This is a genomic window from Methylobacterium sp. Leaf100 (assembly GCF_001422845.1).
In the GTDB taxonomy this organism is placed as follows: Bacteria; Pseudomonadota; Alphaproteobacteria; order Rhizobiales; family Beijerinckiaceae; genus Methylobacterium.
Map to the genome: position 1 here is coordinate 223,769 of NZ_LMMW01000061.1, position 56,828 is coordinate 280,596.

Below are 56,828 nucleotides of genomic sequence, written 5' to 3' on the forward strand. Positions count from 1 at the left end.
CCGGTCGTCGGCACAACCACGAGAACCGAGGCCTGCGTCATGCCGGGGCGCCGATCATGCCGGGGCGCCGATCATGTGCGCGACATCATAGGAGGAAGGCCGCACAGGCCGGATCCCGCAGCATCTCCCCGAGGCGAACCGCCTCCGGGACCGCCGGATCGAGGGCGAGGAGGATCGCGCCCTCGATGGGGGGCGGCAGCGCGACCCGTAGGGTCTCGTCTCCCAGGATCACCTCGATGAGGCGTGGCGACCGGGCTTCGCTGCCCCGGAGGATCAGGAGCGGCGGAGCATCCTCCGTCGCGGCCAGGATTTCGAGGGTGAAGGCTCCGATGCGGCGCGACGCGACGGGGCCGTCCGAGGCCGCGACGGCGAAGGGGGCGTGCGCCATCGCCTGGCTGGCGAGGAGCGCGCGGTAGCGTCGGGCCGTCCCGGGGTCCGCCCGGATCGCCCGGACCGTCGCGAGATCGACCGGGCCGCCCGGATCGCGGGTGGCGTGAGCCCAGAGGGCGGCGACGCCCGGCCGGGTGGCGGGCGTCGCAGCGCGCGCCAAGGCACGCGCCAAGGCACGCGCGGCGTGGATTTCGGCGAGCAGCCGGGCCGCTTCGTCGTTCATGCCGTCGCTTCCGCCACGTAGGCTTGCGCGAAGGTTTTCGCGAAGATGTCCCGGTCTGCCGTGAAAGCCGGCTCCAGGGGACGGTGGCGCACCAATCTGGCGATCGCGCGCTGGAACCGGTCGATCTCTCCGGCGAGCCGCACGAGGGCCGAATCGGCGGCGGCGAAGCCTTCGGCCAGACGGGCGGGATCGTCGAACCCGGCGCGCCGGACCCGCCGGATATCGGCCCGAGCGGCGGCCAGCGCGTCACGCGTTTCCGGTGCGAGCCCTTCCGCCTCCGCCGGGACCCGGAGTGCCGCCGCGATGCGCAGCATCCGGTCGAGATGCGCCGCCAGCGCAGCGACCCTCTCCGCCAGGACCGAATAGGTCTCGGCCGCCGTGCAGGCGACCCGCTCGGCGAGATCGGGGCCGCCACCACCACGCCGCAGACGGTTGGACAGGCCCGCCTGGACCCGCCCGAAGCTCGTGGCCCGCAGCGCGGTGAGCGGACGGGTGCGGTGGAACGGCTCCAGGCGCAGGAGATCGGCGAGATCGTCGCGCTCGGCCCCCGTCAGGATCTTGGGGCCTTCCGCCAGGCCGGCGAGAAGATCGACCAGGGTCTCGGCCGGGTCGCCCGCGACGAGGTCGGCCAACGACGCATCGAGGCGCTCCTCCCACCCCACATGCGCTTCGAGGGAATCGGCCGCCGTCAGGTTGTCGAGGCCGTTGCGCAGGCCTGCCGCGGCCTCGAAGGTGACGAAGTGCTCGGCGATGGTGCGGAAGCCCGGCCGTTCGCCCTGTTCCATCTCGCTGCACCAGAACGCGAGGATGTCGTCGTCGTCGAACTCCGCTCGCCCGCGCAGGTAACCGAGGAGCCCGCGGAAGCGTCGCTCCAGGGGCGCGAGCGGCAGATGGGCGTTGCGGTAGGCGGCGAGGTGGCGGCCTAGGCGCTTGCCCAACAGGGGGGCCGCGTCGCCATCGGGCGTCTCGGCGAGCTCCCCGAACCAGCCGGACAGGAGAGCGAACTGCCCGAGATCCTCCGCCGTCAGCAGGAACTCGGCCAGCGCCAGCAGGCGTGCGAGCCCGGCCCAGGTGGTGCGCCAGCCCGCGCCGTCGGCGAAAACGAGGCCGCGTTCGTCGGCGCAAACCCCGTCCGCCCGCGCCTCGCCGAAGCGCGCGGCGATGGCGTTCGGCCTGGCGAGACCCGGATCGAGGGCGAGGGAGACGAGGTCGCGTCCGTCCCGGGCGGACGTGAGCCGGGCGAGGGCACATAACGCGTGGGCGAGGTCCCAGAGCGGCTTGTCGCGGTTTGGCCGCACGGCGCCGGTCACGACGCGCGCGAGCCAGGCCCGATCCTCCCGGGACAGGTCGCGCCCCTCGCACACGTTGGCGAGGTCGGCCGCGCATCGCTCGTCGTGTCCGCCGGTCATGTCCCCGCACGATCCCTTCCGCGATGTCCCGGACGGTGCAGCGATACCGCCCACGCGTTCGGCCGTCATCCCCGTCAACGCACGCCCGTCAACGCACGCCCGTCAGCGCACGACGATGCGTGCCGCCGCCTCGGTCACGCCGGGTGTCGCCCGGATCCTGTCCACGAGATCGAGCACCTCGGGTGCCTGTAGGAGCCTGGCGTCGGATTCCATGCCGGGGGCAACGGCCAGCCAGCGCGCCTCCAGTTCCGGCGGCAGGCCGCCCGAGACCCCGAAGCAGGCGAACAGGTTCTCGAACGGCGCGCCCGCGACGATCTCGTCGAGCCCGTAGCCGCGTGGGTAGCGCCGGACGTCGCCGGCCTTGAGAGGATCGGAGGAGGCGGGATTGCCGCGCACCGGCAGGGCGACGAAGGCGGTCTCGTCGGGGGCGACGACCCAGCAATAGAGGCTCTGAGCGGCCTTCGATTCGATGCGCATCTCCAGGCGCTGCCCCGTCGAGAACGGCGTGGCGGTGGCGGAGACCGCGAGGCGTCCGCCGTCGGTCCGGGCCGTCGCCGCCAGATGGTCGAGGAAGGGGCGGGGGGTCGGGTCGCAGCCGAGCCCCTCGGTGCCGATGCGCCGTCGCCCGGTGGGCGCCAGTACGGCGCCGTCGCGCTGGAACTCCAGCTCCATCCAGGCACGGGCATTGCCGCCGGCGTCGCGATCCTGGGTGAAGCGCCCGCGGGCGGTGACCGGACCCTCGCAGGTCGTCCCCGACGGATTGCGGCGGACATCGAGGCGGGCGCCCTTCAGGATGCGGTTGGCCGAGCGGGCCTCGGCGTCCAGGGCGATGACGAGGCGGTCGGTCAGCGCGCCCGCGCAGGTCGAATGGCCGCCCTCGGCCACGAAGGGACAGATCGCGACGGCGCCGGCATTCGGCGCTGCCTGCGCGAAGGCCCGAACCGCCAGCTCCATCACCGCATCGATATCCGCGACGCCTGCGCCGACCCGGATCGGTACGACGACGGGCTCGCTGGTGACCTTGCAGGCGGCGCTCCGGGTGATGGCCTGGAGTCGGAACACGGCTGTCTCGCCGGCCCGGCGGGGCTCCACCAGGAACACGCTGGCGTCGCCCGCGAAGGCCTCGCGGATCTGCACCTCGGCCTCGGCGCCGGAGAGACCGGTGGTGCCCTCGCGCAGGGCCTTGATCCGCACCACGTCGGCCGCCGCCGCGAGGCGCACCCGGCCCGTCGCCTGGAGCCGACTCTCCACGGCGAGGCGCACCTCCTCGGCCTGCTCGCGGGAAAGCGCGGTCTGGCCGGGCTCGACGCCGACCACGGCCAGCCGGAGGTCGGCCCGGCCGGCGCAGGCGGCGACGGCATCGACGAACGGCGCCAGGGCGGCGGTGCCCGGATCGGCGGCGGCGGGCGTGCCGACCAGGGCCGCGAGGAGCCCGAACGCGCGAGCGCGTCTCATTCCGCCTCGTTCGCCTTGGCGTATTGGTCGAGGGCGCGCACGAAGACCGGGTTGAAGCGTCCGTCCAGGGCGCCCGAATAGTAGTCGGCCTCCTTGATGGCGCGCTGGACGGCGCGGATCGTCTCGGGCTTCAGCTTCTGGGCGCCCGTGTCGGTGGCCGAGACGGAGGCGGCGCCGAGTTCGCCGCGCTTGAGCGCCCGCAGCACCAGGCCGGAGGCGCTGACCCCCGGGAAGTACCGGCCGAAACCGTTGTCGATCAGGGCCGCCATGGTCGCCATGGCGACGGGATCGCCCTTGTCGGCGGCCTGACGGAACAGGTCGAAGCCCTGTCGCAGATCCTTCGGAAACCCGTGGGCGCCGGTGGCGTAGTGCGGCACGAGCTTCGAGATGGAGGCGACGTCGCCGGCTTCCGCCGCGCGCTTGTAGAGCGCCACGGCCTGAGCCTCGTTCTTCGGAATGCCGTTGCCGTATTCGAGCATGCGGGCGGCGTTGCCGAGGGCGACCCGGTTGCCGCCCTCGCCGGCCTGCCGGTAGAGGCGGAACGCCTCCGCCTGCGCGCGCTTCACGCCCTGGCCGTTCTCGTAGAGCGTGGCGAGGTTGTTCATCGCCGAGACGCTGCCGGCCTTGGCCGCGCCGTCATAGGCCGCGAAGGCCTCCTTGTAGCGGTCGGACTTGTCGTAGGCGCGGCCGAGCTGGTAGGCGAGGCGGCGCAGGGTCGGGTACGAAGCGGCGGCGGCGCGACAGGCCTCGATGGCCGCGCTGGCCTCGATCCGCCCGAGCTTCACCCCCGTCACGCCCTTGGGCCGGTCGGGGTCGTCGGTGCCGGCGGCGAGGTCGTCGCAGCGCTTCACGCGCGGATCGCCGTTCGGGTCCGAGCCGCCGAGATAGCCCTCCGCGAGGCTGCGGTAGGCACAGACCTCGCCGCAGGAATCGAGATAGGCCTGGTACTGCCGCTGCTGGCCGAACCGAGCCCAGTTCTCCTGGTCGATGGCTGCCGCGTCCCTGCGCTTACCGGAGAGCAGCCTTTCCATGGCCTGGGGCCTGTGGGCGCAGACCTCGCCGCAGGTGCCCACATAGGCCTCGACGGCCTCGCGGGTGCCGAGGGTCTCGGCACGGCGCCACGCCGCCTCGTCGCGGACCGCCGCGACGCCCTTGGCGACGGCCTCGACGGGCAGGGAGGCCTTCAGCACGATGGGCGCATCGTCGATCTCCGGCACCTGCTCGCGGCCGCTGGCGCGGCGCGCGGCCTCCTCGACCTCCGTGCGCAGGTAGCGTTTCAGCTCGGGCCATTGCACCTGCCCGTCGCCGTTGCCCTGCCGATCCGTCGCGTCGGCCAGCCCAGAGACGCCCATGAGGAAGCGGCTGGTGAGGAGGCCGAGCCGGTTCGCCTCGTCCCAGTTGGCCGGCGTCGCACTGGAGGTGGCGACCATTCGCACGATTCCGGTCTCGGCCTTCGGCCGGGACGGGGCGAAGCCGGGTGCCGAGACGGCGAGCAGGCTTTCGCCCTTGCGGCCGGTCTCGCCGGTGAAGCAGGCATCGACCATCACCACGAGCTGGCGCTCGGCGCCGATCTTGCGCTTCACGAGGTCGAGGTTGCGGTAGAGGGTCTCCAGGCTGTAGCCGCTCTCGCCCTGGTTGGGGTTGCCGTCCTCCGGCAGCAGGAAGGGCTGTTTCGTGGCCAGATCCGGTACGCCGTGGCCCGAGTAATACACGAAGACGTTCGAGCGGCCCTCGCGCACGCTGCGCCAAAGCCGGCCCGATTGCGGGTTCCGCTCGGTGCCGAAGGCCTGATTGAACTCGTTGAGAGTCGCGTCCTTGAGGACGAACACGTTGGTGTCGCGGTAACCGAGCCGCTGGACGAGGTAGGCCCGCATCGCCTCGGCATCGTTGTGCGCGAAGTCGACCGGCACCGTCTGCTTGTAGCTGCGGTTGCCGATCACGACGGCGACGGAATCGGCATTGTCGGAGAAGATGGCGGGATCGGGCGCGGCCCGGACCGGCTCGACGGCACCGGCGAGGAGCGTGATCTGGGCGAGAACCCCCACGAGCCAGCGGGTGGCGCGAGCCCGCGCATTCCGGACCGTTATGTTGTTCCTCATGCACGGGCTCTCCTTGCCACATGGAAGAAGACGGGTTCCGACGAACGCTCGGTGGGTATCCGACCGGACGTCGAGGGCAAATTCGGCCGGAGCATGGCGCGCAAGGCCATTACCTTGCAACCAGCGCGATGGCGAGGCTGAGGACCGCCAGGTGAAGGGGCGAGAGGGCGATCAGCATGATGGCGCTCCCTACGGCAGGTAGAGACCGCGTCCGCACCGGCGCATGCGGCGCGCCTCGACATAACCGGTGTTGCGGTTGAACACCTCGACCGTCCGGTAGACGCAGTACCGTCCCGAGTTGCGGCCGTTGTAGTAGACCCCGCCATTGTCGAGATCGACGCCGAGGAACTCCTGATTGCCGCCTCCGCTGGCAGCCCTGTCGGTCCCCTGGGCGAGAACCGGAGCCGTGCCGCCGAGCAGGCCGACGAGGACGAGAATCGAGATCGAGCGCATGTGACGTCTCCCTGGTTGGGCGGCGCCGGCCGCCCTCCCCGGGCTCATGGGTCGGCCAGACCCGGTTTTGCGCGGCGGCCGGCCCGGACGATCGACTTTCATGTCCCCACGATGGTCCACGGGCGGCCTGAGCGAAGCCCACATCCGCATCGCGAAGCGATCAACCGGCATAACGCGCTACGGTCGCGATGCCTTGACATATATCTAATTCGCATCTTAGTTATACGCAGATTAAATATATGGTGATGCCATGTCTGAGCACGCGTTCCTCGCAGCGTACGATCCGAACGCCTTCGCGCGCCCGGCGCTCACCGTCGATCTCGTGCTGATGAGTATCCATGCCGACCGCCCGGCGGCCCTGCTGCTGAAGCGGACCGAGCACCCCCATGCCGATCGCTGGGCGCTGCCCGGCGGTTTCGTCGGGATGGACGAGACCCTCGACGCGGCCGCCGAACGCGTCCTCCGCGCCAAGGCCGGCATCGCCGGGCCGCACCTCGAGCAGCTCTACACCTTCGGTGCCCTCGACCGGGACCCGCGCATGCGCATCGTCTCCGTGGCCTATCTCGCGCTCCTGCCGGAAGCCGCGTTCCGGCAGGCCCTGGACGGCGCGGCGGAGCTGTCGGCGGCCATCGTCGAGGTGCCGTGGGCCGGCGAGACCGGCGGCCCCGTCACGGCATTCTCCGCGCAGGATCGGGAACGGCGGAGCCCGCTGTCCCTCGCCTTCGACCACGCCGACATCCTGGCCCTCGCGATCCTGCGGCTGCGGGGCAAGCTCGACTATTCCGGGATCGGCTTCGCCCTGCTGCCGGAGCACTTCACCCTGCGCCAATTGCAGGACGTGCACGAGGCGATCCTCGGCATCCCCCTCAACAAGCCCGGCTTCCGCCGCCGGATGCTCGACCGCGGCTGGCTGGCACCGACGGGGGCCCGCGAGGCCGGCACCTCGTTCCGCCCCGCCGAACTCTACCGCGTTCGGAAACCGCTCTGAATCCGCGTCCATCCTGGAGGAAGATCCCATGGCCACGATCCGCAATTTCGGCCCGATCGCGCAATTGAAGAGCGAGGCGAGCAGCCACGTCATCCGCTACCGCAACGGCCGCGTCCGGCAGAGCGGCCGGGGGCTCGTCTTCTGGTTCCGGCCGGAGACCGCGAGCATCAGCGAGGTGCCGATGGACGACCGCGAGATGACCTTGTTCGTGCGCGGCCGCAGCCGCGACTTTCAGACCGTCGTGGTCCAGGGGACCATCGGTTGGCGCGTCGTCGATCCGGACCTGCTCGCCGGCCGCGTCGATTTCTCCCTCGGACTGCACACCGGCAAGCCGCGCGGCGAACCCATCGAGCGCATCGAGGCGCGCCTCAGCGGCATCGCCGGCCAGGCGGTCCTGCAGGAGATCGGCGGAAACCCCGTCGGCGCGCTGCTGGACGCCGGCCCCGAACCCCTGCGCATCGCCCTCGAGTCAGTGCTGGGAGCGGCCCCCTCCCTCGCCGAGATCGGCGTCGCCGTGGTCTCGGTGCGGCTCACCAACCTCGCGCCCACGAGCGAACTGGAGCGCGCCCTGCAGACGCCGACCTTCGAGTCGCTTCAGCAGAAGGCGGACGCGGCGACCTTTGCCCGCCGCGCCCTCGCCGTCGAGAAGGAGCGCGCCATCGCAGAGAACGAGCTGGAGACCCGCACGGAACTCGCTCGGCGCGAGACGGTGCTCATCGCGCGCGAGGCGGAAAATGCCCGCGACCGCGCGGCCGGCCTGGCCGAGGCCCACGGGCTGGAGGCGGCGGCCGAGGCCGAGCGCATCCGCCTCGTCGAGGGTGCCAGGGCCGAGGCCGAGCAGCGGCGCGCGGCCATCTATCGCGACCTTCCGCCCGCCGTGCTGCTCGGGCTGGCCGCCCGTGAACTCGCGGGCAAGCTCGAGACCATCGAGCACGTCAACGTCACGCCCGACCTTCTCGCGGCCGTCCTGGGCGAGTTCCGCAAGCCGGCCCCACCGGTGGCGCCGCCGGCCTTCCCGCGCTGAGGACACCATGTCCGTCGTCCCCCCGCGCGCCGTGTTCGTGATCCGCGACACCGACTACGAAGCCCTCCTGGCCCGGCACGCCACCCGTGGCCAGGCCCGGTTCTTCCTGGAGAGCCGCGGCCAGAACCTCGCGGAGATGGAAGCGCGGCACGCCCGCTTCCACGCGGTACTCGGCCAGGCGCGCGCCGCCGTGCCGGGGGCGTGGCGGCAGGCTCTGGCACGGCGCGGCGACCTCGACCGGTTCCTGTTCGCCCCCGATGACGTGATCGTCGCGGTCGGACAGGATGGCTTGGTCGCCAACGTGGCGAAGTACCTGCGCGACCAGCCGGTGATCGGCGTCAATCCGGCGCCCGATCTCCACGACGGCGTGCTGGCCCGCGTCGCGGTGGAGCGCCTGGGGCCCTTGCTCGCGGCCAGCGTCGCCGGGGCGGCGCAGATCGAGCGACGGACCATGGTGCGGGCGGTGCTCGACGACGGGCAGACGCTACTCGCGCTCAACGAGATCTTCGTCGGCCACCGCAGCCACCAATCCGCGCGCTATCGGATCGAGGCGGACGGTGTTTCGGAGGACCAGTCGTCGAGCGGTCTCATCGTCGCCTCGGGCACCGGTCTGACCGGCTGGGCCCGCTCCATTGGCGAGGCGACCCATCTCACCCTACGGATCGGCGTCGAGGAGGCGGCGGTGGGCTACTGGGTCCGCGAGCCGTTCCCCAGCGTGACGAGCACCACGGAGCTCCGCGCGGGCAAGCTCACCGGGGCGCCCCTCGCGGTCACGTCGCGGATGAACGACGGCGGCGTGGTGTTCGCGGACGGGATCGAGCAGGATTTCATCGCCTTCGAATGGGGCCGGCGGGTGCAGCTCGCGCCGGCCACCCACGCCCTCAACCTCGTGGTCGCGTAGGGTGGCGGCTCGGGCGCGCGTTCACGGACGGGGGTTTACGTAACACCCTCGCGATCGCGCGCCCTTGAGAAACCGCCCTGGACCGGGGCAGTCTCCGGCGGGGTGAGGCGGCACTGCGGTGCACCTCGGCGGGGGAGGCGGCATGGCGAAGGTCGAACGAGCGAGGACGGACGGCGAAACCCGCCAGCGGCCCCCGGCGGAGGTCGTGCACGCGGCAGAGCTCACACGGCTGCGAGCGGAGGATACGGCACCGCGCCCGCCCGGCTGGCAGCTCTCGCTCCAGGGCGTGAAGCGCTTCATCTGCGGCGATGGGGCAGGGGAGCCGAAGGTCGTGTGCTCGCCGGCCCTGGTCGAGCGTGCCATGGTCACCCTGGCGACGTCGCGGGCCTTGCTGCTCATCGGCGAGCCCGGCACCGCGAAGAGCCTGCTGTCGGAGCTGCTCGCCGCCGCGATCAGCGGCGGCTCGACCCTGACGATCCAGGGCGGCGCCTCGCTCACCGAAGACCAAATCCGCTACGGCTGGAATTACGCGCTCCTCGTCGCGGAAGGGCCGAGCGAACGCGCCCTGGTGCCGGGGGCACTCCATACCGGGATGCGCGCGGGTCGCATCGTGCGGTTCGAGGAGATCACCCGCTGTCCGTTGGAGGTGCAGGACAGCCTGCTGTCCGTGCTCTCCGACCGCGTGCTCGCGGTGCCGGAACTGACGGGCGATGCCGGCATGGTCTATGCCCGCGAGGGCTTCAACCTCATCGCGACGGCCAACACCCGCGACCGGGGGGTCAACGAGATGTCGGCGGCCCTCAAGCGCCGCTTCGGCTTCGAGACGGTGTTTCCCATCGCGGACGCGGCGGCCGAACTCGCGCTGGTGCGCCGGGAAGCCACCGCACTCCTCGTCCGGTCCGGCGTGCCGCGCGCGCCCGACCCCGAAATCCTCGAACTCCTCGTGACCTGCTTCCGGGAATTGCGCGAGGCCGTGGATCACGAGGGCACCGGCCTGGAGCGGCTCTCCTCGGTGATGAGCACGGCGGAGGCCGTCAGCGTCGCCCACGCCATCGGCGTCAAGGCGCATTTCCTGCGCGGCGACGCGGGACGGCCGGAGGACATCGTCGCCTGCCTCGCCGGAACCGCCGCCAAGGACGATGCCGAGGATCTGGCGCGCCTGCGCCGCTACCTCGAACAGCGCGTCGGCCGCCGCGACGGCGCGGCGTGGCGCGCGCTCTACGCCGCCCGTCACCTCCTCACCCCGCAATGAACGGCCCCGAGACCGGCGAGCCGCTCACGGTCGTCGGCGTGCGTCACCATTCGCCGGCCTGCGCGCGCCTTGTGCGCCGTACCATCGAGACGGTTCGCCCGGCCCTCGTGCTCATCGAGGGGCCGTCGGACTTCAACCCGCACCTCGCCGACCTCGCCCTCGACCACGCCCTGCCGGTGGCGATCTTCTCGTTCCGGGCCACGGAGCACGCCAGCCACGCCTCCTACACGCCGTTCTGCGCCTTCTCGCCGGAATGGCAGGCCCTCGTCTCGGGCCGGGCCGTCGGCGCCGAGACCCTGTTCTGCGACCTGCCGGCCTGGGATCCGGCCTTCGGCCAGCGGAGAAACCGCTACGCCGACCCGCACGGCCCCCGGGCCGAAGCCGCCGAACGGGCGCTCGCCTCCGCCCTCGGCGCCGAGGATCAGGACGCCCTCTGGGACATGCTGGCCGAAGCCGCCCCGAAGCACGAGCTGCCGGACCGGCTCGCGCGCTACTTCGCCCTCCTGCGCCCGCCCGGCACGGACGATCCGGCCGAGGAGGCGCGCGAGCGCTTCATGGGCGCCCACGCGGCCTGGGCCCTACGCGCGGCCGGGGGAAAGCCGGTGGTGCTGGTCTGCGGTGGCTGGCACGCGGAAGCCATCCGACGCTACGCGGCTCGGGCCGACGGCGCCCGGCCCGAACCGGCACCGCCGGATCAGGGCGAGCGGACCGGCAGCTACGTGGTGCCCTATTCCTATGCCCGCCTCGACCGGTTCTCCGGCTACAGCGCCGGCATGCCCTCACCGGGCTACTACGAGCACGTCGCCGCCGAGGGGCTCGACCCGGCGGCGGATTGGGCCGCCGGCACCATCGCGACCGCCCTGCGCGAGGCCGGGCAGGTGGTCTCGACCGCCGACCGCATCGCCTGGGCGGCGCATGCGGGTGCGCTCGCGCGCCTGCGCGCCCACCCGGCGATCCTGCGCGCCGACCTGATCGATGCGGCCCTGGCCACCCTGGTCAAGGACGCCCTCGATGCGCCGCCCGCCTGGACGGCGTCCGCCGCCGCCCCACGCCACGCGGCCCTGGCCGCGATGCTGCGGGCCCTGGCCGGCCACCGGGAGGGACGGCTCGCCCCGGGCACCCGACAGCCGCCCCTCGTCGCCGATGTGGAGGAGCGACTGCGCGCCGCCGACCTGGAACCCGGTCCGTTACGCCGACGCGTGCCGATCGACTGGGCCGAGCCCGCCGACCGCGCGCAGGCGCACCTGCTCCACCAGACCGTCGTCCTGGGACTTCCGGGCATCGGCCGCGAAGAGGGCCCCGACCTCGCCGAACCAGGACTGCCCCGCGAAAGCTTCGCGATCGCGCGGCATCCCGACTGGCCCGGCGCCCTGATCGAGGCCTCGCTCTGGGGCGGCACGCTCGCCATGGCCGCCACGGCTCGGCTCGCCGCGCGGATCGAGGCCGACCCGGACAGCCTGCACGTGCTGGCCCTCGCTCTCTCCGACGCGCTCTTCGCCGGCCTCCCCATCGAGGGTGACCTGCTCGGGCGGTTGAGCCGGGGCATCGCCACGGCGCACGCTGTTGCCGACCTCGGAGGTACCGGGCGCCGGCTCGTGCGCCTCCACCGCTTCGGCGCGGCCTTCGGGGAAACGGCGGCCCCGGCCCTCGCCCAACTCTGCGTCGCCCTGGGGGAGCGCGCGCTGCCGCTCATCGAGACCATCGTGGATGCCCGCGAAGGGCTCGGTACCATCGAACTCGTCCTCGCCTGCCGCGACCTGTTCCGCGATTGCCGGGACACCGTGCCGGGCCTCGCACCGTTGCGCCCGCCCTTCGTCGCCATGCTGGGGCGGCGGCTGGCCGACCCGGACGCACCGCCTGCACTCGCGGGGGCGGCCCTCGGGTTCCTGGTCGCCTGCGGCGAGATCGGAGCGGGGCCGGACGAAGCCGCGCGCCGGCTACGCCGCTTCGGCCTGCCCGATACCCTCGGCGATTTCCTCGCCGGCCTGTTCGCCCTCGCCCGGGAAGAGGTCGCGCAGGATGCGACGCTGGCGGCCGTCGAAGCACTGGTCAGCGCCTGGGACGACGCGGATTTCCTGCGGGCATTGCCCGCGCTGCGCATGGCCTTCGCATGGTTTCCACCGCGCGAGCGCGAGCGCATCGCTGCCGCGATCCTGCGCCGGGGCGGTATCGGCCCCGCCCAGGCAGAGGCCGAAGCGCTGGCCTGGATGCGGCAGGGCGCGATGCCCATCGACCAGGCCACGGCACTCGCGCAGGAGGCGAGGGTCGCGGACAGACTCGCGCGGTACGGGTTGACCTAGATCAGTGCGACGGGGTCTAACTCTGCGCGGAAGGGGGGGAACGGTATGCAGCGTTACGAACTGACCGAAGGATCGTCGTCCAAGTTCTGGGACGTGGGCGTCGAGGGATGCGACCTCACCGTCCGGTTCGGGCGGATCGGGACCAAGGGTCAGTCCAAGGTCAAACCTTTCCCGGAGGCCGACGGTGCGCGGCAGGAACGTGACCGGTTGATCCTGGAAAAGACCCGCAAGGGGTATCGCCCCACGACCGGTGAGACCGACGCGACACCCACCCCGGCGGCGATCGAGGTCCCACCGGAGGCCGGTCCCGTCTCCGCGAGCGCCATGCCCGAGGCAGCGCAGGCCGATCGGGCGATCTTCTCCGGCACGTCCCTGCCGACCCGAACCCGGCCCGGCCCGGCCCTCGATCCCGCGGCCGACTGGGCCGCTTTCGTCGCCGCGATCCGCGACCTGCTGGACTCTGCGCCGGAGGGCGCCGACGCTGAGGCCCTCGCGGCTCGTCTCGACCGCGAGCCGCCGGCCCTCGACGCGGCGCAGGCGCGCGATTGGTTGAATCTGCTTCGTGCCGCCTGTCCGACGATGGACCAACGGTTCTGGGGCCGGAAGCTCGGCCCCCGGGGTCCGGCGACTCGGGCCGCGTTCATGCATTTCGCCCGCTGGCTCGTGGCACGCTCCGGCATCACCCCCCTGGTGAGCCTCTTCGACCAGCTTCGTCCCCGTCCGACCAGCAAGTACGGTACGATGCCAGTCTCGGTCTGGGACATCCCGAACAGCTTCGGGATGCGCTCCGCCCTCACGGCGGCACCGGACGCGGATTTCGACGCCGCACTCGCCGCCTGCCTCCGGCTTCACGCGGAGGACCCGGATCCACATCTCGGCTTCTGGCTCACGTCTGTCCTGGCCGACGACCGCGCCGGGGCCGACCATGCGCTACGCGCCGCCGCCATGCTGGACCGTCACGGGACATCGCGCCTGTTCGTCCGCCAGGGTTACAGCGCCATGCCGTTCATCGTCGATCTACCGCCGTCGCAGGCCGCCTCGTGGCAGGCCGATCCCATGCACAAGGCAATCCTCGCAACCCGTGACGTGACCGCCGCCGAGGTTGCCGCGACAATGATCGCCGTGGCGCACGCGGCAGGCGAATCGGCAACGACCAGCCTCGTGTGGCTCCTGCGCGACGCCATCGGCGTCGACCGGACCATCGTGGCGAAGGCCCTCCTCGACACCGGTGCCGAAGAGGGCCTGATGGCGCTCCTGCCCTTCACCGGCGCGAAGCTCGTCCGCGATGCCCTGGACGCGGCGGACATCGCCTTCCCCGACCGCATGCTCCCCGCCTATCTGGAGGCGATGGAGGGCAAGGGACAGGCGAAGGGCGGCCCGGCCTACGCGCCCCGCGCCATTGCCCTGGTCGGCCGTCACGGCGCGGAGGCGGCACGAGCCTGGGCCGCCTCCGGCGGCGGCAAGCTCTCCGGACGGCTCGACCGATTGCTCGCGGATGACCGGCCGCCCGCGCCGCGCGAGGCATGGCCGAGCATCCTGCGCGATCCCCCCTGGCGGCGCGGGGCCGCAGCGCGCGGGCGCATCGCTCTTAACCTGGCGCCGATCCCGACACCCTTCGCGCACGAATTCGACGCCGCGGAGGCGATGGATGACGCGACTTACGGCTACCGGGCGGGCTTCATCGTCGAGGGCATGGACCGCTTGGTGGAGCGGATTCGCGAGACCGAGGCCGAGGGCGAGGCGAAGTACACAAGGCCGATCCCGCCGCCCGTCACACCGGTCCCGGCGGTCGGAACTTCCCCGGAGGCCGCCCTGGAATGGCTCGACCGCCGGCTCGATCGGGACGGGTTCGGCGGATTTTTCTGCTACATCTACGATTCCTGGTTCACCGGCGTCACCTGGCAACCAGAACCGCTGGCGCTCATCCTCTGGGAGAAGACAGTCCCCCTGCTGGCACTCTCCGGGGTCCGGCACGACCAGACTGCCGCGATGGTCGTCCGCTTCGGCGAACGCGCCCTGCCGGGCCTCGTCGCCATCGTGGCGGCCGAGCCGGAGGATAAGCTTCCGCATGTGCTCAAGGTGGATGCGGCCGCCCTCACGCCCATCGCCGCGCGGGCCTTTCATCGGACCAAGCGGGCGCGGCCAGCGGCAGTGGCGTGGCTGCGCGCCCATCCCCGCACCGCCGCCCTGCGGCTCCTGCCCGATGCCCTCGGCGCCCCGGGCCCGGAACGCGACGCGGCCGATGCGGCGCTGCGCTTCCTCGCCTCCGAGCCCGCGGGCCGGGCGGCTTTCGACGCGGCAGTGGCGGCCTATGCGGCGATCGATGCGCGCGTGCCCGAGGCGGTGGCATCCGGCGTCGACAGCGATCCGCTGGATCAGGTGCCGGTCAAGCCCCCGAAGCTGCCGCCCTGGCTCGTACCCGCAGCCCTTCCGCGTGCGGTCCTGCTCGCGGGCGGTACGCTGCCCGATGCGGCGGCAACAGCGTTCTGCGAGATGCTCGCCTTCTCGTCCCCCCTGACCCCGTATGCGGGGATCGCGCCCGTGCGGGCGGCCTGCACGCCGGAGAGCCTCGACGCCTTCGCCCTCGCGGTGTTCCAGTCTTGGCTCGCGGCCGGCGCCAACGTGGCCGGCGAATGGGCGATGCGGACCCTCGCGCTCATCGGCGGCGACGCCTGCGCCCGCGATCTCACCCGTCAGATCCGTGCCTGGGGCCAAGCGGGCCTCAAACCCCGGGGCAAGGCCGGCATCGCCGTCCTCGCCGGGATCGGCAGCGACGCGGCGCTCATGAACCTCAGCGCGTTGGCCGAGAAGAACCCGCTGCTGCAGCTGCGCGAGGCGGCGCGCGACGCCATCGCGGACGCCGCCGAGGGGCGCGGGCTCGATGCTGTCGAACTCGCCGACCGGCTCTCCCCCGATCTCGGCCTGGACGCACGCGGCGGCCTCGACCTGTCCTTCGGCACACGGCACTTCCGTGTCGGCTTCGACGAGACTCTGAGGCCCTGGCTACGGAATGCGGACGGCCAGCGGCTTCCCGCCCTGCCGCGCGCGACCAAGACCGACGACCCCGAACTGGCCAAGCAGGCGGCCAAGCTGTGGGCAGGGCTGAAGAAAGACGCGGAGGATGCGGGCCGGCTCCAGGTCTCCCGGCTCGAGATCATGCTGGCGACGGGGCGACGCATCGGGCCGGACGTGTTCCAGCCGTTCTTCGCGGGGCATCCGCTGATCCGCCATCTCGCCGGCCGCCTCGTCTGGGGACTCTACGAAGACCGGCTGGCAACGACCGCGCCGCGGGTCGCCTTCCGGCTGGCCGAAGACCTGACCGCAACCGATGCGGAGGATGCCGGACTCGACCTCGACCTCGCAGCCCTCGACGGCGTGGTCGGCCTCGTCCACCCGCTGCACCTGACCCCCGGCACCCTGGCGGCCTGGACCGCGCTGTTCGCCGATTACGAGATCGCCCAGCCGTTTCCCCAGCTCGCACGGGAGATTTACGCCTTCACGCCGGCCGAGGCGGCGGCCTCCGCCACGGATCGCTTCGACGGCGTGCGGGTCGCCGGGCGGCGCCTGCGCGGTCTGCGGTCTCAGGGCTGGTCGTCGGATACGGCAAGCGAGCATGTCTGTTCGGTGCAACGGCCTACCCCTCTCGGCGGAGCCGACCTCATCGCCGTGCTCCGCTTCGAGGACGGTCTGTGGCATCGGTCCGGGCCGGACGGCGACGAAGTCCAGACCCTGAGGGCCCTGACCCTGACCGAGACGGGCTGGGGTGCATCCACCGCGCATCGTTTCGGTGATCTCGATCCGGTGACCGCGAGCGAAATCCTGCGCACGCCCAGCCTGCTCGCGGCGACGGGCGGAGAATAGGGAGGGGAACCGACATGGACCGTTACGAACTGGTCGAGGGCTCGTCCGCCAAGTTCTGGGAAGCCGATGTCACCGGGACGACGCTGACCGTGCGCTTCGGACGCCTCGGCACCCAGGGTCAGAGCAAGGACAAGACCTTTCCGGACGAAGCCGCCGCCGTGAAGGAGAAGGACAAGCTCGTCCGCGAGAAGACGGCGAAAGGTTATGCCCGAGTCGGTGCGGCACCGGCCGCGGCGGTCGAGCAGGCCGCGCCGGCCAGTGCTACGGCCGGCAAAACGACGGCGGGTAAGACGACGACCGGCAAAACGACGGCCAGTAAGGCGACTCCGAAGGCTTCGAAGGTCGCGCCGCCCGAGGAAGCGCCTCCCGAACCGCCGGGCGATCCGGTCTCGCTGGCTGCCGAGCCGGAAGCCGCATCCGTGGCGAAGGCCGCAGCGGGCCCTTCGGCCCCGACGCCGTCAGGTGCGGTGTTCGACGGCACTCCGCTGCCGACACGGCTCAGGCCCGGCCGACACCTGACCGGCGAGGAGGCGTTGCGGGCGGTCCGCGCGACCCTGCCCGCCCTCGTGGGCGACACGGAAAGCCTCCGTCTCATCGAAACGATGCCCACACCGGACGGCATGGGCGACTGGATCCGATCCATCTGGGATCTGGCCGAGGACGAGACCGAACATCGGAGCTTCCGCGCAGGCACCCATCACGCTGCCGACCTCCTCAGGTTCATGGATGCGGCTCTGCGCTTCCTCGTGGAAAGCGGGGGGGCGATGGAGGCGGCACGGTTCGCCGACCGGATGCGGCCCGGCACGCGCAGGCAGGGCCACTATCAGAACCTCGCCTGGGCGGCGCCACTTCAGCTTGCGACGCGCGCGGCCCTCGTCCACGCAACGGACGCGGATTACGACGCGGCGGTCGCCTTCCTGAACGACCGGATCGCCGAGGCACCGGACTGGCCGACGGCGGCCGCCTTCGCCTTCATCCTCGCGGACGACCGGCCAGCGAGGCACGGCCTGCAGCCCCTCGCCGTGCTGGAAGCCGCCTCCGCGGCCGGCATCGATGTCGCCGCGGACAGGAACTTCCTGCCCCTCGTGACGGATTCCGATCCGGCCGCGGCGGCGCCCTGGCGCACGAAGCGCAGCTATCACATGTATTTCGGCGACGGCGTCAATGAGTCGGACGCCGCCGCCACGCTGATCGCGGTGGCCCGCTCCACCGGGCAGCCGGCCCTGCCGGGGCTCGACTGGATCCTGCACTACGCCCTCGACGAGCAGCGGACGGCGGTCGCGCGGGCGATGCTGTCGACGGGCGAGCCCGGTGCCCTGGCCACCCTGCTGCCACACCTGCACGAGAAGCCGATCGCGGCCGCCCTCGACGCGGCCCTGGCGGCAGACCCGGCCGCAATCGTCCCCCGCTGCCTCGCGGTCCTGGCCGGCGGCCGGGCCGAGCCGGCACTCCGCGCCCGCGCGGTGCGCGCCCTCGACACCCACGGCCCCGACACGATCCGGGGCTGGATCGGGGACACCGACGGGCGCGCCGCGCGCTTCCTCGACGGGCTCGTGCAGGCCCGGGCCGTTCCCCTCGCGGAGCGGGCCGCGTGGCCCCGTGTGCTGCGCGATCCGCCGTGGCGGGCCCGGATGCGGGGTGCGGACGATCTCGTCCTCGACCTCGCGCCGCTACCGACGCCGTTCGCCTTCGAGGCGATGGAGGTACCGGACAATCACTGGCGCGGCTATCGCGCCCGCATCCTCAACGACATGAGCGAACTCCCCGCCTTCATCGAGGCGGCCGAGACGGCTAAACCGGAGCAGGACTGGGTCAAGATCCCGCCGGCACTGTCCCCACCGCCGCTCGACGATCCCAACGCCCTGCTCGAATGGCTCGCCACGCGTCTGCGGCAGATCGATCAGAGCTGCCGTTACTGGGTGTCGTCGCCGTATCATGGGCTGGTCGGAAGCACGGAGAAGCAGCCGGCCCCCCTGGCTCTCAAGCTGTGGTCGCTCACCGGAATCCTCGTGGGTCACAGCCACATCTCGCTCTGGCCGGAGATCGTCGCGAGGATGCTGTCGCGGTTCGGCGAGACGGCGATGCCGGGCCTCATCGCCCTGATCGAAGCCGATCCCGTCGGATTGCTGCCCACCGTCCTCGCCATCGATGCGGAGGGCCTGGCTCCGCCCGCGGCGCGCGCCCTCGTGAAGCTCAAGAAGGCCCGTACCCCGGCACTGGCCTGGCTGCGTCGGCACCGCAGCACGGCGATCACCCGCCTCGTGCCCGACGCCGTCGGCAAGCCCGGGGCGACCCGCGACGCCGCCGAACACGCCCTGCGGGTCTTCGTATCCGACCGCCCGGACGGGCGTGCCGCCATCGAAGCGGTGGTCGCAGCCTATGTGGACCGCGAGCCGCGCGTCGCCGCGGCGGTAGCCCAGGTGCTCGATCGCGACCCCCTCGGCCGCGTGCCGGCCAAGGTCGGCAAGCCTCCGGCCTGGGTCGTGCCGGGAGCGCTGGCGAAACCCTGCCTGCGCGCGGGCGGGGCGCTCCCGGACGAGGCCGTGGGGACGCTTTGCGAGATGCTGTCCTTCACCAACCCCGATGCCGTCTATGCCGGGGTGCCGATGGTGCGCGAGGCCTGCACGCCCGAGAGTCTCGCGGCCTTCGCCTGGGATCTCTTCTCCGCCTGGACCGCCGCCGGCACGCCCTCGAAGGACGGCTGGGCCCTGCGCACCCTGGGCTGGTTCGGGGACGACGGCACGGCCCGCGACCTCACGCGCCTGATCCGTCGCTGGCCGGGGGAGGCGGCCCATGTCCGCGCGGTCACGGGCCTCGACGTGCTCGTCGACATCGGCTCGGACGTGGCGCTGATGAACCTCAACGGCATCGCCGAGAAGCTCAAGTTCAAGGGCCTTCAGGAAAAGGCACGCGAGAAGATCGCGCAGCTCGCCGAGGCACGGGGCCTCTCACCGGAGGAGTTGTCCGACCGGCTCGCCCCGGACCTCGACCTCGACGAGCGCGGCGGCCTCGACCTCGATTTCGGTACCCGGCAGTTCCGCGCCGGCTTCGACGAGGTGCTGAAGCCCTGGGTGCGGGATGCGGCGGGCGCACGGCTCAAGGACCTGCCGAAACCGATCAAGTCCGACGACGCCGAGAAGGCGGCGGCGGCCACCGCCCGCTGGAGCGCCCTGAAGAAGGATGCCCGCGCGGTGGCGAGCCTGCAGGTGGCACGGCTGGAGGCGATGCTCGTCACCTCGCGCCGGGTCCGGCCGGAGGTGTTCGGACCGTTCTTCTCCGCTCATCCCCTGGTCCGCCACCTCACCCAGCGCCTCGTCTGGGGGACCTTCGCCGACGCCGACCCGCGGACTCTGCCCACCGCGACGTTTCGCGTCGCCGAGGACCTGAGCTTCACGGACGGGGTGGACGCACCGGCCGAGATCGACCTCGCGCCGGAGGCGGCGGGCCTCATCGGCCTCGTCCACCCGCTGCATCTCGACCCCGACGTGCTGACCGCCTGGGGCACGCTGTTCGGCGACTACGAGATCGCGCAGCCCTTCCCGCAGCTCGGCCGCGAGACGTTCGCCTTCACCGAAGCCGAACGGGGCGCGGCCAAGACGAAGCGGTTCGAGGGTGTGGTCGTCGAATCGAAACGCCTGCGCGGCATGCCGGCGCGCGGCTGGCGCCTCGGCGATCCGCAGGACGGCGGCGGCATCTGGTGGATCGAGCACGCCTTCCTGTTCTCCGGTGGGGCACCGGGCAAGGCGTCGCTGACTTTCGCCGACGGCCTGTTCACCGGGGCGCCCGAGTTCGAGGAAGCCTCGCAGACCCTGGGCGAACTGACCCTGGAAAGCCCATGGGGGGCGCCGTCCACGGGAGCGAACCAGCGCGGCTTCGGCGATCTCGACCCGGTCACCGCGAGCGAGTTGCTGCGGAGTCCGAGCCTGCTGGCCGAGACGCGCCTGCGATGAGCCTCGATCCGGCCACGCGCTGGCGCCTGATCCTCGGCGAGGCGGCGGAGTCCGCCTGCGCCGGCGCAGGCTGCCGCCTCTCCGGCCGGGCGGCGGCCATGGACCGCGCACTCGACTGGCTCTACGGCCGCGATGGCGGCGGCGCGGAACGGGGTGTGCGCCGACAAGGCGGCCGCGAGGGCTCGGCCCTCACCGTGCCGGACTGGATCAACGCGGTCCACACCCTGTTCCCGCAAGAGACCATCGAGCGGTTGGAGCGCGACGCCATCGAACTCTACGCCATCGACGACGTGATCACGAACCCCGAGGTGCTCGCCCGCGCCGAACCCAACGAGACCCTGCTCAAGGCGGTCCTGCGCACCAAGCACCTCATGGCGCCGGACGTGCTGGTGATGGCGCGCCGGCTGGTGCAGGAGGTGGTGCGCCGCCTCATGGAACAGCTCGCCCGCGATCTCGCGGTCGCCTTCGGCGGCGTCCTCGACCGGCGCCGCCACACCCGGCTCCCCGGCGCCCGGGACCTAGACCTCAATCGCACCATCCGGGACAACCTGCGCCACTACGACCCCGAGCGACGGCGCATCACCGTCGAGCGCCTGCACTTCTTCGCCCGCAACCGGCGCCGGATGCAGCCCTGGCAGGTGATCCTTCTCGTGGACCAGAGCGGGTCGATGCTCGATTCGGTCATCCACGCCTCGGTGATGGCGGCCTGCCTGTGGAAGCTGCCGGGTATCGAGACCCATCTCGTCGCCTTCGACACCGCCTTGGTCGACCTGACCCGCGACTGCGACGACGCCTGCGCGCTACTCATGAAGGTCCAGCTCGGCGGCGGCACCGATATCGGCGGCGCCGTCGGCTACGCGGCCGGGCTGATCACCGCTCCCGAACGCGCCATCGTCATCGTGGTCTCGGATTTCTACGAGGGTGCGAGCGAGGCCGTGCTCGTCGCCCGGGTGCGGGGGCTCACAGGCCAGCGCACCAAGGTGCTCGGGCTCGCCGCCCTCGATTCGCAGGCGCGGCCGGCCTACGACCGGGCCATGGCGCAGCGTCTGGTCGAGGCCGGGGCCGAAATCGCCGCGATGACGCCGGGCGAACTCGCCGGCTGGCTCGCGCACGTCATCCGGAGCTAGTGGCGGATGGCGCGCGCCGATCTCCTCGCGCTTACCGACGCGAGCCTGACCCAGCTTTCCAACGCAGGCCTCGTGAAACGGGCGGTGCGCGAGGTCACGGCCGGGCAGGGACCGGTCCTCGCGGAGGCGCCGGACGGCACCGTCGAAGCCCGCTTCGCCGACGGGACGCTGACCCGCCTCGACCCCGGCCAGCCACCGGGGCAGGCGACCTGCACCTGCCCGGCGAGCGGAATGTGCCGCCACCGCGTCGCCCTCGTCGTCGCCTACCGCGCCAGCGCGAATGCGGGCGCACCCGCTTCGCGGGCGGATGGGGAAGCGGGACCTTGGGACCCCGGCACCCTGGACGGCCAGGCATTCGAGGCCGGCCTCAGCTCCGCTGCCGCAGCCGAGCTGAAGCGCCTGCTTTCCGCTGGCGTGACCGTGGGGCTCGATCATGGGGCGGTCCCGGCGGCGCGTCTGCCCACGGCGAGCGTGCGCTTCCTTGTTCCCGACGCCGTCGGCTACGCGCGCTGCGATTGTGCGGCCGGCGGCAGCTGCGCCCATGTGGCGGTGGCGATCCGCGCCTTCCGTGAAGCCGGGGGCGGGGCGGAGGTGCGGCTCGGGGACGACAGAGATCCCCTCGATCACGGAACGGACGACCTCGCGGACGCCGTGGGTGAACTCGTCGCCGGACTTCTCGACGCCGGGGTCACGGCCGGGCCGGAGGCCCATGCGGCGGCCCTCGGACGGCTGCGTCGGGCCGCACAGGCGCGGGGGGCCACGCAAATCCTGCTGGCGGAAGCCGACCTCACCGCGCAGATCGCAGCTTACGCGACCCGCAATGCAACGCACGACGAGGTCAGGGTGCTACAGCTCGTGACCGAACTCCTGGCGCGGGTCCGGGTGGGCGGTGCCGCCGCCCTCGGCCTCGGCCAGCCGTACGAAACGCCCATGGCCAAGACGCGCCTCGTCTCCCTCGGCGCCCGGCTGGTGACGCGAGGGCGCGAAGTCCTGGCGCGGGTCGCACTCGCCGACACGGATACGGGTGCGACCCTCGCGCTGGAACGCACCTACGCGCCGGCCGAAGACGAGACGGACTTCGTCACGCATCTGCCTGGGCGCGCCCTCACGTCGGGCCTGTCGCTCGGCGCCCTCGGCCGGGGGCAGATTCTCACCAGCGTGGCCCGGCGGCGGGCCGATGGCCTGTTGGCGCTCGGCCAGGGCGCGCGCGGGCGGACGGCACTCCTGCCGCGCGAGCCCTTGCTGCGCCTGCCCGCTCCCCTCGCGGCGACCCGGACGGGCGAGATCCTGCGCCGCCTCGCCCAGCGCCCACCGGGCTTCCTGCGGCCGCGCGACCGGCTCGATGCCTTCCACGTCTTCGACGTGGCGGAGGTCGTGGGCCAAGCGTGGTCGGCGGGCGCGCAGATCTGGCAGGCGGCGGTCGATCTTCCCCATGGTGGCGGTATGCTGCGCCTCGCGCGCACCTACGACCGAACCGCGCCCGGCGCCCTCGACGCCCTCGCGGGCGCCTTTTCCGAACGGTGGGGCCCCGTACGGCAGGTCGCCGGCCCCGTATGGATCGACGACGGCGCCCTGGTCTGCGATCCTTGGTCCATCGGAACCGATCGACTCCTGGTGCCCGACCTTGCGGCTCCGGACGCCGCCGGAACAGCGTTCGTGCCCGGCGCGATTGCAGGCGCTCAGACCATCCTCGAAGAGGCCGCGGCCCTGCTTGCCGGCGCGCTCCACGGTGGGCGGCGCAGCTTCGCGGCAGTCGCCGGGGCAAGCGCCCCCCGCCTCTTGGCGCGGTTGCGAGACGGCGGCCATGCGATGACGGCGGTACGCCTCTCGGAAATCATGGGGTCGCGAGGGGAGGGCGGTGCGGCGTTCGGCCGGGCCGCCCTGTGGATCGCCGCGATGCTGGAGGATTCCGGACCGTACGAGGCCGACGCCTGACCGGGGTCCCGGTGAGCATGTCCCCCGGGGCTCGCCCCGCGCGAACGCCTCCATGAATACCGAGATCGAGGACCGCAGGGCTTGCGCATAGGGGCCGGTCTCGGTGCGAGCGACCGCGTCGCGTCCTCGGCGCGGCCTGTCACACCATCCACGTCCGTGCCTCTGGGGAAAAGCGGGGCAAAAGGATTCCGGTCCAATTTCGAGGGCTTTCCGAGGGCACTTCACCTCCAATCGACGCTCTATAAAGATAATGCTTTCGTTGACCCAAGAACAACGACTGTGCAGATTCAAGCTTCTTCGCAAGGCAACATTGCGAAGGAGATTTGATCGAAAAAGGCGCGGACGATGACAAAGCAACGCGGCGCGCTCTCGCGTCGGAACGCCGTGGGACTGGCCGCAAGCCTTGCGCTGTCCCTGGCGAGCTTCGGCGGGGCGAGGGCGGACGAGGGCCAGCTGCGCATCGCCAAGCAGTTCGGTGTCGTCTATCTGCTCCTCAACGTCGCCGAGGATCAGAAGCTCATCGAGAAGCACGGCAAGCAAGCCGGTCTCGACATCAAGGTGGACTATGTCCAGCTGTCGGGCGGCTCTGCCGTGAACGACGCCCTGCTGTCGGGCAACATCGAGATCGCCGGCGCGGGCGTCGGCCCCCTCTTCACCCTGTGGGATCGCACGAAGGGACGGCAGAACGTCAAGGGCGTCGCCTCGCTCGGGAACTTTCCCTACTACCTCGTAACCAACAATCCCGCCGTCACGAGCATCGGTGACTTCACCGAGAAGGATCGGATCGCGGTGCCGGCGGTGGGCGTCTCGGTGCAGTCGCGCATCCTGCAGATGGCCTCCGCCAAGCAGTGGGGCGACAAGGACTACGCCCGGCTCGACAAGATCAGCGTCGCCATTCCCCATCCGGAGGCGGCGGCCGCCATCATCAAGGGGGGCACGGAGATCTCGGGCCATTTCGGCAACCCGCCGTTCCAGGATCAGGAACTCGCCGAAAATCCGAAGGCCCGGATCGTCCTGAACTCCTACGCGGTCCAGGGCGGCCCAGCCTCGTCCACGGTGCTCTACGCGACCGAGAAATTCTACAAGACCAGTCCGAAGACCTACAAGGCCTTCCTCGACGCCCTCGACGAGGCGGCCAAGTTCATCACCACGCAGCCCGAAAAGGCCGCCGAGATCTATCTCAAGACCACCGGCAGCAAGATCGATCGCGACCTGCTGGTGAAGATCATCAAGAACCCGGAAGTGACCTTCAAGGTGGCGCCGGAGAACACCATCGGTCTCGGCAAGTTCATGCACCGGGTCGGAGCGATCAAGACCGAGCCCAACGCCATCGGCGACTACTTCTTCGCCGATCCGCGCATCGACACCGGCAGCTGAAGGCGGCGCGCACCATGACGTTCGCCGCCACACGATCGGACCTTGCTCTTCTCGAGCGGGAACCGGCTCGCCCCGTCGCCCACGGGACGCGCGCGATATCGCCGCCGCAGGCACGCCCGGAGCCGGACCCGTCGCCCCTCCTGCGCCTCGCCGGAGTCACCCTGGAATACCGGACGCCGGAGCGAGTGGTGCGCGCGACGCACCGCATCGATCTCGATGTCTACGAAGCGGACCGTTTCGTGCTGCTCGGCCCATCGGGCTGCGGCAAGTCCACCCTCCTCAAGGCGGCGGCCGGCTTCATCCGTCCCGTCGAGGGTGAGATCACCCTCGACGGGGTGCCGGTGCGCGAGCCCGGTCCCGACCGCATCGTCGTCTTCCAGGAATTCGATCAGCTGCCCCCGTGGAAGACCGTGGCCCAGAACGTTGCGTTCCCCTTGCGGGCGACGCGTCTGCTGAGCCGACGGGAGGCCGGGGAACGTGCCCGGCACTACATCGACAAGGTCGGATTGTCGCGCTTCGCCGACAGCTACCCGCACCAGCTCTCGGGCGGCATGAAGCAGCGCGTCGCCATCGCGCGGGCGCTCGCCATGCAGCCGAAGGTGCTGATGATGGACGAGCCGTTCGCGGCCCTCGACGCCCTGACGCGCCGCCGGATGCAGGAGGAGTTGCTGAGCCTGTGGGACGAGGCCCGCTTCACGCTGCTGTTCGTGACCCATTCCATCGAGGAGGCCCTGGTGGTCGGCAACCGCGTGGCCCTGCTCTCCCCCCATCCCGGTCGCGTCCGGGGCGAGTTCAACAGTCACGCGTTCGATCTCGGCAGCCTCGGCAGCCGCGAATTCCAGTCTGCGGTGCAGGGGCTGCACGCACGTCTGTTCGAGACGGACCCCGCATCCGCACCGGCGGTCGCATGATGGGCCGGACGCTCACGCCGCCCATTCGCCCGGAATACGACCGGGTCCTGCCGCCGTTCGTCGAGGCACCGGTGGAGCGCCTGCTGCCGCTGTCCACGCGTCTTTGGCAGCAGGACTGGCTGCGCAAGGGTCTCATCATCGCCGTGCTCGCCGTGGTCTGGGAGGGGCTGGCGCGCTGGCAGGACAACGACCTGCTGCTCCCCGGCTTCGTCGCCACCCTGTCGGCCCTGATCGAGGGCCTGATCGACGGCGAGTTGCTCGACCGGGTGTGGATCTCCCTCTCCCTCCTGGTGCAGGGCTACGTCTGCGGGATCGTGCTCGCCTTCGGGCTGACGACGCTGGCCGTCTCGACGCAGTTCGGCCGAGACCTGCTCTCGACCCTGACGGCGATGTTCAATCCGCTTCCGGCGATCGCGCTCCTGCCGCTGGCCTTGCTGTGGTTCGGCCTTGGTTCCGGCAGCCTGATCTTCGTGCTGATCCACTCCGTGCTGTGGCCGATGGCCCTCAACACCTATTCGGGCTTTCAAGGCGTGCCCGAGACCCTGCGCATGGCGGGGCGCAATTACGGCCTGCGCGGTCCGTCCTACGTGCTGCAGATCCTGATCCCGGCCGCCTTGCCGGCGATCCTGTCCGGGCTGAAGATCGGCTGGGCCTTCGCGTGGCGCACCCTGATCGCGGCGGAACTCGTCTTCGGCGCCGCGTCGGGACGCGGCGGGCTCGGCTGGTACATCTTCCAGAACCGCAACGAGCTCTACACCGACCGCGTCTTCGCGGGCCTCGTTCTCGTGGTGCTCATCGGCCTGTTCGTGGAGAACGTCGTCTTCGCGACCCTCGAACGCTTCACCGTTCGCCGCTGGGGCATGGCGCGCTGATCCATCCGGCGTGACGCCCCTGAAGGCCCGACGCACTGGTGTTCGGCGCCCCGCAGAACCGCACGGCTTCCCACGTATTCCATATCCTCGTGCAGGCGCCCTCGGGGGAAGCGGAGCAATGGCATGAGCAAAACAGACGATCTATCTTGGACATTGCCTAAAATCGGGATACAATGAAGACCTATACAGAATAAATACTAAAAATCCATAAGACTAAAGCAAAACAAACTCCGGACAGACGCCGAAACGAAAAAAAGTATCACACCCCGGATTTCGCTTCGGCGAATCGGGGCCAGGGAGACAACACCATGACTCAGGGCGATCAGGTTGTTTTCGCACGGCTCGACGTGGCGGAGGCGCTGGGCATCTGGCGCCACGCCACGGGCCGGGTCATCGGCATCCATCCGGCGCCGGGCGAGGCCTTGGCCGTCGACGTCGAGTTCGCCGGGCATGGCGTCCTCGTCGGCTACAGCGCGTCCCTGTTCACACGCATCGCCTGATCCGGCGCACGTCTCGTCCGGTCGCGGCTCCATCCCCACCGCAGGATCACATCGAATGACGAGCGCCCTCCAAGCCGGCATCGCCCGCGCCGGCTTCACGCGGCCGCCCCTGCGCAGCGTCAGCCACACCGATGCGGAATCCGAGGTCTGGCGGGCCATGCGGAGCGAGGCCGAAGCGGCGATCGTCGAGGAACCGCTCTATGCCGGCATCATCCAGGCGACGATCCTGGACCAGCCGAGCCTGTCCCACGCCTTCGCGTATCGTCTCGCCCACCGCCTCGGCGACGGCGACCTCGCGCGCCTGTCCATGCGCGACCTCTGCCTCTCGGCCTTCGAGGCGGATCCGCATGCCGGAGCACATGCCGTGCGCGACCTCGTGGCCATCCGCGAGCGCGACCCGACCTGCCGGCGCTACCTCGATCCGTTCCTGTTCTACAAGGGATTGGCCGCACTCGAGGGCTACCGGGTCGCCCATTGGCTCTGGCACCAGGGCCGGGCGACCCTGAGCCTGCACGTTCAGAGCCGGATCTCCGAGGTGTTCGGCGCCGACATCCATCCCGCCGCGCGGATCGGCTCGGGGGTGTTCATCGACCACGCCACCGGCGTCGTCATCGGAGAGACCACGGTGATCGCCGACGACGTCTCGATCCTGCAATCGGTGACGCTCGGCGGCAACGGCAAGGAGAGCGGCGACCGCCACCCCAAGATCGAGCGCGGCGTGCTCCTCAGCGTCGGCGCCAAGGTGCTCGGCAACATCCGAGTCGGGGAGGGGGCGAAGGTCGCCGCGGCGGCCGTGGTGCTGCACGACGTGCCCGCCCACACCACGGTGGCAGGGGTGCCGGCCCGGGTGGTGTCGCGGCTCAAGACAGCCGAAGTCCCTGCCATGAGCATGGATCAGTTCTTCGGGGACGGGATTTAAAAAATTCCTTTCAGTCCAGGTGTTCTACGCGAGACAGCAACACGAGATGATTTTTTTGCCCCTCCCTTGCTACCTAGCCAGTTCTATCTACGAGACACCAATGTACAATGCATTGAACTCCTTCAGTGCCAATATATAGAAGAACGTTTTGTTGACCTTTGTTAATCGCGAAAGCTAAACCGAAATCGCTCCCGCACCGAAGCCCTTCGAGCGGCGGGCCGCAAACATAACCACCGAGAGCGGGCACGTCAGGCGCGGTTCCGATGCGATTCCATTCGCGTCGCGCGCATTCCCATGCCTCTGCCCGAAATACGGAGACGACCCCTAATGAGTGGACCCGGTCTGAGCGTGAGCGCTTCTGCGGCACGCAATCTCGCCACCGCGACCGTCACCTCGGTCCAGAACGCGGCCAACACTCCGCGCTGGTTCCATCGCCTGCTGCCCTTCGTCGATGTCGCCGGCGGCGTCTACCGGGTCAACCGCCGCGCCGTGGTGCTGGCGAAGCCCGGTCGGATCGAGCTGTCCAACGACGACGGTGCCCGCCTGGTGCGCCCGGCCTCCCTGCGCCGCATCCCCCTGTTCAGCCGGCTCGGCGACGCCGAGCTCTCGGCCCTGGCCTCCCGGTTCACGGCCTCCCAGCACAAGGCCGGCGACGTCATCGCCGAGGAAGGCTCGTCGGACCGCAGCCTGACCGTGGTGGCCGAGGGCACCGTCGAACTCACCCTGTCGGGACCGTTCAAGGGGCGCCTGCGCCAAGGGCTGGCCACCGGTGGCGACTATTTCGGTGACGGCGACCTCGTCGGCGAGAACACGCCCGCGCCGGCCGTGAAGGCGCTCTCGGCGGTGACGCTCCTGACCCTCGACCGGGCCGCCATCGAGGACGAGGGCATCCGCTCGCGCATCACACAGTACGTGGAAGAGCGCGACCGCCTGAAGGGCCACACCAACTCCCACGGCGAGCAGGGCATCGAGCTTCTGGCGGTGCACACCGGCGAGCCGCGCCTGCCCACCACCTTCGTGGATTACGAGATCGACCCGCGCGAGTACCACCTCTCCACGATCCAGACGATCCTCCACACCCACACCCGCGTCACCGACCTCTACTCCAACGAGATCGACCAGCTGCGCGAGCAGATCCGCCTCACGGTCGACGCCGTGAAGGAGCGCGAGGAGTGGGAACTCTTCAACAATTCCGAGTTCGGCCTGCTGCACGAAGTCAGCCAGCGCCAGCGCATCCCGACCCGCGGCGGCCCGCCCACCCCGGACGACCTCGACGAGTTGCTGACCCTGGTCTGGAAGAAGCCCGCCTTCTTCGTGGCCCATCCCCGCGCCATCGCGGCCTTCGGCCGGGAAGCCACCCGGCGCGGCGTGCCCCCGGTGGTGATCCACCTGTTCGGCTCGCCCTTCCTCACCTGGCGCGGCGTGCCGATCGTGCCGAGCGACAAGCTGCCCATCGACCGCGATCCGGTGACCGGCGCCCAGACCACCTCGATCCTGCTCCTGCGCGTCGGCGAGCACGAACAGGGCGTCGTCGGCCTGCAGAAGTCCGGGGTCACCGGCGAGATCGAGACCGGCCTGTCGGTGCGCTACATGGGCACCAACGACCACTCCATCGCCTCGCACCTCGTGACCCGCTACTTCTCGGCCGCCGTCCTGGTCGAGGATGCCATCGCGCGCCTCGATAACGTGCTCCTGGGCAACTACCATGACTACGCCTGACGCGCCGTCCGCCGATCTTCCCACGGGCAGTCTCCCCACGGGCGTGTTCGGCGATGCGGCGCATTCGGATCTCGTCGGGCGCCTCGCCCGCGAGATCTACGGTCAGGGGCAGGCCGCAAGCGCGCCCCTGACCCCGAACCTGCCGCAGACCCCGCAAGCCCCGCAGGCTCTGGAGAATCTTCCCCAGGGCTTCGGCCACCCCCAGGCCCCGAAGGCGGATCTGGGCACGCCCTCGATCCCGTCCGGCTCGGGTCCGTCGGGCCTGCAGCCCGATGTCTCGACGCTGGGGGCGCGCGCGTTCGTCGCGCCACCGGTCGGCCTGCCGGGCCTGTCCGGGCCGGGTTTCGCCCAGCCGTCGGCATTTCCGTCGGTCCACCCCGAGGCGCAGGGCCCGGGGCGGGCCTTGCCGGAGTTCTTCGTGCCGAGCGTGCCCGAGGTGGCCGCCACCTTGCCCGGTGGCGTCGACCTCCACCGCACCGTCGCCAAGGACCATCCGCGCGCCAACGGCTTCGCCCACGGCCTCGCCCCGTCCCTGGTTCCGGCAGCGCCCGGCAGCCACGGCAAGGACGAAGCCCAGGAGACGTTCTCGCGCACCGGCCGGCTCTCGCCGGAGCCGGCCGGCCGGGAGTCGCCCCATAAGGTCGAGATCGGCGACGAGCCGTTCTCGCAGGGCGAGTACTACTTCCTCGCCGACCGCAGCCGGCCGGGCAGCGCGTCGCCGCGGGTGCAGCCGGGCCGTGGGCAGGGTCATGGGCGGGGTCACGGGCATGCGCCGCATGTCTCGACCCAAGGGGCGAGCCCCGTCGCCGCGCCGTTCGACGTGGAGCGCGTCCGCAAGGACTTCCCGGCGCTGCACCAGAGCATCAACGGCCATCCCCTGATCTGGCTCGACAACGCCGCCACCACGCACAAGCCGCAGAGCGTCATCGACGCGACGTCGGAGTTCTACGCCCGCCACAACTCCAACATCCACCGGGCCGCCCACACCCTGGCGGCCCGCTCCACGGATCTGTTCGAAGGGGGCCGCGAGAAGGTGCGGCGCTTCCTCAATGCGCCCTCCAAGGACGACATCGTCTTCCTGCGCGGCACCACGGAGGCGATCAACCTCGTGGCCAATTCCTACGGCCGCGCCAATGTCGGTCCGGGTGACGAGATCATCGTCTCCCAGATCGAGCACCATGCCAACATCGTGCCCTGGCAACTCCTGACCCAGGCCACGGGCGCGACCCTGCGGGTGATACCGGTCAACGACCGCGGCGAGATCATCTTCGAGCAGTTCGCCGCCCTGCTGTCGGGCCGCACCAAGATCGTGTCGGTGACCCACGTCGCCAACGCGCTCGGGACCATCAACCCGGTGGCGGAGATCATCGCGCTCTCCCACGCCTACGGGGTACCGGTGCTGGTCGACGCGGCCCAATCCTCGCCGCACATCCCCCTCGACGTGCAGGCGCTGGATGCGGACTTCCTCGTGTTCTCCGGCCACAAGGTGTTCGGCCCAACGGGCATCGGCGCCCTCTACGGCAAGAAGCACCTGCTCGAGGCGATGCCCCCGTGGCAGGGCGGCGGCCACATGATCGAGGACGTCACCTTCGCGCGGACCGTCTACAAGGGCGCGCCGGAGAAGTTCGAGGCGGGCACGCCCGACATCGCCGGGGCCGTGGGTCTCGGCGCGGCGCTGGACTACCTCGAAAGCGTCGGACTGCCGGGCATCGCCGCCTACGAGCACGACCTGCTCGAGTACGCCCAAGCGGGCATCGCCGAGGTGAAGGGCCTGCGCCTCATCGGTACGGCCCGGCAGAAAGCCAGCGTCATGTCCTTCGTCGTCGACGGGCACGAGAACGAGGCTGTGGCCCACCACCTCGACGCACGCGGCATCGCCGTGCGATCGGGGCATCACTGCGCCCTGCCGGCCCTGCGCCGGTTCGGCGTCGATCAGTCGGTGCGCGCGTCGCTGGCCTTCTACAACACCCGCCACGACGTCGACGTGTTCCTGAAGGCGCTGCACTCCCTGCCGCGCCACTAGACTTCCCAACCGGCGGCGGCCCACGGGCCGCCGCGATGAACGAGCGAGCCTCCCATGCGTCACCTCAAAGCCGTTCCGCGCCGCACGCTTCTCGCCATGGCCTGCGGCGCCCTCGCGCTCCTGGCGGCCCCGTGCCTGGCGCTGGCGGCCGAGGTGAAGGAGGTCCGCCTCGACTGGGCGACCTACAATCCGGTGAGCCTCGTCCTGAAAGAGAAGGGCTTCCTTGAGGAAGCCTTGAAGCAGAAGGGCATCGGAGTGCGCTGGGTGCAGTCGCTCGGCTCCAACAAGGCGCTGGAATTCCTCAATGGCGGCGCCATCGATTTCGGCTCCTCGGCCGGGGCCGCCGCCCTGCTCGCGCGGATCAACGGCAACCCGGTGAAGGCGATCTACGCTTTCTCGCAGCCCGAATGGACCGCCCTCGTCACCCGAAAGGACAGCGGCATCGCCAAACCCGCCGACCTCAAGGGCAAGCGCATCGCGGTCACCCGCGGCACCGATCCGCACATCTTCCTCATCCGCGCCCTCCAGGGCGCCGGCCTCACGGAGAAAGACGCCAAGCTCGTCCTGCTTCAGCATGCCGACGGACGTACCGCCCTGGAGCGCGGCGACGTCGATGCCTGGGCCGGCCTCGACCCGATGATGGCGGCGGCCGAGATCGAGGGCGGCAGCGTGCTGTTCTTCCGCGATGCTTCGGCCAACACCTGGGGCGTCCTCGACGTGCGCGAGGATTTCGCGAAGGATCATCCCGACCTCGTGGCCACGGTGATCGCCGCCTACGAGCGCGCCCGCACCTACGCGCTGGCCAATCCGGCCGCCGTGCAGGCAGCGCTGATCGCGGCGACCAAGCTGCCCGAGGCCGTCATCGCCCGGCAACTGACCCGCACCGATCTGAGCCAGCCCGCGATCGGACCGGTCCAGGCGGCGAGCATCCGCGCCGCCGGCCTCGCCCTGCAGCAGGCGGGCGTCATCCCGGCCGGGACGGATGTGGCTGCGGCCGTCGACGGCCTGATCGACACTCGCTTCTCGCCCGCAACGGCCCAGCGCTGAGCATGGCTGCGGGGCTGACCGACACGGCGGAGGCGGATGGTCGGGAGGCGCCCGCCTCGGGGCTCCCGCTCCGTGGCGATCGCGTGGGCCGCGCGGTGCTGGGGTTGCTCCTCCCGCTCGGTGTGGCGATCGGGTGGGAGATCGCCGTCCGGGGCGGCCTGGCGCAGGGGCGCCTCGTTCCGCCGCCGAGCCGGGTTCTCGCCACCCTGTCGGACCTCGCCGCCTCGGGCGAGCTGTGGCTGCACGTCCAGGCCACCCTCGTGCGCGTCGCCTCCGGCTTCGTCCTCGGGGCAGGCCTCGGCATCGCCCTCGGCGCGGTGACCGGCACCCTGCCACTGGCGCGCCACCTCCTCGATCCGGCGTTCCAGGCCCTGCGGGCGGTGCCGTCGCTGGCCTGGGTGCCCCTGTTCATCCTGTGGCTCGGTATCTTGGAGACGCCCAAGGTGGTTCTCATAGGCGTCGGCGTGTTCTTTCCGGTCTATGTCGGCGTATCGGGGGCCATCGCCTCCGTCGACCGCAAGCTGGTGGAGGTCGGGCGCATCTTCCGGCTGTCGAAACCGGCGCTGGCCCGCCGCATTCTGCTCCCGGCGGTCCTGCCCGCCACCATCGTCGCGCTCCGCACGGGCCTCGGCCTCGGCTTCCTGTTCGTGGTGGCGGCCGAGCTGATGGGCGCGTCCGAGGGGCTCGGCTACCTCCTCGTGGACGGCCAGCAATTCGGCAAGCCCGAGCAGATCCTTGCCGCGATCCTGGCCTTCGCGCTGCTGGGCAAGGCGGCCGACACGATCCTCGTCGTCCTGACCCGACCGCTCCTGCGCTGGCAGGACGTGGCGCGCGACATCCTCTAGGGGCGGATGTGCTCACCTTCCGGAACGTCTCCAAGACCTACGCCGACGGGACGCGGGCGCTCGCGGGCATTTCCGTCGAGGTGGCACGTGGCGAAATTCTCGCCCTGGTCGGCGGCTCGGGCTGCGGGAAGACCACGCTCCTGCGCCTCGCCGCCGGCCTCGATACGGCGAGCGGCGGAACGATCCGTCTCGACGGCGAGGCGCTCGACCGGCCACATCCCGGCGTCGGACTCGTGTTCCAGGAGCCGCGCCTGCTGCCCTGGCTCACCATCGCGCAGAATGTCGGCTTCGGCCTCGCCGATCTTTCCACACCGGAGCGAGTCAGGCGGGTCGCCCATGCCCTCGAGCGGGTCGGCCTCGCCGAGCACGCGGACCGTTGGCCGCGCGACCTCTCCGGCGGTCAACAGCAGCGGACCGCCATCGCCCGAGCCTTCGTGGCGCAGCCTAAGGTTCTCCTCCTCGACGAGCCGTTCTCGGCCCTCGACGCGGTGACGCGCCAGGATCTGCACGGCCACCTTCTCGGCCTCTGGGCCGAGACGCGCCCGACCATCGTCCTCGTCACCCACGATGTCGGGGAGGCCGCCGTGCTGGCCGACCGGGCCGTGGTGCTCCGCCCGAAGCCCGGCCGCATCCACGAGATCCTCGCGATCGCCACGCCCCGGCCGGGCAATCCGGATGCCAATGCGTCCACCACCCGCCAGCTCAGGGCAATCCTCGGCGCCTCGCTGCGGGAGAGCGGGTGAGGCGCACGCTTTACGGGTCGGGGGGTGCGTCGGCGTTGCCCTCGGCCCGGTCGCGGTAGGTGGCGGCGCGGCCGAGCAGGATCAGGGTGACGGGCGTAGTCACGGTGAGGAACAGCCCGATCAGGAGATCGCGCAGGACCAAATGCCCCTCTGCTACCGAGAAGTACAGCACGGAGGCCGTGACGATCAGGGCCATGCCGAGGGTCGCCCCGAGGGTCGGCGCATGCACGCGCTCGTAGAATGTCCGCAGGCGGATCAGGCCGACGGCGCCGGTGAGCGAGAAGCCGGCCCCGGCGAGCGCCAGGGCGACCACGAGCCAGGCGGCCCAGGCGGGCAGGTCGGCGCCGGTCACTGGATCACCTCGCCCTGCATCAGGAACTTCGCCAGTGCCAGGGTGGCGGCAAAGCCGAGCAAGCCGATGATCAGCGCCGCCTCGAAGTAGAGCCCGCTGCCGGTGCGCAGGCCGTGCACCACGATGGCGAGCATGCCGTTGAGGTAGACCGTGTCGAGGCCGAGCACGCGGTCCTGGGCTCGGGGACCGCGCAGGACGCGCCAGGCGGCGAGCACCATCGCGAGGACCAGCATCGCCTGCGCCAGCCCCAGGCCGTAGGTGAGGACGAGGGTCGGGCTCACGGAAAGATCTCCATCAATGGGCGCTCGTAGCGATCCTTGACCCTGCGGACCCATTCGTCGCCCTCGACGAAGTCGAGAACGTGAAGGAGCAGGCGCCCGGTGTTGGAATCGTACTGGATCCACAGGGTGCCGGGCGTCGCCGTGAGGATGATCGCCAGCACCGCGAGGCCGTAGGGGCTGCGCAGGTCGAGGGGAATCGACACGAAGCCGGTGTGGCGTGTGCCGCGGCGCAGGCCCAGGATCACCTTCGCGACGTCGATGTTGGATCGCACCACGTCGCCGAGAACGCGCCCCGCCAGCCCGAGGATCGTGCCCGGCGCACGCACGCGCACGGCCTCGGGCCGCAGGGCCCGCATGACGAAGGGCACGAGCCATCCGACGACGACGCTAAGAAATGCCGTCGCGACGGTCAGCGGCGGGTTCAACAGCAGCCACGTCGCGACAAGGGCGAGGGAGAGCAGGGGATAGGGCAGGAACCGGTTCATGGCGCGCCCCCGGGGAGGACCGCGCGGACGTAGGCGGTGGGGTCGGCGAGCCACGCCACCGTGCGATCGGTGTAGGCGAGCCCGAGCCCGCCCCAGAGTGTGAGGCCGAGGCAGACGGTCATCAGTCCGGCCAGGGCCGCGAATTCGAGCCGCCCGATCACCGGATCGGGACCGTCGTGCGGCACCCAGAAGCCCTGGATGCCGAGGCGCACCAGGGGCATCAGGGTCCCGAGGCTGGAGACCGTCAGAACGAGGATGAAGCTCCAGGCCATGGGCGCCATCGCACCGCCCGCGAGGCCTGTGAACATCGCGAGCTTGCCGATGAAGCCGGCCAGCGGAGGCAACCCGGCGAGCATCAGGGTGCAGAGCAGGAACCCGCCGCCGACGATGGCCACGGCCGCCGGGATCGCCCGGCCGGTCTCGGTGGCACCGTCGTCGTCGAAGGGATCGTGGTACTCGTCGGCGAACACGGCCAGGGACGCCGCGGCCGGGTCGCGGCCGCGCTGGAGGATCTCGGCCAGCAGAAACAGCGCCCCCGCCGCCAGGGTCGAGCCGACGAGGTAGAACAGGGCGCCCGACAGGGCGGCCCGGCTGCCGGTTCCGAGGGCGGCCAGCACCGTGCCGGACGAGATCATCACCGCGTAGGCCGCCGCCCGCGTGAGGTCGCGCGCGGCGAGGATCCCGATGGTGCCGTACGCGATGGTGGCGAGGCCGCCGGCGAACAGCCAACCCTGGCCGAACCCCGCAGAGGCGCCGGTGCCGAACAGCAGCAGGCTCAGGCGCACGACGACGTAGATGCCGACCTTGCTCAGGATCGCCAGGATGGCGGCGGCGGGCGCGCTCGCGGCGGAGTAGGTCGGGGCCAGCCAGAACCCGAGGGGCCAGGCGCTGCACTTGATCAGGAAGGCGACGCCGAGCACCGCGCAGCCGGCCTCGAACAGCCCAGCCTCGGCCCCAGCCGGCCCCGACAGGCGGCGGGCGAGGTCGGCCATGTTGAGGGTCCCCATGGTGCCGTAGATCAGGCTGACGCCGACGAGGAAGAACAGCGACGCGATGAGGTTGACGGCGATGTAGGTGAGCCCGGCCCTGATCCGCGTCTCGCCCGAGCCGTGCAGCACGAGGCCGTAGGACGCGGCCAGCATCACCTCGAAGAACACGAACAGGTTGAACAGGTCGCCGGTGAGGAAGGCGCCGTTCACCCCCATCAGCAGCAGCAGGAACAGGGCGTGGAAGCGCGGCCCCGCCCGGTCCCAGCGGGCGACGGCGAAGACCAGGGCCGCGAGGCCGAGGATTCCCGTCAGCACCAGCATCATCGCCGCGAGCCGGTCGGCGACGAGAACGATGCCGTAGGGGGCGGCCCAGTTTCCGAGGCGGTAGACCTGGGGAGCCTCCAGCGTGCCCCAGGCCAGGATGAGGGCGGTGGCCAGCAGGACCGTGGTCGTCGCGAGGCTGATCGCCGCCTTGAGGCGGCTGCGCCGCTCGTCGAGGAGCAGCATCAGGCCCGACGCGGCGATGGGCAGCACGATGGGCAGGACGACGAGGTGATCGCTCGGTGCGCTCATGCGCCGGGCTCGCGGCCATCGACGTGATCGCTGCCGGTGATGCCCCGTGCGGCGAGCAGGACGACGAGGAACAGCGCCGTGAGGGCGAAGCTGATGACGAGGGCGGTGAGCACCAGGGCCTGGGGCACCGGATCGGCGATCCGCGCCGCATCGGCGCCGGCTTCGAGAACCGGCGGGGCGCCGATCGTCAGGCGGCCCATGGCGAAGATGAACAGGTTCACCGCGTAGGTGAGCAGCGACAACCCGAGAACCACCTGGAAGGTGCGCGGCCGCAGGAGCAGCCATACGCCCGAGGCGGCGAACAGGCCGATCCCCAGGGATAGAACGATCTCCATCAGGCGTCGGTCTCCAGGTCGGCGGCCGCTTCGCGGGCGCGGCGCAGGGATTGCCGCGCCAGGGCGACGAGCATGAGCACGCTGGCCCCCACCACGAGCACGACGACGCCGAGATCGAAGGCAACGGCGCTGGCCAGGGGGATTTTCCCCAGGACCGGCACGTCGGCGTACTGGAAGGCGGCGGTGAGGAAGGGGCGGCCGAACAGCCAGGGCACCGCCCCCGCCAGAACGGCGACGAGGAGCCCGAAGCCGATCCAGGCGATCGGGCGGATGCGCAGGCGCTCCTCCACCCATTGCGCCCCGTGGGCCATGTACTGGAGCACGAACGCGATGGTGAGCGCGATGCCCGCCGCGAAACCGCCGCCGGGCCAATCGTGCCCGCGCAGGAAGAGGTGAAGGGCCAGCACGCACACGAACGGGAACAGCCAGGTGATCACCACGGAGGGGATCAGCAGGGCGTCGGACGCGGTGTCGCCGACGCTGCGCTCCGCGTGGGCGAGGTCGGCGGCCTCCTGCCTGAGCTGCTGCTTCGGTCGCTCCAGGCTGTCGGCGGCCGGACGGAAGCGGCGCAGGAGGGCGAAGACCGTGAGACCGACGATTCCGAGCACGCAGATCTCGCCCATGGTGTCGAAGGCGCGGAAATCCACCAGCAGGACGTTGACGACGTTGCGGCCGCCGGCTTGGGGATAGGCCTCCTCGACGAACCAGTGGGCGATGCCCTCGGGCGAAGGCCGGGTCATCACCGCGTAGGCGAGACCGGCGAGACCGATACCGACGGCGCCCGCGACGACGAAGTCGGTGACCCGGCGGCGCCGGGCGCGGCGGTTCTCGGCCGCCGGCGCCAGGATGGCCTCGTCGCGCTTGGGCAGCCAGCGCAGGCCGAGGAGGAGCAACACCGTCGTCACGATTTCGATGAGGAGTTGGGTGACGGCGAGGTCGGGTGCCGACAGCCAGACGAAGGTGAGGCTGCTGACGAGGCCCGCCCCACCGGTGAGGATCACGGCCGACAGGCGATGGTACTTGGCGCGCTCGGCGGCCCCCACGGCGCAGGCGCCGCCCACCAGCCACAGGAGCGCGAAGGCGGGATCGATCCCGGACGGATCGGGGACGGGCAGGGCGGGCAGGCTGCGCGCGAGCACGGCCGACAGGCCCGCGATGAGGGCCACGAGGAACAGGGCGCGCAACTGCACCTGGACACGCGTCGCCCCGAGTGCCCGTTCGAGCCAGCGGGCCGCGTGCACGAGACCGGTCATGGCGCGCTCGAACATCCAGCCGCCGTCGAGGCGGTGCATGAGCCAGGGACCGCCACGGGGGTTGGTGTTGATGCGCCGGCCGAACGCCAAATAGAGGCCGACACCGCCGACGAGCGCCCCCATGCTGAGGGCGAGGGGTGCGTTGAAGCCGTGCCAGATCGCGAGGTCGTAGGCTGGGCCGGCTTCCCCGAACACCGAACGCGACGCCGTCTCCAGGGCCGGTCCGATGGTGAGGTTGGGCACGAGTCCGACACTGATGCAGGCCAGCACCAGGACCTCGATGGGAAGCCGCATCCAGCGCTCCGGCTCGTGCGGCGCCTTTGGCAGATCGTGCGGCGGTGCCCCGAAGAAGGTCTGGCGGATGAAGCGCAAGGAATAGAGCACCGTGAAGGCGGAGGCCAAGGTCGCCAGAACCGGCAGGGCGAGTTGGAGCGGATGGTCGCCGACGTTGTCGACGGCCTCCGACAGGAACATCTCCTTCGACAGGAAGCCGTTGAGCAGGGGCACGCCCGCCATGGCGGCGGCGGCGACCATGGCGAGGGTCGCGGTGTAGGGCATGGCCCGCCACAGGCCGCTGAGGCGACGCATGTCGCGGGTGCCGGTCTCGTGGTCGATGATGCCGGCGGCCATGAACAGCGACGCCTTGAAAGTGGCGTGGTTCACCGTGTGGAAGATCGCCGCGACGACGGCCAGCGGCGAGTTGAGGCCGAGCAGCAGGGTGATCAGCCCGAGATGGCTGATGGTGGAATAGGCGAGCAGGCCCTTGAGGTCGTGCTGGAAGATCGCGCTCCAGGCGCCGATCAGCATCGTCGCCATGCCGGCGGTGCCGACGATCCAGTACCAGGCGTCGGTCTCGGCCAGCACCGGCCACAGGCGGATCATCAGGAAGATGCCGGCCTTCACCATGGTGGCCGAGTGCAGGTAGGCGCTGATCGGCGTGGGTGCCGCCATCGCCCGGGGCAGCCAGATATGGAACGGGAACTGCGCCGACTTCGTCAGCGCCGCCGCCAGGATCAGCACGAGGGCGGGCAGGTAGAGCGGGCTCGACCGGATGGCGTCCCCCGACGCGAGCACCACGGCGAGATCGTAGCTGCCGACGATGCGCCCGACGATCACCATGCCGACGAGAAGGCACAGGCCGCCCAGAGCCGTGATGGTCAGCGCCATGCGCGCGCCGTCCCGTGCCGCGCGGTTGTCGTACCAGTAGCCGATGAGCAGGAACGAGAAGACGCTCGTCAGCTCCCAGAACACCACGAGCTGGATCAGGTTGCCGGCGAGCACGATGCCGAGCATCGCGCCGACGAAGGCGAGGAAGAACGAGAACAACCGCGGCACCGGGTCCTGCGCCGACATATAGTAGCGCGCGTAGAGCACCACGAGGGCGCCGATGGCGAGGACGAGGACGGCGAACAGCCAGGCCAGCCCGTCGAGGCGGAGCACCAGGGCGACGCCCAGGGAGGGCAGCCAGTCGAGGGTCTGCACCACCGGCGCCGCGCCGATGCGGGGATACAGCGCCCCGATACAGGCGAGGCTCGCGAGTGTGACGAACCCCGCGAGAAGGGCCGCGGCGTTGCGCGCGTCGCGGGGCAGCAGGGCCGCCGCCACGCTGCCGAGGAAGGGCAGGAGCGCGGCCGCGACGAGGAGGGGCTCGGCAGGCATCAGGGGCAGGGGCCTCGAAAGCGGGGTCCGGCTGGGTGCTCTGGACGATTTTTCGTGGTTTGTCGCCCCGGCGCCCGGAATGGGACCGCGATGAACCGGACCGCACGCCCGCGCATTGAGACTTCAAGGCCCGCGTTTCAGTCCCCTGGAGTCAGCCATGAAAACGTATCGGTGGAGCGCTTTGCTCCTCACCGCCATCCTGTGTGGACCGGCCCCCTTGGCCTGGAACGCACCCGCGCGGGCTGCCGACGATGCGGGCACGGCCGAGGAATCGCGGTTCCGGACCGCTCCGGCCCCGGGGAGCATGCGGGTCTCGAAGATCATCGGGGTCGGTGTCATCGGGCTGGATCACGTCCGCGTCGGCAGCATCGAGGATGTGCTGCTCGGGGCGGACGGTCGGATCGAGACGGTGGTGATCGGGGTCGGCGGCTTTCTGGGGATGGGCGAGAAGTACGTCGCGGTTCCCTTCGGCCTGCTGGCCTGGAACGTCGGCGACGTGCCCCTCACCTGGGGTCCGACCTCGGTCGCGACCCCGCGGAACGCCGCGACGCCGGCCGAGGCCGCCCAGGCCGGGCCGCAGACGATGCCGGGGAGCGACACCACCCGCGACGTCCTCGGCGCCGTCGAGGACAAGCACAGCGGGCGGGTCACCGACGCGACGGGTTCGACGGGCGCGCAGACTCCCACGGGCGAACGCGCGACCGTGCTGGCGGGCGCCTCCGGCAACGCCCCCGTCCGGGCGGAACTGAGGTTGACGAAGGCCGAGCTCGCCGCTGCGCCGGCCTTCACATTCGACGGTACGGCCGGACGGCAATGAGGATCGATCGATGAACCGGGTTCTGGCCGCCCTGATCCTGCTCGCCGCCGTGGGCGAGGCCGTCGCACAAGCGATGAACCCGGCCCCGCCGATCCCGGAGACCGGGCCGGCGGGCTCCAACTCCAGCGCCAACACCCTGGCGGCGATGGATTTCAATTGGGTCTGGGTAAGCCTCGTGGCGATCGTGCTGGGGGCCGCCCTCTGGTACGTCGTGCGTCGGCGTCAGTCGCGCTGAGGTTCACGGCGCGCGAACGGTCCCGGCGCTCGGGAAGAACAGCTGCTCGCCGCCGATTCGGTACGCGGCGATGGAGGCCTGGCCCTCGGGCGAGACGAGCCAGTCGATGAAGGCCTGTCCCTCCTTCACCTTCACGGTGGGGTGCTTGTCCGGGTTGACCAGCATCACGCCGTAGGGGTTGAACAGGCGCTTGTCGCCTTCGACCAGGATCGCGAGATCACCGCGGTTCTTGAATGCGAGCCACGTGCCGCGATCGGCCAGGATGTAGGCATTGAGGGCGGAGGCCGTGTTCAGGGCCGGCCCCATACCCTGGCCGACATCGCGGTACCACTCGCCCTTCACGGCGGGCAGATCGATTCCGGCTTCCTTCCAGCTCCGCAGCTCGGCGCTGTGGGTTCCCGAACGATCACCGCGCGAGACGAACGACGCCTTGGCGGCGGCGATGTTCCGGAGGGCGGCGGTGATGTCGGTGCCCTTCGTGCCGGCCGGGTCGCCCTTCGGCCCCACCAGCACGAAGTCGTTGTACATCACGTCGAAGCGCGCCTTGGCGAAGCCCTGCGCCACGAAGGCGTCCTCCGCCGGCCGGTCGTGGACGAGAACCACGTCGGCGTCACCCCGGCGCGCCGCGTCGAGGGCCTGACCGGTGCCGAGGGCCACCACCTTCACGGCGATGCCGGTCTTCACCGCGAAGGCGGGGAGGATGTGCTTGAACAGGCCGGACTGCTCCGTCGAGGTGGTCGAGGCCACGACGATGGAGGCCGGCTCGGCGCTCGCGGGGGAAGCCCCCAGGGGGGACGCCCCCAGGAGTGCGAGGAGACCGAGGGTCAGGACGCCGCGGCGAGGGAAGTCCAAGGCAGTTCTCCATCGAAATAGGCGCGCGCCTCGGGCGTGCGCGGGGACAGGAGGGTGGTCCGGGTCGGGCCGTGCTCGACGGCGCGGCCTTGCGCGAGGACGATCACGTCGGCGGCGAGCCGCGCGACCTGTGCGAGATTGTGGGAGACGAGCACCACCTTGGTGCCTTCCGCCGCCATCTCGGCGATGAGGGCTTCCACGCGCTCGGTGGCACTAGGATCGAGGTTCGCCGTCGGTTCGTCGAGCAGCAGGAGGTCGGGTCGGGCCGCCCAGGCGCGGGCGAGGGCGAGGCGCTGCTGCTCGCCGCCGGAGAAGCGGGTGGCCGGGTCGCCGGCCCGGTGTGCGAGGCCGACGCGGGCGAGCGCCGCGCGGGTGCGCTCCCGGCGCTCGGCCCGAGACAGGCTCAGGGGCACGAGGCCGAGGGCGACGTTGGCGGCGGCGCTCGCCCGGATGAGGGCGGGCTTCTGGAACACGAAGGCCCGGCGCGCCGCACCCGGCACCCGCAGGCTGCCACCCGTCGGAACCAACAGCCCGTCGATCACCCGCAGGGTCGCGCTCTTGCCCGCCCCGTTGGGGCCGACGAGGGCGGTGATGCCGGAGGGCGGGATCGCGAGGCTCAGGCCGTCGAGGATCGTGGTGCGATTGAGAACCAGACGGATGTCCGTGAGGGTGATGCCTGCCATCGCGCTCACCCGTAGGCGCGGGCGGCGTGGCCGCGCAGGAGGGCCGCCACCGCGTTCACCGTGATCACGAGTCCGATGAGGACGAGGCCCAGCGCCAGGGCGAGGCTGAGATCGCCCTTCTGGGTCTCCAGGGAGATCGCCGTCGTCATGGTGCGGGTGTGCCCGTCGATGTTGCCGCCCACCACCAGCACGGCGCCGATCTCCGAGATCGCCCTTCCGAACGCCGCGAGTGCCGTGGTCACGAGGGAGAAACGGGTGTCGTGGATGAGTACGCCCGCCCGGCGCGGAGCGGAGAGACCGAGTGAGCGCAACTGCTCGCCGAGATGGTCCTCGGCGTCGGCGATCACTTGGCGGGTCAGGGCCGCGACGAGGGGGGTCGCCAGGACCGCCTGCGCCGCCACCATGGCGCCAGGGGTGAACAGCAGGCCGAGCGACCCGAACGGTCCCGACCGTGACAGGACGAGGTAGAGCACGAGCCCGACGATCACCGGCGGCAGCCCCATGAACGCGTTGAGCAGCCCGACGAGCGCGGACCGGCCCCGAAACCGTGTCACGGCGAGGAACGCGCCCATGGGAATGCCCAGAACGAGGCCGATGGCCACGGCCGACAGGCTAACGCGCAAGGACAGCCACGCGATGGCGACGACGTCGCGATCGAGGGTGGCCAGCCGTGCGAACGTCTCGTGGAGGGTCTCGGTCATGCGCGCCGGAAGCAGGGGTTCGGCTGCGATGCAACGCCCGGGCGGACGAGCGCAATAGGAAGCTCGCTTCCGATGTAGGGCAGCGTCTTATCCCCGACCGCAAATGATCGGGGACGCGTTACCAGAGTGCGGCGTGGGGATAGAACGCGACGGTGTCGCCGGGCGCGACGCCGATGACGTCGTCCGGAAGTTCGGCGAGGCCATCGCTTTGGGTCAACGACGTGAGAAGGCCTGCGCCCTCACGGGGGAACTTGTGTGCCTCCATCACCCCGTCGAGGCCGGGTGCCAGGGTCACCCGAACGAATTCGCGGCGTCCCGACTTCTTGCGATAGGCGAAGGCGGCGCGGACCTTCTGCGGAACCGGGGGTACGACACTCGCCCCACCGAGGCGCGCGAGCAGGGGACGCACCACGAACAGCAGCGTCACGTAGACCGCAACGGGGTTGCCCGGCAGGCCGACGAAGGGCGTGCCGTCGACGAGGCCCATGGCGACGGGGCGGCCGGGCTTGATGGCGAGCCGCCAGAACAGGAGCCGGCCCACCGCCTCCACGGCGGTCCGGACATGGTCCTCCTCCCCCGTCGAGACCCCGCCCGAGGTGAGGATGAGATCGTGGTCGCGGGCGGCGTCCGCGAGACGCCTCGCCAGGGGCTCGGGCGCATCGCGCAGGATGCCGAGATCGTCCACCCTGACGCCGAGGCGCCCGAGGAGGGCCGCCAGCATCACCCGGTTGGAATCGTGGATGGCACCGAGCCCGAGGGGCGTGCCCGGCTCGGCGAGCTCGTCGCCCGTCGAGAACAGGGCGACCCGCAGACGCGTACGGACGGGCAGGCGCGCATGGCCGGTGGCGGCGGCGAGGGCCAGGTCCTGCGGCACGAGCCGTCGCCCCGCCGCGATGATCCGCTCGCCCCGCGCGATATCCTCGCCGGCGGCGCGCGCGTTGGCGCCGGGCTTCAACCCTTGCGGCAGCAGGACGGCATCGCCCTCGCGGCGCACGTCCTCCTGCATGAACACCGTGTCGGCGCCGGGCGGCAGGGCGGCACCCGTGAAGATGCGGACGGCGCCACCGGATGCCGCGATGGCATCCGGCGCGGCGCCGGCGGGGAGCCGACCCAGGACGGGGAGCCGGGTTTCCCCGTTCCCATCCAAGTCGGCATGGCGCACGGCGTAACCGTCGACGGCGGAATTGCCGAAGGGCGGCACGTCGTGACCGGCCACCACGTCCTCGGCCGCCACGCGCCCGTCGGCGTCGACCAGGGACACCCATTCGGTGCCGGCGAGAACGGGCAGGCGCGCCGCGATGAGGCTCGCCGCGTCCTCGATCCGCATCAGCGCCCCGCCGAAGGCGAAGCAATCGTCGCTCAGCTGCGCCATGCGTCCTCCGGGTGCTCGAGGCGATCGAGGCGATCGAGGGTCGCTTCCAAGGATTCGGCCCGGGCGAGGACGAGATCGGCGATGCCGGCGATATCGTCGAGATCGACCACCGGAACGCCCGCCTCCGGAAAGGCCGTATCGCTCGCGACCCCGACGATGCGCGGATCGCCGGGATGGAGCGGCGGCCGGCCGTTGGCCGCGCGGTGGACTTCCAGCTTCGCGTGCGCTGCGCGCTTGAACCCCTCGACGAGGGTAAGGTCGCACGGCGAGAGTTTGCGCAGGAGATCGGCGAGCGTCGCCTCCGGGCCGTCCGCGACTTCGTGGATCTGGACCCAGCGCCGGGCGGACGAGACGATGACCTCGCCGGCGCCCGCTTCGCGGTGGCGATGGGAATCCTTGCCGGGCCGGTCGACGTCGAAGTCGTGATGGGCGTGCTTGATGGTCGCCACCCGTAGCCCGCGTCCCACGAGAGCGGGGATCAGCCGCGTCAGCAGAGTGGTCTTGCCCGCCCCGCTCCAGCCGGCGAGGCCGATGATCCGGGGGGCGATCATGGGGTGTCTCCGACGCGAAAACTGAGGTCGCGCAAAGCCGCGCGGGTCCGATCGTCCGCGAGCACGTCGAGGAACGCCGCCAGCGCCGGCGTCTCGCGCCTGTCCGCCGCGTAGGCGAAATCGTAGCGCTCCTCCGTGAGCGGCAGGAAGCCGAGGCCGTAGGCGCGGGCCACGGTGGAAATGGCGACGCCCCAATCGGCACGCCCCTGCGCGACGGCCGCCGCCACGGCGTTGTGCGAGCGCGGCTGGTTCCAGAACCCGGCGGGCCGGCTGCCCTTCAGGAGACCGTCGACGAGGGCGCGGGTGCCCGAGCCGACGTTCCGGTTGACCATCACGGTCACGGGGGCAGCGAGGGCCGCGGTGACCGCCGCCTCGGCCGCCCGGTCCTCGAACAGCGGATCGCCGCGCCGGAACACCACGCCCTGGAGCCGCCCCCAACCGGGGGCGAGGCGGAAGCCTTCGGCGAGGAAGGGGCCGTTGTAGAGTCCGGTCTCGGGGTCGAGGAGGTGCAGGGCGGCGAGATCGCATTCGCCGCGCTGGAGGGCGGCGAGCCCCCCGGCCGAGCCGACCCAGAGGGTGCGGGCGCGCAGACCCCGCTCGGCCAGCAGGCCGATCACCCGGTCGAGCCCGACGCAATGGCTGCCGATCAGGGTGAGGTCGGGCGGGCGCACCCCCGCCCCGAGGCGGGTGACGGACACGGTCTCGCCCGCCTCGACGCCCGAGCGGGCGGCGGGCACCGAGAAGAAGCCGTCGGCCTGCGAGAAGGCGGTGACGGAGCCCGAGCCCTTCGAGACCGGCAGGGCGACGAGCCCCTCGGGCGTCTCGGCCAGCGACGCCATCACGAACTCGGTCCGCCCGAGTTCGGAGGCCACGCGCTGGGGCAGCACGGCCGCGACGGCCTCGTCCTCGCGCGGAGGCAGCCCCGCCATGGCGCGGATGAGCGGCACGACGAAATCGTGGAACGTGAACATCGCGGAGGTCGGAAAACCCGGCAGCACGACGACGGGCTTGCTCTCCGCCACGGCGAGGCAGAGCGGCTTGCCGGGCTTGAGGGCGACGCCGTGAACGAGGATGCCGGGGCTCCCGAGATCCCGCAGGATACGATGCGAGACGTCGCCAGCGCCCTTCGAGGTGCCCCCCGAGAGCACGACGATGTCGTTCTCGGCGAGGGCCGCCTGCAGGGCCTCGCGAAGGGCTGCCGCATCGTCGCGAACGATGCCGAGGGACACGGCCTCGCCGCCGTTCTCGATGACGGACGCGGCAACGATCGGCCCGTTGGAATCGTAGATCGCCCCCGGGGGAAGGGGCAGTCCGGCCGCCCTGAGTTCATCGCCGGTGGACAGCACCGCGACCCTGGGCCGGCGCACCACGGGAATGCGGGCGAGGCCGCAGGCGGCCAGCATGCCGATCTCGCGGGCGGTGATGCGCAGGCCCCGGCGCAGGACCGTCTCGCCGGCGGCCATGTCACCCCCGGCGTAGCCGATGAACTGGCCCGGCCGCGCCGCCTGAACGAGGTCGATGGCCAGCACCGCGTCGAGGAACTCGGTCTGCTCGACCATCACCACCGCGTCGGCGCCGCGCGGGATGACGCCGCCGGTGGCGATGGGGGTGGCGCTGCCCTCGGCCACGGCGAGGCTCGGCGCGACACCGCAGGCCAGGATCTCACGGTTGAGGACGAGGCGCCGGGGGCTCGCCGCACCGGCGCCCTGGGTGTCCGTGGCCCGCACGGCGAAGCCATCCACCAGGGCCCGGTCGAAGGGCGGCACGTCGATGGGGGAGGCGACATCCGTGGCGAGCACACGGCCGAGGGCCTCGGCCAACGGGACGTCCTCGGGCGGCAGGACCCGATGGGGAACCGCCGCCCGAAAGCGCGTCGCGGCCTCCTCCCGGCTGACGACGGACAGGAACTGCTCCTGCCGGGCGGCGGCGGCCAGGCGTTCGCGAAACGGGATCTCGTACTCCGGCATCGTCACAGGGTCAGGACCTCGACCGTCGTGCCCTCCGGATAGCCTTCCAGTTCCGGCGGCACCAGGATCGCTCCGTTGGCCTCGGCGAGGCGCGACAGGGCGAGATCGGCCCCGCCGAGCGGCTCGACGACGCCGGCGTGGCGGCGCACGAACACCACGTCGCTCACCCCGATGGTGGCGCTGACCTTGCGCGTCAGGATTCCGCTCACGGGCTCTGGCCCATCGCCACCCGACAGGGCGGCGAGGAGTGGACGCCCGAGGGCGAGGTACACGGAGAGCGCGGCTTCCGGGCGGCCCGGGAGCAGCAGGACGGAACGGCCGTCGGCGCGCCCGATGGCGGCGGTCTCGCCCGACCGGATCGCGATGCCGTGAGCCAGGACCTCGCCGGCCAGCGCCAGGGCGGCGACGCTGTGGTCCGTCCGCCCCGGACCGGTTCCGCCGAGTACCAGAACGGCGTCAACCGCAGCCGCACGGATCGCCGACGCGATCGCCGCGGGATCATCCGGTACGGTGACGGGCGTACCGGGATCGCCGCCATCGGCCGCAATCAGGGCCGCCAGGGTTTCGGCCAAGGGCGCCGAACCACCGGTGGCGATGAGGGCGACGCGCGGGCTGCGCACCGGGACTTGAGCGAGGCCCGCCGCGGCCAAGGCGAGAAGGTGCAGCGGTCCGACACGCGTACCGGCGGCGAGGACGCGCGTACCGGCCGCGAGATCCTCGCCCGGCCGGCGGACTCCGTCGCCGGCGGGGGCATCCGCGACGAACGTCCGGCCCTCCAGAGCCTCGGGCGGCAGCACGGTATCGGCGCAGTCGGGGAGAATCTCACCCGCCTCGACCCAGACCGGCGGCGCACTCGGGAGAATCGGTGCGTATGCCGAGGCCCCGGTGACGCCTTCGGCCTCCACCGCCCAGCCGTCACGCAAGGCCGTCGGCCGTTCGGGCGAGTTTCGGTTCGCGACCACGTCGTGGGCCGCCGCGAAACCCAAGGTCAAGGTCGCCGGAAGCACCCGCTCCGCGACGGGAACCACGCCCGAGACGAGGCGTGCCACCGCGTCGGCCAGCGGCATCAGGGCCGCCGAGGCGTGCCGCGTCACGCCGTTTCCACGAGGACGCGCAGTCGGCAAATCCCAGCTTCCATCCACGCAGGGCCATCCATACGACTCCGCATGCGGCATCGGCCTGCGTTGATCAAGCGTGTGCGGTGCAGGTCTGCGCGGCACAGGGCCCCAGGGTGCGTCCGGGGACAGGGCCGTCGCGCCTCGGTTATGGTCCGGCCGAACCGGCGGGGAGCCGGCCCGTTGGAACCGAGAGCCATGCGGCCCCTGCGCGTCATGCGATCCGTCCTTGGAATGTTCGGCCTGTTGGCCGTGTCGCTGGCGACTCCTCCGGCCCTGGCACAGATGCGCGGCCATGGTGGTCCGGTGCGGGCGCTGGCGGTGGTCCCGGGTGGAGACATCGCGATTTCGGGCGGTTTCGACCAGGCGGTGATCGTGTGGGGAATCGCGACCGGCACCGCGCTGAGTGTCCTGCGCTTCCACGAAGGGGCGGTGAACGCCGTCGCAACCCTACCGGACGGCGGCTTCGCCACGGCTTCGGAGGATGGCCGCATCGCCCTGTGGCGCAATGGGCGGTCGGAGCCCGAGCGCGTCCTCTCCGAGCACACCGGACCGGTGGCCGGGCTGGCGGTGTCGCCGGACGGGCTCCAGATCGCCTCCGCGTCCTGGGACGGGACGGCGCGGGTCCGACCCCTGGCCGGCGGCCCCGGGCGGGTGCTCGAAGGGCACACGGGCCCCATCAACGCCGTCGCCTTTCTGTCCGACGGACGGATCGCCACCGCCGGCTACGATGCCACCTTGCGGATCTGGCCGAGTGCGGACGGGCCGCCGCGCGTCACCCCCCTTCCGACGCCCCTGAACGCCCTCGCGGTGACCCGTGACGGCGAAATCGCCGTGGCGGGCGGGGATGCCATCGTGCGCTTGCTGCGCCCCGACGGCGGTGAGCGGGCGGCCGCCGATGTCGGACCGAACCCGGTGATCGCCCTGGCTTTCTCGCCGGACGAGACCCGCTTGGCCGCAGCCACGGCGGGCGGCACCGTCGCTCTCATCGATCGCGCCAGCGGCCGCATCCTGCGCCGTCTCGTCGGTCCGGGCCTGCCGGTGTGGTCCGTGGCGTGGCGGGGCGACGAACTCGTCACGGGCGGCAGCGACCGGCTGGTCCGACGCTGGAACGCCACCACGGGCGAGCCCATCGGCGCCCTGAGTTTGCCGCGCCCGGCCGACACCCTGGCGGCTTTTCACGGCGATCGCGGCGCAGAAGTCTTCCGCGCCTGCGTCGCCTGCCACGCCCTGACGCCGGAGGCCGGCCCGCGGGCCGGCCCGAATCTCGCCGGCATCATCGGTCGCCGCATCGCGAGCGAGCCCGGGTATCGCTATTCCGATGCCCTGAAATCCATGGACCTCGTCTGGGACACCACCACCATCGCCCGCCTGTTCGAGGTCGGCCCGGCCCGCTACACGCCGGGCACCCGCATGCCCGAGCAGACCATCACCGACGCGGACGACCGCGCGGCCCTGGTGCGGTTCCTCGAAAAGGCGACCGCCCTGCCGTGACACGGGCCGGTCAGGGCCGCCGGACCATGTAGCGGGCGTCGGCCCCGTAGCTCGCGAGCTTCTCCGCCGAAGGGGGGCAGGGCGCCTCACGGAACCCTTGAGCCCGCCAGAAGGGGACGGACCTGTTCACCGCCACCAGGGCGATGGCCGCACCGTCGGAGCGCGCCACGAGATCGGCCACGGCCGCGCGGGCATGGCCCTGGCCCGCCGCCCGCGGGTGCAGCCCAAGATCATGAACGTGGATCGCATCGTGGCCCGCGATGCTTTCCAAGGCTTGATTCAGGGGCGGGATGCGGCCAAGCGGCCAGGGATAGGCGATGAGATAGCCGCGGATCGCACCGGCCTCCGGCGCCAGCACCCGGCAAAAGGTCGGGCTTGCCCGGAGGCGCTCCGCGAAGCGCTCGGGTGCCTCGTGATGGTCCGGAAACAGGGCCTCAGCGAGGGCGACGACCGCGCCGAGATCGTGCGGCACCATGGGCCGCCAGGACAAGCCGTCCATCGGACCCGCTCAGACGGCCTCGCCCCGCTCCGTCCGCTCACGGAAGTAATCCTCGGTCGTACGGGTGCGCGTCCGCTCCGGCCCGGCATGGGGATCGAAGCCCTGGTTGAGGGCCGCTTCGACGCGGCAATCCTCGCACATCATCAGGGCATTGATCCGCTCTGCGCCGCCGGAGCCCGAGAACATCCAGTGACGCTCGCGCAGCTTCTCGACGACCCGCTCGATGGTGCTGCGGGTGCCGAACGGCTTGGCGCAACTGATGCAGCAGAACGGCTCCTCTTCCTTCACCACGCGGCGCGGCGCGGTCCAGGCCTCGAAGTCGAGGCCGGGCCGGAGATCGATCACCGATTCCGGGCAGGTCGCCGCGCACAGGCCGCACTGGACGCACAGGCTCTCCTCGAAGGCCAGCAACGGCCGTTCGGCGCTGTCCGAAAGGGCATGCGTCGGGCAGGCGCCCACACAGGCGAGGCAGAGGGTGCAATCTTCCGTGCGGAAGTCGAGTCCGCCGAAGGGGGCACCGGCCGCCAGGGCCACGTAGGCAGTCGGGCGAGGCGCCGCCTCGTACATCTCGCGGAAGGCGAAGCGCAGCACCTCGCGCTTGCCGCCGACGGGCATGAACCGGCTCGGACGGGACGACGCGGCGCCGATGCGGGCTTCCGACAGAGCCGCCCCGAGGGCGTCCGGATCGTCGGTCTCGATCACCGCGATGGCCGGTCCCGCCCCGCCATATCCGAGGGCCTGCGCCAAGGTGTCGGCGAGCGCCACCGTGCGGTGGAGGCTGTCGAGGTCGTGGTGGGGTCGGGCACGGGCGAGGACATGCACGCCCGTGGCCCCATAGGCGAACAGCGCCGCCATCGCCTCGGGGCCGAGTTGGGTGATCTCGTTGAGGCGCACGGGCAGGACGCGGGCGGGCAGGCCGTCACCGTGGCGGGCCAGGGCATCGATGAGCGGCTCGCCGTGATCGCCGTCGTGGAACAGGATCGTCGCGTCCTGGCCGCCGGCCTCGGAGTAGGCCAGCATCAGGCCGCGCAGGCGTCGCATCAGGGCATCCGCGGGCGGCACGGCGTAGGCGGCGGCCCCCGTCGGGCAGACGGCCGCGCAGTTGCCGCAGCCGGCGCAGACGGTGGGATCGATGGCCACGGTGTCGCCCGCCGACGCGATGGCGCCCGTGGGGCAGACTTCGAGGCAGCGCGTGCAGCCGGTGATGCGCGAGCGCGAATGCGCGCAAAGATCGGCCCGGAAATTCACGAACCGGGTCTTGTCGAAGGTGCCGACGAGATCGGCCGCCGCCGTGATGGCGCGTTCCACCGCCGCCGGGTCGCGCGGGTCGGCGCGCATATACCCGATGCGGAGGTCGTGAGCTGGAAACAGCGGCGTGCCGCCGCTCAAGTCGAGGACCACGTCGCAGGTCGAGGTGGCACCGTTGCGCGGCAGGCCGAAGACGAGGTGCGTCCGCGAGGACGGGGCGGGGAGGGCGTAATCGTCGATCCGGAGTTCGAAGGCCCCGAGGCGGCCGGTGGCGCCCGCGATGGTGCCCTGGAGAACCGGGAAGTCGTTGCGCTGCGGCGGCTCGACGGCGTCCGGCCGGGTCAGCAGGACGGTGACGTCGAGATCCCCTGCAAGCCGCCGTCCCGCCTCGATGGCGACGGCGTCGCGGCCGTAGATGAGCGCCACGCCCTGGCTCTCGATGGAGACGGTGCTGGCGTCGGGGACGGGCTCGGCCGCGGCGGCCAGAAGAGCCGCCATCTTGGGACCGGCCCGACCGGCCTCGGTGGACCAGCCGGCGGTCTCGCGGATCTTGGCGTAGGTGACGCGGTCCTCGGCACCCAGTTCCTCGGCGACCTCGTCGAACAGGGGCGACTGAAGGGTGCAGGACACGGTGACGGGGACGCCCGTGCCGAGGGTTTCGCGGAAGCGGTCGAGTTCCCGGCCACAGAGCTGGTCGGCGGTCTTCAGCGTCCCGCCGCAGCCGCGCGCGATGGCGGTAGCGTCGAGGGGCATGGTGCCCTCGCAGGAACAGGCGAACACGAGACGATCGGACACGGGGCAACCTGAGGCGTTGGGGACCGGCGCGGCCCCTTCGCGGGGCCTCGCGCATCCGTTATATAATCGAACGGTTCGAAACTACGAACGCACCAATTGATCGCACCGGGCGGAGCCCCCGTCCGGCCCGTGAAGTCCCACCCGCGAAAGTACCCGGATTGACCGCGCGCCCATGACAGTCCCGTCCGCGACCGATCCGGCGCGCCTCGTGCTGCCGCCGGCCTTCACCGGCCTGCGCGCACCGGCGACGGATGACGCCTTCGCGCGCGCCTGTGCGCTCGCCGCGGACGAAGGCGGCGATGCGGCCGGGACCCTGGTTCTGGTCGAGCGGGAGGATGTCCTCGATCTCGCGGTCGTCCTCGCCCCCGGGGAGCCGCTCGCGTCGGCCCGCCGCGCCCTCCTTCTCGGCATGGTGGCTCTCGTCGATGCCGTGGGGACTCACGGGCCGCCGGAGATGCCCATCACCCTGCTCTGGCCGGACGAACTGAGGTTCGACGGGGCGCGTCTCGGCGGCGGACGCCTCGGCTGGCCACGGGACTGCGCCGAGGATGCGGTTCCGGACTGGCTGGTCTTTTCCGCCATGCTGCTCGTCTCGAAGCCTCACGGCGACGATCCTGGTCTGACTCCGGACTCCACGGCTCTGGACGAGGAAGGCTTCGGGCCCGGCATCCGCCTCGCCCTGGTGGAGAGCTTCGCGCGAAACCTCATGAAGGCGTTCGCCACCTGGGCGGAAGACGGGTTCGACGGCATCGCGGCGCGCTACCTCGCCCATGTGCCGGCGGCCGTCGGGGCGCGGGCGGAGATCGACCGCAACGGCGATGCCGTCCTCGAGCATGACGGCGCGGTCGAGCGCCTGCCGCTCGCCCCCTGCCTGACGACGCCGGTCTGGCGCGATCCCGCCACCCGGGCGGTACGGCTGTGAGCCCCCTCAAGCTGCCCCGAACGCTGCGTCTCGACCCGTCCGACAGCTTCGTGTTCGCGGATGCCGCCGAGCCCGGCGAATGGGCCGTGACCGGCTCGTTCCTGTTCTGGGACCGGGATCTGTCGAACCTGACGGGCAAGGACCGGGTCGCCTTTCGCTCGGGGTTCCTCGGGGTGCGCTCGTTCGGGTTCTCGACCCTGGTGGTGGTGAGCGAGGCGAGCGAGGCCGAGCGGGACGAGGCCGTCGCGGACCTGGCGCACCATCTGCGGGAACGCCTCGGCGCACCGGACCAGGCGGCCGCCCTCGCGGCGGCGCGGGAAGAGATCGATTTCGCCGCCTCCCTCTGCGACCTTCCCATCGGCACCGTCGTGGCGATGCATCGCACGGAGACGGACGGCGCGATCGCGGAAGCGTTTCGCACGTTGCACCAGAAGCCCGGCGGCGAGGACCGCCTCCATGCCGGCGCCCGCGCCTTCCGTTTCGTCGAGACCGACGAAGACGAGCCGGAGGAGCGCGCCGACCTCGTCGGTCTCGCGCGACGCGACCGGACGGAGCCATGATGCCGCACGCAGCCAATAGGGGCCGTTGCCAGGGATGACCGAGTTCTGGGTATCGAGCGGCCACCATCTCACCCGCCGCACGGAAGGCGGCGGCCTCGGGGCCACCGACGAGTTGATCCTCGCCTATCTGGCGCGGCCGGAATTGATCCCGCCGGAAGAAGCGTGCGCCGCCGAGCGGAGGCTCCACGCCGATCTCCTGGCCGAGCCCCGACGCACCGTAACCACGGAGGCCTTGGCGGCCATCGTGGATGCCGACGCACGGGAGAACTGGGCGGTGCTCCTGGCGTTCCGCGACCGGCTTCTCGCTGCGCGCTCCATCGAGGCGGCTTATTTGAGTCTCGTGCGCGAGGGCCTGCAGGGCACGCCGTCCCTGTTCCTCAACCAACTCGTGCACCTCATCCTGCGCAATGCGCTGGATTCGTGCGACGATCCCTACGTCCTGCGGGCGGCCGAACTGTTCTTCCGCACCCAGCGGGTGAGCCGGCACGAGGGCGCCGTGCTCCTCGCCGATGCCGAGGTGATCGAGGCGCGCGAGGGCTCCGCCCCGCTCTCCCCCCTCGTGGCGATGCTCGGCAAGGAAGCCGCCAACGAGCTCGATGTGCTGAACGACGAGAATGCCTGGACCTACTGGAGCCGCTCGGACGCATTCTCCATGGCGCTCAATCTCGGATCGAGCCCCCGGAGCCGGGAGGGTCTGGCCCGCGTCATCGAGGTGTTCGTGCGTCACCTCCTCAACACCGAGGTCACGGTGACCCCCCTCGACCGGCTCGAGGACACGGACTGGCGCTGGTTCGTCGGCCTCGACGCGGAGGGCACGCGCATCGGCAACGCGCTCTGGCGGGGCGAGACCGTCGATTCCACGACGCAGGAGCGGGTGATCGCACTCTTCCGGCTCGTTTTCGCCGACACGGGCCAGGTCGACCCGAAGGTCGGCGACAGACCGGTCTACCTGATCCTCGCGGGCACAACGACGAACCAGGTCCAGATGAAGCCGCAGAACATCGTCGCCGGCCTGCCCCTGCGTGCTGCCTCCCCGGCGGCTTGAGGAACCTCCCCATGTCCGACTCCCCCCCCGACAATCACTTCGAAGTCGGTGTCGTCGTGGAGAAGCGTCGCCTGAAAGGGCCGTGGGCGACCCACGCCTGGCTCCCCGTCGCGATCCTGCCGGCGGCCCCCGCCGCGCCGCCGGGGACGCGCCTCTCGGGCACCGAGGACGAGGGCACCTATTATGCGGGTGCCTACGACGTTCATCTGCACCCGGCCGAGACCGCGCATTACCGCGACAATCTCGTGTCCGGACGCCCCTCCCTCTGGGTCGCCCTGCGCAAGCTCGGCGAGGGGGATTACGAGGTCGCCACCGTCACGGCCGACCCCTACGAGGGCGAATCCATGGCCGAGGGCATCGGCGAGGTGGTCGAGGCGGTGCCGATGCCGCCCGATCTGCAAGCCAAGCTCCTCGCCTTCTTCGAAGCGCACCACATCGAGCGCGTGTTCGAGAAGCGCAAACGAGACCGGGCCGACCCCGAGGCCCTGGCCCGGCAGGCCGGCGGTTCCGGCACCGGAGCCGGCCGCAAGGGGAGACGGTCATGAGCGACGGCTTCCTGTCGCGCTGGGCCCGGCGCAAGCGCGACGTTCGCCTCAGCGAGCGGGCGGAGATCCCGCCGGTTGCGGAGGACTTCGTCGACCATCCCCCCACCCCGGCGGACGAGACCGTCGCGTCGGATGCGGCCGCCGAGGCGGAACGCGACCTCCTAGCCGATTTGCCCTCCCTCGCGGACCTCACGGCGGAGACGGACCTGACGCCGTTCCTGCGTGCCGGCGTGCCCTCGGCCATGCGCAACGCCGCGCTTCGAAAGATGTGGTCCGTCGATCCCGCCATCCGCGACTTCGTCAGCGAAGCGCGGGAATATGCCTACGATTGGAATACGCCCGGCGGCGTGCCGGGCCTCGGCCCGCTCCTGCCCGTCGACGACGTGAAGGCCATGCTCGGCCGGCTGTTCAACCGCGATCCATCCGAACCGCTCGCCGCCGACACGAGCCGGGTGGAACCGGCACCGCAGGCCGATGCCGAAAGCGAGACTTTCGAGAGCGCTGCTTCCGAAGGGCAGCCGGTCGCCGAGGCGTCGGACGCGTCGAAGCTCCTGGCAAAACCGATAGACAGTACCGCTCCTGCGAATTCCCCGGATCCAGCACGCACAACGTCGATCGATACAGTTTCAGTATCGCGCCTGCGACGCCATGGCGGTGCTAGGCCAAGCTGAGCTGTGGAATCGGGATTGCGCCAGTCTCGAACGCTTTTTATCGTAGCTCCAAAGTACGATCCCGGCTTACAGTGCTGAGCGAAACACCCGGATACCGTCGGCTCGCGCCATGGCGCAGCGGACGTTCCGTGAAGGTCACGCAGATCGGGATCGTCCCGGGTTCAAGGTCGCAGGGTTCAGGTTCGAGAGTGGGATGCGTTCCGTCGCAGGGGCCAACGAGCACGCGGACGAAGGACATCAGAACGGTCACGCTCCGATGAGCGCGACCGTCGACGACGTCGATCATGGGCGCGCCCAGCACTACGATCTTCTCGCCGTTCTCCTCGGGCATGCGCCGGACCGGGCCGTGCTCGAAACCCTCGGGCGACTTCGGGGCGGGGACAGTCTGCTCGGCCAGCCCGTCGAGGTTCTGGCGCGCGCCAGCCGCGAGGTGGCCCCGGAAACGGTAGCACGCGAATATCACGACCTTTTCGTCGGGGTCGGTCGCGGCGAGCTCCTGCCCTACG

49 protein-coding genes (2 of these 49 running past the window's edge) are annotated in these 56,828 nt (G+C 71.2%); 28 read left to right on the forward strand and 21 right to left on the reverse strand.

Annotation, left to right across the window (positions count from 1 at the left end; all coding sequences use genetic code 11):
- From ASF25_RS19640 to ASF25_RS19665, 6 genes are all read right to left on the reverse strand, one after another.
- Window positions 1–41 carry the beginning of a hypothetical protein gene (locus tag ASF25_RS19640; protein ID WP_056306521.1) on the reverse strand. It extends 1,111 nt beyond the left edge of the window, so 41 of the gene's 1,152 nt are visible here — the first part of the coding sequence; its start codon is at window positions 39–41; the stop codon falls past the left edge of the window.
- Window positions 42–85: 44 nt separating this feature from the next.
- Entirely contained in the window at window positions 86–613 is a 528-nt protein-coding gene (locus tag ASF25_RS19645; protein ID WP_056306522.1) for a hypothetical protein, read from the reverse strand.
- Window positions 610–2,022 (reverse strand): hypothetical protein, encoded by a 1,413-nt coding sequence (locus ASF25_RS19650; RefSeq protein WP_056306523.1) that lies wholly within the window; start codon window positions 2,020–2,022, stop codon window positions 610–612. Before ASF25_RS19650 ends, ASF25_RS19645 begins: the two co-directional genes overlap by 4 nt.
- Window positions 2,023–2,124: 102 nt before the next feature.
- The gene (locus ASF25_RS19655) at window positions 2,125–3,477 is read right to left on the reverse strand and encodes a hypothetical protein (RefSeq protein ID WP_056306524.1); all 1,353 of its coding nucleotides are present in this window, start codon (window positions 3,475–3,477) and stop codon (window positions 2,125–2,127) included.
- Window positions 3,474–5,576, reverse strand: a complete 2,103-nt coding sequence (locus ASF25_RS19660) for a caspase family protein (RefSeq protein WP_056306525.1) — start codon at window positions 5,574–5,576, stop codon at window positions 3,474–3,476. Before ASF25_RS19660 ends, ASF25_RS19655 begins: the two co-directional genes overlap by 4 nt.
- Before the next feature lie 189 nt (window positions 5,577–5,765).
- On the reverse strand, window positions 5,766–6,029 hold the full coding sequence (locus ASF25_RS19665) for a hypothetical protein (protein ID WP_056306526.1): 264 nt from the start codon (window positions 6,027–6,029) through the stop codon (window positions 5,766–5,768).
- A 250-nt stretch (window positions 6,030–6,279) separates the two neighbouring features.
- Between ASF25_RS19665 and ASF25_RS19670 the strand changes: the two genes are divergently transcribed.
- From ASF25_RS19670 to ASF25_RS19760, 19 genes are all read left to right on the forward strand, one after another.
- Entirely contained in the window at window positions 6,280–7,017 is a 738-nt protein-coding gene (locus tag ASF25_RS19670; RefSeq protein ID WP_056306527.1) for an NUDIX domain-containing protein, read from the forward strand.
- A gap of 28 nt (window positions 7,018–7,045) precedes the next feature.
- A complete protein-coding gene (locus ASF25_RS19675) occupies window positions 7,046–8,041 on the forward strand; it encodes an SPFH domain-containing protein (RefSeq protein WP_056306528.1) in 996 nt (331 codons plus the stop codon).
- A 7-nt stretch (window positions 8,042–8,048) separates the two neighbouring features.
- A complete protein-coding gene (locus ASF25_RS19680; protein WP_056306529.1) occupies window positions 8,049–8,942 on the forward strand; it encodes an NAD(+)/NADH kinase in 894 nt (297 codons plus the stop codon).
- A 142-nt stretch (window positions 8,943–9,084) separates the two neighbouring features.
- The gene (locus ASF25_RS19685) at window positions 9,085–10,194 is read left to right on the forward strand and encodes an AAA family ATPase (RefSeq protein ID WP_056167072.1); all 1,110 of its coding nucleotides are present in this window, start codon (window positions 9,085–9,087) and stop codon (window positions 10,192–10,194) included.
- Window positions 10,191–12,494, forward strand: coding sequence for a DUF5682 family protein (locus ASF25_RS19690; protein WP_056306530.1), 2,304 nt, complete (start codon window positions 10,191–10,193; stop codon window positions 12,492–12,494). Before ASF25_RS19685 ends, ASF25_RS19690 begins: the two co-directional genes overlap by 4 nt.
- A gap of 45 nt (window positions 12,495–12,539) precedes the next feature.
- Window positions 12,540–16,355, forward strand: a complete 3,816-nt coding sequence (locus ASF25_RS19695; RefSeq protein WP_056306531.1) for a DUF4132 domain-containing protein — start codon at window positions 12,540–12,542, stop codon at window positions 16,353–16,355.
- A 14-nt stretch (window positions 16,356–16,369) separates the two neighbouring features.
- Complete coding sequence (locus ASF25_RS19700; RefSeq protein ID WP_056306532.1) at window positions 16,370–20,305, forward strand: DUF4132 domain-containing protein; 3,936 nt, start codon at window positions 16,370–16,372, stop codon at window positions 20,303–20,305.
- Complete coding sequence (locus tag ASF25_RS19705) at window positions 20,302–21,432, forward strand: VWA domain-containing protein (RefSeq protein WP_056306533.1); 1,131 nt, start codon at window positions 20,302–20,304, stop codon at window positions 21,430–21,432. The genes ASF25_RS19700 and ASF25_RS19705 overlap by 4 nt, the downstream gene beginning before the upstream one ends.
- A 6-nt stretch (window positions 21,433–21,438) precedes the next feature.
- Window positions 21,439–23,367: an SWIM zinc finger family protein gene (locus tag ASF25_RS19710; RefSeq protein ID WP_056306534.1), complete on the forward strand. Its 1,929-nt coding sequence runs from the start codon at window positions 21,439–21,441 to the stop codon at window positions 23,365–23,367.
- A gap of 345 nt (window positions 23,368–23,712) precedes the next feature.
- Window positions 23,713–24,744: an ABC transporter substrate-binding protein gene (locus ASF25_RS19715; RefSeq protein ID WP_056306535.1), complete on the forward strand. Its 1,032-nt coding sequence runs from the start codon at window positions 23,713–23,715 to the stop codon at window positions 24,742–24,744.
- Window positions 24,745–24,758: 14 nt separating this feature from the next.
- Window positions 24,759–25,655 (forward strand): ABC transporter ATP-binding protein, encoded by an 897-nt coding sequence (locus ASF25_RS19720; protein WP_082502973.1) that lies wholly within the window; start codon window positions 24,759–24,761, stop codon window positions 25,653–25,655.
- Window positions 25,655–26,527 carry an ABC transporter permease gene (locus ASF25_RS19725; RefSeq protein ID WP_056167096.1) on the forward strand — a complete coding sequence of 291 codons (873 nt, stop codon included), beginning with the start codon at window positions 25,655–25,657 and terminating at the stop codon, window positions 26,525–26,527. Before ASF25_RS19720 ends, ASF25_RS19725 begins: the two co-directional genes overlap by 1 nt.
- 308 nt (window positions 26,528–26,835) lie before the next feature.
- Window positions 26,836–27,027 carry a hypothetical protein gene (locus tag ASF25_RS19730; RefSeq protein WP_056167109.1) on the forward strand — a complete coding sequence of 64 codons (192 nt, stop codon included), beginning with the start codon at window positions 26,836–26,838 and terminating at the stop codon, window positions 27,025–27,027.
- 55 nt (window positions 27,028–27,082) lie between these two features.
- Window positions 27,083–27,946 carry a serine O-acetyltransferase gene (gene cysE, locus ASF25_RS19735; protein WP_056167112.1) on the forward strand — a complete coding sequence of 288 codons (864 nt, stop codon included), beginning with the start codon at window positions 27,083–27,085 and terminating at the stop codon, window positions 27,944–27,946.
- Between the two features lie 327 nt (window positions 27,947–28,273).
- On the forward strand, window positions 28,274–29,665 hold the full coding sequence (locus tag ASF25_RS23945; RefSeq protein ID WP_056167115.1) for a family 2B encapsulin nanocompartment shell protein: 1,392 nt from the start codon (window positions 28,274–28,276) through the stop codon (window positions 29,663–29,665).
- Window positions 29,652–31,688, forward strand: coding sequence for a family 2A encapsulin nanocompartment cargo protein cysteine desulfurase (locus tag ASF25_RS19745; RefSeq protein WP_056306536.1), 2,037 nt, complete (start codon window positions 29,652–29,654; stop codon window positions 31,686–31,688). Before ASF25_RS23945 ends, ASF25_RS19745 begins: the two co-directional genes overlap by 14 nt.
- 96 nt (window positions 31,689–31,784) lie before the next feature.
- A complete protein-coding gene (locus ASF25_RS19750) occupies window positions 31,785–32,735 on the forward strand; it encodes an aliphatic sulfonate ABC transporter substrate-binding protein (protein ID WP_156369087.1) in 951 nt (316 codons plus the stop codon).
- Window positions 32,736–32,737: 2 nt separating this feature from the next.
- On the forward strand, window positions 32,738–33,580 hold the full coding sequence (locus tag ASF25_RS19755) for an ABC transporter permease (RefSeq protein WP_056306538.1): 843 nt from the start codon (window positions 32,738–32,740) through the stop codon (window positions 33,578–33,580).
- An 8-nt stretch (window positions 33,581–33,588) separates the two neighbouring features.
- Complete coding sequence (locus ASF25_RS19760; protein ID WP_056306539.1) at window positions 33,589–34,323, forward strand: ABC transporter ATP-binding protein; 735 nt, start codon at window positions 33,589–33,591, stop codon at window positions 34,321–34,323.
- Window positions 34,324–34,333: 10 nt separating this feature from the next.
- Here the strand turns inward: ASF25_RS19760 and mnhG are convergent, their stop codons facing one another.
- Genes mnhG through ASF25_RS19790 form a run of 6 tightly spaced genes read right to left on the reverse strand, consistent with a single transcriptional unit; the run spans window position 34,334 to window position 40,250 of the window.
- Entirely contained in the window at window positions 34,334–34,675 is a 342-nt protein-coding gene (gene mnhG / locus ASF25_RS19765; RefSeq protein WP_056167132.1) for a monovalent cation/H(+) antiporter subunit G, read from the reverse strand.
- Entirely contained in the window at window positions 34,672–34,956 is a 285-nt protein-coding gene (locus tag ASF25_RS19770) for a K+/H+ antiporter subunit F (protein WP_056167134.1), read from the reverse strand. Before ASF25_RS19770 ends, mnhG begins: the two co-directional genes overlap by 4 nt.
- Entirely contained in the window at window positions 34,953–35,441 is a 489-nt protein-coding gene (locus ASF25_RS19775; RefSeq protein ID WP_056167138.1) for a Na+/H+ antiporter subunit E, read from the reverse strand. The genes ASF25_RS19770 and ASF25_RS19775 overlap by 4 nt, the downstream gene beginning before the upstream one ends.
- A complete protein-coding gene (locus ASF25_RS19780; RefSeq protein WP_056306540.1) occupies window positions 35,438–37,003 on the reverse strand; it encodes a monovalent cation/H+ antiporter subunit D in 1,566 nt (521 codons plus the stop codon). Before ASF25_RS19780 ends, ASF25_RS19775 begins: the two co-directional genes overlap by 4 nt.
- Window positions 37,000–37,338 (reverse strand): Na+/H+ antiporter subunit C, encoded by a 339-nt coding sequence (locus ASF25_RS19785; RefSeq protein WP_056167144.1) that lies wholly within the window; start codon window positions 37,336–37,338, stop codon window positions 37,000–37,002. Before ASF25_RS19785 ends, ASF25_RS19780 begins: the two co-directional genes overlap by 4 nt.
- Window positions 37,338–40,250 (reverse strand): monovalent cation/H+ antiporter subunit A, encoded by a 2,913-nt coding sequence (locus ASF25_RS19790; protein ID WP_056306541.1) that lies wholly within the window; start codon window positions 40,248–40,250, stop codon window positions 37,338–37,340. Before ASF25_RS19790 ends, ASF25_RS19785 begins: the two co-directional genes overlap by 1 nt.
- A 157-nt stretch (window positions 40,251–40,407) precedes the next feature.
- Between ASF25_RS19790 and ASF25_RS19795 the strand changes: the two genes are divergently transcribed.
- Window positions 40,408–41,067 (forward strand): PRC-barrel domain-containing protein, encoded by a 660-nt coding sequence (locus ASF25_RS19795; RefSeq protein WP_056306542.1) that lies wholly within the window; start codon window positions 40,408–40,410, stop codon window positions 41,065–41,067.
- Window positions 41,068–41,077: 10 nt separating this feature from the next.
- A complete protein-coding gene (locus ASF25_RS19800) occupies window positions 41,078–41,302 on the forward strand; it encodes a hypothetical protein (protein WP_056306543.1) in 225 nt (74 codons plus the stop codon).
- Between the two features lie 3 nt (window positions 41,303–41,305).
- Here the strand turns inward: ASF25_RS19800 and ASF25_RS19805 are convergent, their stop codons facing one another.
- The 7 genes from ASF25_RS19805 to ASF25_RS19835 form a co-directional block, all read right to left on the reverse strand.
- Window positions 41,306–42,154, reverse strand: a complete 849-nt coding sequence (locus ASF25_RS19805) for an extracellular solute-binding protein (protein WP_056306544.1) — start codon at window positions 42,152–42,154, stop codon at window positions 41,306–41,308.
- A complete protein-coding gene (locus tag ASF25_RS19810; protein ID WP_156369078.1) occupies window positions 42,127–42,837 on the reverse strand; it encodes an ATP-binding cassette domain-containing protein in 711 nt (236 codons plus the stop codon). Before ASF25_RS19810 ends, ASF25_RS19805 begins: the two co-directional genes overlap by 28 nt.
- A 5-nt stretch (window positions 42,838–42,842) precedes the next feature.
- Window positions 42,843–43,538 carry an ABC transporter permease gene (locus ASF25_RS19815; protein ID WP_056306546.1) on the reverse strand — a complete coding sequence of 232 codons (696 nt, stop codon included), beginning with the start codon at window positions 43,536–43,538 and terminating at the stop codon, window positions 42,843–42,845.
- 118 nt (window positions 43,539–43,656) lie between these two features.
- A complete protein-coding gene (glp, locus tag ASF25_RS19820) occupies window positions 43,657–44,910 on the reverse strand; it encodes a gephyrin-like molybdotransferase Glp (protein WP_056306547.1) in 1,254 nt (417 codons plus the stop codon).
- Window positions 44,898–45,461: a molybdopterin-guanine dinucleotide biosynthesis protein B gene (gene mobB, locus ASF25_RS19825; RefSeq protein WP_056306548.1), complete on the reverse strand. Its 564-nt coding sequence runs from the start codon at window positions 45,459–45,461 to the stop codon at window positions 44,898–44,900. Before mobB ends, glp begins: the two co-directional genes overlap by 13 nt.
- A complete protein-coding gene (locus ASF25_RS19830) occupies window positions 45,458–47,428 on the reverse strand; it encodes a molybdopterin biosynthesis protein (protein WP_056306549.1) in 1,971 nt (656 codons plus the stop codon). Before ASF25_RS19830 ends, mobB begins: the two co-directional genes overlap by 4 nt.
- A gap of 2 nt (window positions 47,429–47,430) precedes the next feature.
- Window positions 47,431–48,522, reverse strand: coding sequence for a molybdopterin-binding protein (locus ASF25_RS19835; protein ID WP_244473109.1), 1,092 nt, complete (start codon window positions 48,520–48,522; stop codon window positions 47,431–47,433).
- A 255-nt stretch (window positions 48,523–48,777) separates the two neighbouring features.
- Between ASF25_RS19835 and ASF25_RS19840 the strand changes: the two genes are divergently transcribed.
- The gene (locus tag ASF25_RS19840) at window positions 48,778–50,037 is read left to right on the forward strand and encodes a c-type cytochrome (protein ID WP_244473110.1); all 1,260 of its coding nucleotides are present in this window, start codon (window positions 48,778–48,780) and stop codon (window positions 50,035–50,037) included.
- A 10-nt stretch (window positions 50,038–50,047) separates the two neighbouring features.
- Here the strand turns inward: ASF25_RS19840 and ASF25_RS19845 are convergent, their stop codons facing one another.
- Both ASF25_RS19845 and ASF25_RS19850 read right to left on the reverse strand, forming a co-directional pair.
- Window positions 50,048–50,536, reverse strand: coding sequence for a GNAT family N-acetyltransferase (locus ASF25_RS19845; protein WP_082502975.1), 489 nt, complete (start codon window positions 50,534–50,536; stop codon window positions 50,048–50,050).
- Between the two features lie 9 nt (window positions 50,537–50,545).
- A complete protein-coding gene (locus ASF25_RS19850) occupies window positions 50,546–52,537 on the reverse strand; it encodes a 4Fe-4S binding protein (RefSeq protein ID WP_056306581.1) in 1,992 nt (663 codons plus the stop codon).
- 214 nt (window positions 52,538–52,751) lie between these two features.
- Between ASF25_RS19850 and ASF25_RS19855 the strand changes: the two genes are divergently transcribed.
- The 6 genes from ASF25_RS19855 to ASF25_RS19880 all read left to right on the forward strand — a co-directional run.
- Window positions 52,752–53,501, forward strand: coding sequence for a biotin/lipoate--protein ligase family protein (locus ASF25_RS19855; RefSeq protein ID WP_056306550.1), 750 nt, complete (start codon window positions 52,752–52,754; stop codon window positions 53,499–53,501).
- Window positions 53,498–54,061, forward strand: a complete 564-nt coding sequence (locus ASF25_RS19860; RefSeq protein ID WP_056306551.1) for a DUF6505 family protein — start codon at window positions 53,498–53,500, stop codon at window positions 54,059–54,061. Before ASF25_RS19855 ends, ASF25_RS19860 begins: the two co-directional genes overlap by 4 nt.
- 34 nt (window positions 54,062–54,095) lie before the next feature.
- Entirely contained in the window at window positions 54,096–55,106 is a 1,011-nt protein-coding gene (locus tag ASF25_RS19865; protein ID WP_056267433.1) for a DUF6352 family protein, read from the forward strand.
- Window positions 55,107–55,117: 11 nt separating this feature from the next.
- A complete protein-coding gene (locus ASF25_RS19870; protein WP_056167181.1) occupies window positions 55,118–55,651 on the forward strand; it encodes a DUF3305 domain-containing protein in 534 nt (177 codons plus the stop codon).
- The gene (locus ASF25_RS19875; protein WP_056306552.1) at window positions 55,648–56,322 is read left to right on the forward strand and encodes a DUF3306 domain-containing protein; all 675 of its coding nucleotides are present in this window, start codon (window positions 55,648–55,650) and stop codon (window positions 56,320–56,322) included. Before ASF25_RS19870 ends, ASF25_RS19875 begins: the two co-directional genes overlap by 4 nt.
- A 256-nt stretch (window positions 56,323–56,578) precedes the next feature.
- Window positions 56,579–56,828: the 5' portion of a molecular chaperone TorD family protein gene (locus ASF25_RS19880; RefSeq protein WP_156369080.1), read on the forward strand. It continues 335 nt past the right edge of the window; 250 of the gene's 585 nt are visible here — the first part of the coding sequence; the start codon lies at window positions 56,579–56,581; its stop codon lies off the right edge, out of view.

Excerpts from the sequence above, each read along its gene's own strand:
- glp (WP_056306547.1), bottom strand. The coding sequence starts at position 44,910 with ATGGCGCAGCTGAGCGACGATTGCTTCGCCTTCGGCGGGGCGCTGATG.
- ASF25_RS19875 (WP_056306552.1), top strand. The coding sequence starts at position 55,648 with ATGAGCGACGGCTTCCTGTCGCGCTGGGCCCGGCGCAAGCGCGACGTT.
- ASF25_RS19715 (WP_056306535.1), top strand. The coding sequence starts at position 23,713 with ATGACAAAGCAACGCGGCGCGCTCTCGCGTCGGAACGCCGTGGGACTG.
- ASF25_RS19750 (WP_156369087.1), top strand. The coding sequence starts at position 31,785 with ATGGCCTGCGGCGCCCTCGCGCTCCTGGCGGCCCCGTGCCTGGCGCTG.
- ASF25_RS19785 (WP_056167144.1), bottom strand. The coding sequence starts at position 37,338 with ATGGAGATCGTTCTATCCCTGGGGATCGGCCTGTTCGCCGCCTCGGGC.
- ASF25_RS19870 (WP_056167181.1), top strand. The coding sequence starts at position 55,118 with ATGTCCGACTCCCCCCCCGACAATCACTTCGAAGTCGGTGTCGTCGTG.
- ASF25_RS19655 (WP_056306524.1), bottom strand. The coding sequence starts at position 3,477 with ATGAGACGCGCTCGCGCGTTCGGGCTCCTCGCGGCCCTGGTCGGCACG.
- ASF25_RS19660 (WP_056306525.1), bottom strand. The coding sequence starts at position 5,576 with ATGAGGAACAACATAACGGTCCGGAATGCGCGGGCTCGCGCCACCCGC.
- ASF25_RS19800 (WP_056306543.1), top strand. The coding sequence starts at position 41,078 with ATGAACCGGGTTCTGGCCGCCCTGATCCTGCTCGCCGCCGTGGGCGAG.
- ASF25_RS19725 (WP_056167096.1), top strand. The coding sequence starts at position 25,655 with ATGGGCCGGACGCTCACGCCGCCCATTCGCCCGGAATACGACCGGGTC.
- ASF25_RS19790 (WP_056306541.1), bottom strand. The coding sequence starts at position 40,250 with ATGCCTGCCGAGCCCCTCCTCGTCGCGGCCGCGCTCCTGCCCTTCCTC.
- ASF25_RS19830 (WP_056306549.1), bottom strand. The coding sequence starts at position 47,428 with ATGCCGGAGTACGAGATCCCGTTTCGCGAACGCCTGGCCGCCGCCGCC.
- ASF25_RS19710 (WP_056306534.1), top strand. The coding sequence starts at position 21,439 with ATGGCGCGCGCCGATCTCCTCGCGCTTACCGACGCGAGCCTGACCCAG.
- ASF25_RS23945 (WP_056167115.1), top strand. The coding sequence starts at position 28,274 with ATGAGTGGACCCGGTCTGAGCGTGAGCGCTTCTGCGGCACGCAATCTC.
- ASF25_RS19685 (WP_056167072.1), top strand. The coding sequence starts at position 9,085 with ATGGCGAAGGTCGAACGAGCGAGGACGGACGGCGAAACCCGCCAGCGG.
- ASF25_RS19865 (WP_056267433.1), top strand. The coding sequence starts at position 54,096 with ATGACCGAGTTCTGGGTATCGAGCGGCCACCATCTCACCCGCCGCACG.
- mobB (WP_056306548.1), bottom strand. The coding sequence starts at position 45,461 with ATGATCGCCCCCCGGATCATCGGCCTCGCCGGCTGGAGCGGGGCGGGC.
- ASF25_RS19705 (WP_056306533.1), top strand. The coding sequence starts at position 20,302 with ATGAGCCTCGATCCGGCCACGCGCTGGCGCCTGATCCTCGGCGAGGCG.
- ASF25_RS19670 (WP_056306527.1), top strand. The coding sequence starts at position 6,280 with ATGTCTGAGCACGCGTTCCTCGCAGCGTACGATCCGAACGCCTTCGCG.
- ASF25_RS19855 (WP_056306550.1), top strand. The coding sequence starts at position 52,752 with ATGACAGTCCCGTCCGCGACCGATCCGGCGCGCCTCGTGCTGCCGCCG.
- ASF25_RS19745 (WP_056306536.1), top strand. The coding sequence starts at position 29,652 with ATGACTACGCCTGACGCGCCGTCCGCCGATCTTCCCACGGGCAGTCTC.
- ASF25_RS19695 (WP_056306531.1), top strand. The coding sequence starts at position 12,540 with ATGCAGCGTTACGAACTGACCGAAGGATCGTCGTCCAAGTTCTGGGAC.
- ASF25_RS19650 (WP_056306523.1), bottom strand. The coding sequence starts at position 2,022 with ATGACCGGCGGACACGACGAGCGATGCGCGGCCGACCTCGCCAACGTG.
- ASF25_RS19845 (WP_082502975.1), bottom strand. The coding sequence starts at position 50,536 with ATGGACGGCTTGTCCTGGCGGCCCATGGTGCCGCACGATCTCGGCGCG.
- ASF25_RS19775 (WP_056167138.1), bottom strand. The coding sequence starts at position 35,441 with ATGAACCGGTTCCTGCCCTATCCCCTGCTCTCCCTCGCCCTTGTCGCG.
- ASF25_RS19810 (WP_156369078.1), bottom strand. The coding sequence starts at position 42,837 with ATGGCAGGCATCACCCTCACGGACATCCGTCTGGTTCTCAATCGCACC.
- ASF25_RS19675 (WP_056306528.1), top strand. The coding sequence starts at position 7,046 with ATGGCCACGATCCGCAATTTCGGCCCGATCGCGCAATTGAAGAGCGAG.
- cysE (WP_056167112.1), top strand. The coding sequence starts at position 27,083 with ATGACGAGCGCCCTCCAAGCCGGCATCGCCCGCGCCGGCTTCACGCGG.
- ASF25_RS19850 (WP_056306581.1), bottom strand. The coding sequence starts at position 52,537 with ATGCCCCTCGACGCTACCGCCATCGCGCGCGGCTGCGGCGGGACGCTG.
- ASF25_RS19730 (WP_056167109.1), top strand. The coding sequence starts at position 26,836 with ATGACTCAGGGCGATCAGGTTGTTTTCGCACGGCTCGACGTGGCGGAG.
- ASF25_RS19645 (WP_056306522.1), bottom strand. The coding sequence starts at position 613 with ATGAACGACGAAGCGGCCCGGCTGCTCGCCGAAATCCACGCCGCGCGT.
- ASF25_RS19815 (WP_056306546.1), bottom strand. The coding sequence starts at position 43,538 with ATGACCGAGACCCTCCACGAGACGTTCGCACGGCTGGCCACCCTCGAT.
- ASF25_RS19665 (WP_056306526.1), bottom strand. The coding sequence starts at position 6,029 with ATGCGCTCGATCTCGATTCTCGTCCTCGTCGGCCTGCTCGGCGGCACG.
- ASF25_RS19795 (WP_056306542.1), top strand. The coding sequence starts at position 40,408 with ATGAAAACGTATCGGTGGAGCGCTTTGCTCCTCACCGCCATCCTGTGT.
- ASF25_RS19700 (WP_056306532.1), top strand. The coding sequence starts at position 16,370 with ATGGACCGTTACGAACTGGTCGAGGGCTCGTCCGCCAAGTTCTGGGAA.
- ASF25_RS19780 (WP_056306540.1), bottom strand. The coding sequence starts at position 37,003 with ATGAGCGCACCGAGCGATCACCTCGTCGTCCTGCCCATCGTGCTGCCC.
- ASF25_RS19690 (WP_056306530.1), top strand. The coding sequence starts at position 10,191 with ATGAACGGCCCCGAGACCGGCGAGCCGCTCACGGTCGTCGGCGTGCGT.
- ASF25_RS19840 (WP_244473110.1), top strand. The coding sequence starts at position 48,778 with ATGTTCGGCCTGTTGGCCGTGTCGCTGGCGACTCCTCCGGCCCTGGCA.
- ASF25_RS19755 (WP_056306538.1), top strand. The coding sequence starts at position 32,738 with ATGGCTGCGGGGCTGACCGACACGGCGGAGGCGGATGGTCGGGAGGCG.
- ASF25_RS19680 (WP_056306529.1), top strand. The coding sequence starts at position 8,049 with ATGTCCGTCGTCCCCCCGCGCGCCGTGTTCGTGATCCGCGACACCGAC.
- ASF25_RS19720 (WP_082502973.1), top strand. The coding sequence starts at position 24,759 with ATGACGTTCGCCGCCACACGATCGGACCTTGCTCTTCTCGAGCGGGAA.